Consider the following 55,117-nt stretch of genomic DNA (forward strand, 5'->3'; position numbering starts at 1 on the left):
TCAATCCGCCGCGGCGGGTGGACCCCGTGCGGGGCTGGTTCGCGGCACCGAAGGTCGGGCGGAGACCAGGCTCCGCCCGTTGCTGTCAGCTCGCTGGAGCAGAAGCAGTCGCGGTCGATGGCTTCAGTACCGCATCGAGAAGCGGCTCCAGCACCGGCACGACGAGCGGCAATAGCGGCAGCGCCTGATTGAGCGTCTGGACGACTGAGGTACTGCCTTCGCTCCGTGCGATGGCAATGGCTCCGCCGATGGCTGCGCTGGTGAGGGCTGCGTAACGGGCCGTGCCGTTCTGGCCGAGCGCGCCGGCGACGGCGAGCGAGACTGCCGAGAGGCCGGCATAGGTGGATGGCTCGGCAAAACGTGCGATCAGGTTGGACAGGAACGATTTCATCGTTCGAAACTCCTAAACAGCAGGGAATGAATGACGTCGCGATGACGTCGGTCACACGGACGGCTCGTCGGTCGGGACGAGCGTCGGCGGGAACAGGGAGAACCTGGCCGCAAGGCCGGTTCATGGAATTTGATAATCGTGCCGTCGCGGCAGCCCCGGTCGCAAATCATACGGACTGCGTTATCGGGAGGGCGCTCGGCTGAGCCACGCTAGATCGGATGGCGCAGCATATGGAGTATAGAACGATACTATACCGAAACGGGTCCAGACGTCAAGAATTCAGCTTCGACGATTAGAACGGCATCAGGCCCAGGTCGAACGCACGGTCGGTGAACCAGGCCATAGCGACCAGCGCGACGGCACCAGATAAGCCCGGCATGATCCGGCGCGGGTAGATCATGGTGTTGCGCAATGCAAAGCCGATCGGCAGCACGACCGCGGCAATGGTGACCTGCGCTGCCTCGAGACCAAGGTTGAACGAGACAAGCGCAAAGCCAAGTGCCACCGGCGGCAACGCAAGCGGACCCAGAGCCGTCGCGAATCCAAGGCCATGCACCAAGCCGAACAGAAAGGCCAATGGCCAGCGGCGACCGGGAATGACGTGGAAGATGTTGTCGGACGCGGTGATCAGGATCGTGAGCGCGATGCCGGCCTCACTGAAGCGCTCCGGAACGCTGACGATGTGAAGCACCGACAAGGTAAGTGTGGTGCCGTGCGCCAGCGTGAAGGCACTCAGTACCTTGACGGATTCCAGGAACATCCCGCGAAAGCTCGATACCGGAAGAAGACTGGCTTGTATTCCGTGACTATTCTCGCGACGACGGAACATCGCCGGCACCAGCAACATGGTCACGAAGAGCATGTGATCTATGCCGGTCAGGAGATGATGGATACCCATCACAAAGAACGTCCGCACCGTCTGTCCGTAGCCTGGCAGAATGTCGAAACGTGCTTCCGGATGATCCGGGGACAGCGCCGCCGCGTGCGGGATGCCAGAGACGACCACGTTCAGCAGCCCGCGATGCATCGGATCGAGATCGAACATCAGCCCGTATCGAACCTCGACACTGCTCGGCCGGTGACGGCAGTCAGCCACGAAGCGCAGCACCGCGTAGCCGCCCCCGCCCAGCTGGTCCGCGAGCAGGGTGATCGGGCCCGTGGTGCACGTTGTCCGGTCGGCGGTGAGTGTCAGGCGTGGCATGGAATAAGCGATGACAGCGTCACGTTTCTGACGAAGCTCGCCCCAGGTGATCGCCCCGTTGCCGTTCGCATCGAGGCCGATCGCGTAATCGAGGTCGCGCAGGGCAATCGACCACTGAACATCCATTGCCTGATCGTGGACGTTGATCCTTAGATAGGAACTGCTGGCACTATGCGCACCAGCCTGCGCGATTGATCCGACGATGGCGACCAGCGCCAGAAGAATGCGACGCATCATGCTTTGCCCCTCCTGGCTTTGCTGGCTGCCTGCGCCGCCAGCGTGTTCAGCCTGATATCCTCGACGCCGTTGTCACGCAGCCATGCTTGCACCGGGCCGGCGGCCTCGGGCCGATGAGCTGCAATGGCCGTTTCCAGCAAGATCCGCGCGTCGGCAGGCTCGCGCTGTACGGTCCAGTTCGCCTTCGCGAGCTCGAGCGCCGCCGGGGCCTGATGCTGGAGGACCAGCATGAAACGTGCCTCCTCCCGGCGATGCACTGTATCCCCACGCAGCCGGCTTGCCTCGAAGCGTGTGGCCAATTCCGCCACCGAGCCTGCAAGGCGAGCGTCGCCGGCGGCCTGTTCCGCGATCGCCAGCCGCAACAGCAATGGATCGATCCGTGTGTAATCAGCCAGCAGGTGGATGACGTCTTGTGGTCGGCCATGATCGAGCAACCAGTCGCTCCAAGCGCCGAGCACGTACGGATCACTGTTGTCGACAGCCAGCGCCTGTTCGAAGTACCGCTCGGCCGAGGGGTCGCCGATACGATCTGCTGTTTCCGCCTGCATCGAGAGTGCCCACACCGCCACGGCGGGCTGCCGACGCGCTTCCAACGCGTTCTGTGCCAGCGAAATACCGACAGCATGCAACGCGAGAGGCGCACGTCCCACGAGCGACATCACCGACGCGGTGCAGACGTCCGGCACCAGGCCCAGCATACCGATCGCGACCTGGCCGCAATCATGCAGGGCGGCCGGATAGTTGGCCTGGGCGTGATGCACGGCTGCAAGCGTCAGCCACCCCTGCGCCATACCGGGCCTAGCGGCAACGACACGCTCGAGTGCTTCGATGCTGCCGGCAAAATCATGGTTACTCTGCATGATGACGGCATGCAGCAGCCGTGCTTCAGGCGGTGTGCGGTCCGCCTCTTCCGGCCATGGGGCGAGAGCGGCCTCGGCACGGCCGAGAAAGCGCGGATCGCCAAGCCTGCGCGACTGGTCGATATCGAGACGGGCAACTTTCAGGGCCAGCTCGAGATCGTGCCGATCGAGAGCGAGCGTACTGTTCAGCTTCCGCAGCGCAAGACTCGATTTGTCGTGAATACCCGGAACTTGTTCAAGGACTACACTGTCACCCGAGGGAATTCGGGGTTCTGCGTATGCCGGAGCCATGCCCGGAATGGCGAACGCGAAGAGAAGTGATCGCACATACCGACGCACGCAGCGTCGTCGACGATACGCAATCGCTTGCGTATCGTCGGACAGCCGTTGTTCGCACTGCGAGGTCAGGCTGGCACCCATCATGCGAGCATCTCCACCTGGTCTTCGGGCGCTATAGGCGTTCGGTCGGGTTACTCATGGATCGGCTGGTGCGAATCCGACAGCGGCGGCTTCACGTAGGGGAACACGTTCAGATAGTGCGTATCATCGGTGTAGGCGCCGTCGGTAAGGTCGAGAAGTCCAGCCGGCGCGTCGCTCGGCTTGCCATAGAGGCCGAGAGCATAAAGCCTGCCTTCCGCAACCCGAAGCGTGATATCCACCACGTCGTCACCAGGGCGGCGCCCGTTCGGATAGCCTGCCTTGTCGCCGCCTATGACGCCGAGCCGGTTCTGCGAACCATAGGGGGTTACGGGAATGCTGGTGTTCAGGCGCATTTCTTCCGATGGCGTCGTCAGATGAGCCGGTGCATTGATGCCGGATATGCCGGTGAGGAACACCGCGACGAGATCGGTCCGCGGGATTTTCGTCGGTGCCTTTACGTCCGGAAACAATGCCTGGATCAGGGCCGGTACAGTCGGATTGGTGACATAGGTCGCAAACTGCGCATCGTTCTTCGGCACGGACATGTTGAACGTGTCCTTGTCCTTGAGGCCGATCACCAGTTCGTTGACCAACGGGTTCGCCAGGCGGGATACCTGCTTGTAGTGAATATCATTATTGTTCCCGGAGCCGAGATAGGAGGTCGTCCAGGCGCCGATAACCGGGTCGTTCCCATTTGTCAGGCAAGCGCTCCTGATCTCCCAGACGATCGAGGTGACGTTCTTGCCGGCCAGATCATCCTGTGCCGAGGCGGCATACTGTTCGCCCACCGGATGTTTGTAGTTGGCCAGATCGAAGGTCTCGCCCAGATTGACAACGAACGGGTCCTTGCGCTGGCCCACGAATACCCGGCCGGTCCCGCAACCTGGAACAATGACATCGTGGGTAAAGGCGGCGGCGTAGGCAGGATAGTCAGGGATCGACTTGTCGCCGATGCGGTCGACCGGCTTCTGGAAATTCGACTGGCCCGATTTGTCCTTCAGCAGCGTTTCCGAAGGTCCGTTGGCGCCATAGGTGACTAGGGTCAGGACTCATTGTGGGAGCCAGAACGTAATGGTTGCTGCGATGCAGATTGCCGAGAAGAAGGTGTGGGCGCATCGGTCGTAGCGGGTGGCAATCCGTCGCCAGTCCTTGAGGCGACCGAAGGTATTTTCGATGCGATGGCGCTGACGATACAGGATCTTGTCGTAGGCGGGAGGGGCCTTCCGGTTCCTTGTTGGCGGAATACAGGGCTCAATACCGCGCTCTCGCAGACCATTCCGGAACTTGTCGCTGTCATACCCACGATCGCCAAGCAGTTCACGCGCGGCGGGGAGCGCTGGAAGCAGGAGAGCGGCACCCTTGTGATCGTTCATCTGGCCCTCCGTCAGCATCATGATGACCGGGCGGCCCTCGCCGTCGCAGACGGCGTGCAGCTTGGAGTTCAAGCCGCCTTTTGTGCGTCCGATGCAGCGCGGAGCAGCCCCTTTTTAAGCAGGCTCGCGGCCGTTCGGTGTGCCTTGAGATGCGTGCTGTCGATCATCAGGCGCTCAGGCACGCCTGCCTTGGCGGCCAGGGCTGCGAAGATCCGGTCGAATACGCCGAGGCGGCTCCACCGGATGAACCGGTTGTAGAGGGTCTTGTGCGGCCCGTATCCCGCTGGGGCGTCCTTCCACTGAAGCCCGTTGCGGATCACGTAGACGATCCCGCTGACGACGCGACGGTCGTCCACGCGCGCAAGCCCCCGGGGGCGCGGGAAATGTGGCGAGAGCCGGTTCATCTGAGCGATGGAAAGCAGGATCAAACGGGACATCGGACACCTCCAATCCCCTATGAATCACACTGCATCGAGCCGCGTAAAGGGTCCTGAACCTAGTGAGATCGTGTAGATCTCGCCGACATTCTGCGCGCTGTCATCGCTTGCTGTAATCTGGCCTGCGTTGATCAACGCAATTGCCACGTTCTTGCCGCCGACCGGAACGGTGATGTTGCGCACGACCGGGTAGAACCTGAACCGGAACGCATAGGCAGGTGTGCCCGTACCAGTCTGGTCAAGGTTGATGTCGTAGTATCCATTATGTTCCATATCGTAGAAGTTCGGGCCGCCGCCCGGATCCTGCAGGGGAACATAGTCCGCGATCATAGTTACATAGTCGGCCCGGCCTTTTTCATAACTCCGGAACAGATAGAAGTCGGATGCGTCGAGACGCGGCATGCCGGCAATCATCGGCGCTTCCCGATGGCTCGATGCTTCGGCCGGCATTCGGATCATGGTCGCCATGGACAGGGCAGTGGCTGCAAGGAGGATGTATCTCATCAAGACGCTCCGCACACGGGTTTGTCCGGCATTTGCCGTGCGGCGCAACTTCGTGCGACGCGTCCCCTATTCGCGGCAGCCGATGGTCTGGATGCAGGAAATATGGAATCTTCGTAATGTGTCACGGGCTAGTGATTGTCGGGTCGTTTTTTGGAAGGAGCAGCTGCGGCTCTGCGATAGTCGGGAAGCGACGCTTCGGCGGAACTGCGAGATGAGGTTGTCGGACTCCGACGTCCTGTGGCTCTTCGACGAGGACGTGCCGACACAGGAGGAATGATCGCGCAGGAGCCGACTGCGGACCGAACAGCCCGGGCCGTGCGTGAAACCCTGCCTTTATCCGGCAGGGTTTCTTTACTCTCGCCTTTGCTGAGACGAGGCTTCTGCCTCAAAGCATCGGCGCGCCACCCGTGACCGGGATCAGGGCGCCCGTCATGTAGCTTCCCTGTGCGGAGGCGAGCAGGACGTAAGCCGGCGCCAGTTCCGCCGGCTGGCCCGGGCGGCCCAGGACGGTATCCTTGCCCAGCGCCTCGAGCGCCTCCGGATCCTTGGCGATCGGCTGGATCGGCGTCCAGACCGGGCCGGGAGCGACGCAGTTCACCCGGATGCCCTGCGGTGCCAGCAGGTTGGACAATGCGATGGTCAGGCTGGCGATCGCGCCCTTGGTCGCGGCATAGACCAGCATGGTCTTGCTCGCGGTCTTGGTCTGCACGCTGGTGGAGTTCACGATCGCCGAGCCCGGCTTCATGTGCGGAACAGCGGCCTGGCACAGATAGTACATGGCGAAGACGTTGGTGCGGAAGGATTCGTCGATCTGCGCCGAGGTGACGTCCGAGAGCTCCTTGTTGACCGTCTGGTGGGCAGCGTTGTTGACCAGGATGTCGATCGCGCCAAGCCGGGCGACGGTCTGCGCCACCAGCTCATGGCAGTGCGCCTCGTCCTGGATGTCGCCGGGCAGCAGCAGGGCACGCCGACCGGCCTTCTCGATCCAGCGCGCGGTGTCCTCCGCGTCGGACTGCTCGACCGGCAGGTAGGAGATCGCGACGTCGGCACCCTCGCGGGCATATGCGATGGCGACGGCCCGGCCGATCCCGGAGTCACCACCCGTGATAAGTGCGACGCGGCCGACGAGCAGACCCTTGCCGACATAGGTCTCCTCACCGTGGTCGGGCGGTGGATCCATCTTCGAGGTCAGGCCAGGGGCGGGCTGCTGCTGGTCGCCGGACGAGGGTGAATGCGCACCGGCAGCTCTGGGGTCGGCAATGGTATCGTCGGGGGTCATGGCGCTCCGTAGGGGCTGCGGGCGGCGAATGTCGGGCAACGCCTCCCGGTGATCCTGCGCGCTGCAACGGCTCGGTGCCGGCCGGGATGCAGCCGGGAGAAGGCTTCACCAGTTTTTGCTATAGGCGGCCGAGCCGAACTGACTCAGGGTCCATGGCTGCGCGGCGACGACCGGACACAAGGCCTGCACCCGCCGCAGCGCCGCGTATCGAGCTCCATGTCCAGGACAAGCCCTTGCCCAGCCAGCCAGACAACACCTCCGATATCCAGGCTGCCTTGTACGAGGCGCGTGACGAGGTTGGCCGCCTGCGTCAGCACGGCGCGTCGGACCTCGAGATCGCCCGGTCCGCGATTGCCGATTTCCTGCGTCACCTCCCGTCCCATGTGTTCGAGGAGGCCAACCACCACACGGGTGAACCGCTGAACCATGCGCTGGCGCACGCGGTCGAGGCTGTCGCTCTGGATGACGATCAAGGCGTGGTCGGGTAGCGACCGCACCCCTGCCGTGTGCAGCTTGGCGACGTCCTGGCTCTCCCCGGCGACCGGGATGAGCTAGGCTGCACTATGACAGTCTACAAACCGATCCTGACAGTCGGCCTTCTGCTTTGCCTCGGGGGCTGCGGCCTGTTCGCAGCTCCATGTCGCATCGCCTCGGCCGGGCTCGATATCATTCCGGTCGCCGGGCATGTCCTGGCGACGCCGACCAACGGGTGCGCGGCGGCGATCGATCCATAGGAATCGTATCGATCGGTCGCGACCTTCCTGGTCAAGCACGCGGCCGTTCCGGGCGAACATCAACGCCGGCAGTGAAGACCACGCACGCGCCGCGTCAAATGGCGGGATGCGGTGTCATTCCGGCAGGATCGGAATTATCCGGCGTCCAGGCTGCCGTCGATGACCGGAGCGCCGACGCGCCGGATCATCAATGTTCGAACTGCTTTGCCGTCACGGTTCCGGTGCGACCGGAGAAATGCTTGATGACGTAGTTCGACAAGGCCGCCAGCTCCTCGTGGGTGTAGGCGCCTGTGAAGCCGTGCATGAACATCAGACCCTGGTCGGTCTGCAGTTCCGACCCATGCTCCAGCGTCTGCACGATATTGGTGCCGGCCGGATCGCCGAGACTATGGTCACCGCTCAGCGCCGCCCACGACGATTGCCGGCCGGTGCCATCGGGCAGATGGCATCCGGCACAGGCCTGGGCGAATATATGCGCGCCCAGTGCATCGTCGGTCGATGCGTCGGCGTGCAACGAGACCGGAACGACTGCCGGTCCGTCTGCTCTCGCCGGCACGTCACGCAGATAGGTGACCATTGCGTGCAGGTCGTCGTCCGTCATGTAGCGGAGGCTGTTCTGCACCGCCTCCGCCATCGGTCCGGATGCCGGCCCATGCCCCGGTGCCTGGCCTTCGTGCAGATACTGGACCAGCTGGTCGTCGCTCCAGCTGCCGATGCCATGGGTCTTGTCGCTGGTGAGGTTGTAGGCGAGCCAACCCACCTGTTCCGCGCCGGCGAGCTGGCGGCTGCTCAATCCCTGCATGAAATTGCGTAGCGTGTGGCACTGCGCGCAGTGGCCAAGCGCCTCGACCAGGTAAGCGCCCCGGTTCCAGGCATCGGACTTGCCGTCGACCGGCTGGAAACGGTGGTTCGGGTTGTTCAGCATGTTCCAGCCGATCATCAGCCAGCGCTGGTTGAACGGGAAGTTCATCCGGTTGGCCGGCATGGCCGCGTCGATCGGCGGCAGCGAGAACAGATAGGCCTTGATCGCCAACGCGTCGGCGCGGGTCATCAGGGTGTACGAGTTGTACGGCATGGCCGGATACAAATGCCTGCCGCCGCGGCCGATGCCATGATGCAGCATCTCCACCCACTCGTCGTCGGTATAGCGCCCGATCCCGACATCGCGGTCGGGCGTGATGTTGGCCGAAAACAGGACGCCGAACGGCAGGTCGAACTCACGGCCGCCGGTCCAGGCCTGCCGTCCCGGCGCCGAATGGCAGGCCGCACAATCGGCGGCCCGGGTCAGGTATTCGCCACGCTGGAGCAGGGTCTGCTCGGCCGCATGAGCGACGGGAACGCCGCCGGCCAGCAGGGCCAGCAGCGGAAGAAGTACGCGACGCATCACTCTCTAAGCCTCGTTCAGCTGGCCGGTCGCGAACGGGATGCGCCTGAGCCGCCGTCCGGTGGCGGCGAAGATCGCATTGGCCAGGGCAGGTGCCGCGGCGACCGTGCCGGTCTCGCCGATGCCGCCGATCGAGCCGGTCGGGTTGTGCACGATGTGCACGTCGATCGCCGGTGCCTCGTTGATCCGCATCATCCGGTAGTCATGGAAGTTCGATTGCTGGACACGACCTTTTTCGATGGTGATCTCGTTGTAGAGTGCCGCGGTCAGGCCGAATATGATCCCGCCCTGCACCTGCGCCTTGACCGTGTCGGGATTGACCACCGGGCCGCAATCGAGCGCCACGGTGACGCGCTTGACCTGCACCTCGCCCTTCGCGGTGACGACAACCTCAGCGACGGTGGCCATGATGGTGCCGAACGCGACCTGCAGCGCGACCCCGCGTCCGCTGCCGGTGGGGAGTGCAGAACCCCAGCCGGATTTCTCGACCGCAAGATCGAGCACTGCGCGCGTCCGATGATCGTCCGCCGGCAACAGGGCGCGGCGGAACTCTACCGGATCCTTCGAGGCCAGGGCGGCAAGTTCGTCGATCACGCTCTCGACCACGAACACGTTGTGCGTCGGGCCGACGCCCCGCCACCACAGCGTGGTCACCTCGTTCGGCTCGTGCCGCACGTATTCGGTTTTCTGTGCCGGAAACCGGTAGGGCGTCTCGGTCGCACCCTCGACCGCGTCCGGATCGAGCTTGCCGTCCATCTTCATGCCCGGCGGTGCCCAGCGCGCCATCACCGACGAGCCGGTCACACGATGCGACCATCCGGTCACCTTGCCATCCGCATCCAGCCCGGCCGAGATCCGGTCGTAATAGTAGGGCCGATACAGATCGTGCTGGATGTCCTCCTCGCGGGTCCAGATCAGCTTGACCGGATAGCTCACATGCCGGGCGATCCGCGCCGCCTGCGTGATGCTGTCCACGTCCAGCCGGCGCCCGAACGCACCGCCGATGATCTGGCTGTGCACCTTCACGGTCCCGATCGGCAGGCCGGTCTCCTTGGCCACGGTCGCCTGGGCGCGCACCGGAACCTGCGTGCCGACCCAGACGTCGGCGCCGTCCGGCCGCACATGCAGCGTGGTGTTGATCGGCTCCATCGGCGCATGCGCCAGGAACGGCAGCTGATAGACTACGTCCAGCTTCTTGACGGACGCGCCGATGACCGACGCTACATCGCCCTCGTCCTTGGCAACCACGCCCTCGGTCTTGGAGGCCGTGTCGAGCCGCTCGATCACCAGCTTCATGCCGGTCGCGGCGTTCGGCCCCTCGTCCCATTGCGCGGCGGCAGCCTGCAGTCCCTGCTTGGCCGCCCACATGTGGTCGCCGATCACCGCGATCACGTCGTCGAGCGCCACTACGTCGCGCACGCCCTTGACCGCACGCGCCGCTGCCTCGTTGAACGATTTAAGCTTGCCGCCCTTCACCGGGCAGGCGCTCACCGTGCCGATGCCCATGCCGGGGATCTTGACGTCGATGCCGTAAATGGCGGTGCCGTCCACCTTGGGCGGCGTGTCGAGCCGGCGCGGCGCGGTGCCGATCAGCTTGAACGCAGACTGTTCCTTAATCGGCACGTCCGTCGGCACCGGTAGCAGTGCGGCCGCATCGACCAGCGCGCCGTAACCCAGCGTCCGGCCGGACGCCGCATGCGTCACCACCGCCCGCGATGCCGAGCATGATCCAGGATCGACGCTCCACTGCTGTGCCGCCGCCTGGATCAGCAAGGTGCGGCCGACCGCGCCCGCTTCACGCAGGCGCTTCCAGTCGCCACGGATCGACGCGGAGCCGCCGGTCGCCTGCTCGCCCAGCAACGGGTCGGTGTAGGCGCTGGCATCGGGTGGGGCTGCCATCGGCGTGACCTGATCGAGCCCGACCTCGAGTTCCTCGGCGATCAGCATGCAGGCGGAGGTCCATATCCCCTGTCCGAATTCCGCATTTGGCATGATCAGCGTGACCAGGCCCTGGCGATCGATGCGGATGAAGGCGTTCGGCGCGAAACCCTCCGCGACTGTCGCCGGCACGGTCGTGGCCGCCCCGGCAACGCCGGGGGAGAAACCGGGCAGGCGCAGGCCGAGCATCAGGCCGCCCGCGGCGAGCCCGGTCTGGATGACGACCCGGCGCGACAGCATGGCGTTCATCCGGGCTGACCCACGGCAGCACCGGCCTCGGCCGCCTGATGGATCGCCTCCCGGATGCGGACGTAGGTGCCGCAGCGACAGATATTGCCGGACATCGCCTGGTCGATCTCGGCATCCGTCGGGCTGGGCGTCACATCCAGCAGCGCAGTCGCCGACATGATCTGTCCGGACTGGCAGTAGCCGCACTGCACCACTTCGGACGCCAGCCACGCCTGCTGCACCTTGGCACCGGTCGGCGTCTGGCCGATTGCCTCGATGGTCGTCACCGGCTGCGCGCCGACCTGTCCGATTGGATAGAGGCAGGAACGAACCGGTTTGCCTGAGACGTGAACCGTACAAGCGCCGCACTGGGCAATGCCGCAGCCGAACTTGGTGCCGGACAACCCGATCACGTCCCGGATGACCCACAACAACGGCATGTCTTCCGTGACGTCGACCTGATGGGAAGCGCCATTGACCGTTACAGTAATCATTTCAGAGTGGTTCCCGTATCGGAATGGCATCGAGACGATAGAGCGAATTATAACAGAGATCAAACCTGAGAGATCGTTATATCCGGACGAAGCTTACGGTCTGGCGGAGCTGGTAGATTTGATGGTGATCGAGACGACACGCCGGAACTAAATTGTTCCGATGGTGACATTGAACTGCAGGAAAATAAAATATCTAAAAAAGTATGCACGCGAAAAATCCGATGTGAACCAGGAGAAAACCACAAAATCGATAAAGCTGTTCGGGCAGAGCAGGATCGACTCGAAGAAGCGAGCGGGAGCGATCAGGTAGGTTTCATCACGGTTGAGGCTCGATCAGGCTTGATCGCAGTCAAAGCCATGAGTTTCGTTCGTCAGCCGCTTCACCGAAGCCATCATGTCAAGATACCCGAGCCGCCGTCGGTGCGATCGAATACTCGTGCGATGCAGGTTTTGCTGGAAGACGATCGGTTGAGCGTTCCTGGCTCCAAAACTCTTGTAGAATGAGTCGCCACTATCCTGAGACGTAGCAAACGGCATGATGATTTTCATGAAGGGCCGTGGCGGGTGGAGGCGCGATCCTGCGCGCCTCCCGAGGCGTCTATCGGGCAAGCGCCCGCAGCAGCGTTTTCGCCGCGGGTCCTGACGAAGCAGGGTTCTGACCAGTGATCAGAAGGCCATCGATAACAACATAGGAGCCCCAGTCCACACCTTTGGAGTAGAGGCCGCCTTTGGCCTTGAGTTCGTCCTCGACCAGGAAGGGTACCACCTTGGTCAGGCCGACGCCCTCTTCCTCGGTATTCGTGAACCCGGTGACCTTCCTGCCCTCGACCAGGGGCTTGCCGTCCGGGGTCCTTGCATGACGGAGGACGCCGGGTGCGTGGCAGACCAGCGCAACAGGCTTGCCGGCGCCAAGGAACGATTCGATCAGCGCGATCGAGTTCCGGTCCTCTGCAAGATCCCACATCGGACCGTGCCCGCCCGGATAGAACACCGTGTCGAAGTCCGCCTGGGACACGCTATCGAGGCGCACCGTCGCCGCAAGTTGGACATTGGCTGCCGCGTCGGCTTCGAAGCGCCGGGTCAGGTCGGTCTGGAACGATGGTTCGGCGCTTTTGGGATCGAGCGGCGGCTGGCCGCCCTTCGGCGAGGCCATTACGATCTCCACGCCGGCATCCTTGAACACGTAGTAGGGTGCCGCGAGTTCCTCGAGCCAGAACCCGGTCTTGCGCCCGGTGTCGCCGAGCTGATCGTGGGACGTCAGGACCATCAGGATCTTCATGTTATGGTTCCTATAGCAGCGAGTTATTGACAGAGTAGACCGGTCGGCTAACGGCAGGGGACACGTCGCTCAATTCGCCGAGCAATGCAGCTTCCTGATTACAGAGGAAGATGGAGGATCTGGCGGGTCGTTGTCAGCGCCGTCGCAAACGGTTGGCGATCGCGACCGATCTTGACCATGACGCTGGCTCCCAGCCAGAGCTGATAGAGGCTTTGGGCGACGCCATCGGGATCCCCCTGGATCGATAGCGATCCCTCCGCGACACCGGTAGCGATCGCCGCACTCAGGCGACCGATGATCCCGGAGGTGCCCCGCTTCATCGTCAGGCGCATGGCTTCGGACAGGTCTGCGACTTCGGCCCCCAGCTTTACGGCAAGACACCGGCCCTGGCAGTCGAGGAAGGATTGCGCGTCCTGCCATTGCTGCCAGTAGTTCATCAGGCGTTGCGCCATGGTCAGTCCAGGCTGGCCGAGCGTCTCGTCGATCTCGGACAGGTAGTTCTCGAAATAGCTGGCGAGCACGGCTTCGCCGAACGCGTCTTTCGAGCCGAAATAGTGGTAGAACGAGCCCTTCGGCACTCCGGCCGCCACCAGGATCTCGGTGAGGCCGACAGCGGAAAAGCCCTTGGCGGCCATCAGTCGCTGACCGGTTGCCAGGATGCCCTGCCGAACGTCGACGGTGTTCTGCTGAAGGAGGGGTGGTGGGCTCATGACCGCTGTAGAGCACGGAATAGACCGGTCGTCTAGGATAGGACGGAGGACTAGTGCGTGTAGATAGCCCGACGGCTTGAGCCGTGTCGGGATGCTCCTTCGAGGCCCCGATCCCGTCAAGACGATCGACGAGACTGGAAACGCCCGGTAGTTCATTGTTTTGATTGGTGCCGACACTCGGAATTGAACCGAGGACCTACTGATTACGAATCAGTTGCTCTACCCCTGAGCTATGTCGGCAGCTTGGCGCCGTATACAAAACCCTGGGCTCCACTGCAACATGCCGCCTCACCGCTCCGTCCTGCGTTGTCAGTCTGCTTTTCGGTTGGCCTCCATCCTGGCGGCCGACCTTTGTCCTGTTCGAGGCGATACGACCGCATGACGACCGACACCTCTCCGCCCGCTCACGGCGCGCCAACCAACCCGGCTCCGGGTGCGCCAAAACGACGCGGACTGGGGCGACGCCTGCCGAAAGGGTTCAAGTTCGGCGTCGCCAAGACGAAGCGGCCCTCACTGCGGCTGCACGTGCTGGACGGCCTGTCGGAGTGCCCGAGCTGCGGCTTCTTCCAGCAGGTTCCGCGTCTTCAGCCGGGCCAAGTGGCCGACTGCAAGCGATGCCACGGGCAGATCGGCCGACGCCGGACCAATCCACCCGTCTCTACGCCGCTTGCCTTCTGCTTGGCTTCGGCGGTCCTCTATTTCGTCGCCATCACCCACTCCCTGCTCACCTTCGACCTCTACGGCCGCACCCGGACGGTCTCGCTGCTGACCGGGCCGGGCGAGCTATGGCGCGAGGGCTGGGGACCGGTAGGCGTCCTGGTGCTTCTGGCGACCGTCGTCATACCGCCGATCGTGATCGGGCTGATGCTCGCGATTCTGACCGCCGCATCGCGTCCGAAGCTGCCGCGCTGGGCGCCCGGACTGATGCGGCGCTACGAGCGGCTGCGTCCCTGGTCGATGATCGAGGTCTATATGCTCGGGGTGTTCGTCGCCTACACCAAGCTGATCGACCTCGCCCATATCGAGGTCGGCGTTGCCGTCTATGCGCTGGCGGGCCTGATGCTGACGATGGCGGCGACGGACTCGACGCTGGATGTCGAGCGGGTGTGGCACAAGCGGCCGGTCGCCCGCTTTGCCCGTCGCGCGGATGGTACCCGGGTGATCATTTCGACCGTGGATGCTTCCGAAATGGTATTGCCGCCGGCGCGACGGATCGTCAGCTGCACATCGTGCGGCCTGGTCTGCGCCGCCGATTACGACATCCCGCAGGAGCGCGTGCTCGGAAACTGCCCGCGGTGCCAGGCGAAGGTACGGCGTCGCAAGCCGCAGGGCGTGCTCCGCTGCATGCTGTTGACCGGCTCTGCGGTGATCCTCTACATCCCGGCGAATCTGTACCCTGTGATGACCATCATCCAGGTTGGCCGTGGCGGCGGCCACACCATTCTCGCCGGCGTGCGCGAGCTGTATGAAGCCCACATGCTGCCACTGGCACTTCTAGTGTTCTTTGCCAGCATCACCGTGCCGGTCCTGAAGATCGTCGGTCTCACGATGATGGCCTGGTGCACCTGGCGTGGGTCCGCCACCCGCCTGATCGATCGGGGTCGGCTGTTCCGGATCATCGACGCGATCGGCCGCTGGTCGATGATCGACGTGTTCATGATATCGATCCTGGTGGCGATCGTGCATCTCGGCCGGCTTGCCAACATCAGCGCCGAGCCCGGTGTCTTCGCGTTTGCCTCCGTGGTCGTGCTGACCATATTCGCCGCCGACTGCTTCGACCCGCGCCTGATGTGGGATGCAGCCGGCATGAACGGTGTCCTGCTGGCAAAGAATGCCACGGGACCGAAGACAACGCAGGGCGGCGGACGACAGTCCGTCCTCCCCTCCGCAACGGAGTCTGTCGGCGCGTGAGTGGACAACATGAACAGCCGGACCGGCCGAGCCCTTCGTCAGGAACGCACGACGACCAGGTCTCCGAAGCGACCGTTCGGCCGGCGCGATTCTCCCTGATCTGGCTCATCCCGATCGTGGTACTGGCGATCGCCGCCTATCTCGGCTGGCAGACGCTGTCTCGGCGTGGCCCGGAAATCACGCTGGAGTTCCAGACCGCGGACGGGCTGACCGCCGGCCAGACGCAGGTCAAGGAAAAGGCGGTGGCCCTTGGGACCGTAGAGAGCATTCGGCTCTCGAACGACCTCAAGCGTGTCGAGATCGGGGTGCGCATGAACGCACAGGCGGCACCGTTCCTGACCAGCAACGCACAGTTCTGGGTGGTTCGGCCACGTCTGAGCGGTGCCAGCGTCTCGGGTCTCGATACACTGGTCTCGGGTGCCTACATCGCGGTCGATCCCGGGATGCCCGGCGGCAAACCGCAGGACCATTTCAAGGGTCTCGAATCACCGCCGGGCGTTCGCTCGGACGAGCCGGGCCGGACCTATACCCTCACCACCGGAAGCATCGGCTCGATCAGCCAGGGTGCGCCGGTCTTCTTCCGCGATGTCGTGGTCGGGGAGGTGCTCGGGTACACCATGCCGCCGGGCGGACGCGGGCTGATCCCGGTCCAGGTGTTCGTGCGCGAGCCGTTCGACCATTATCTTCGCAACGATACCCGGTTCTGGAACGTCTCCGGCATCCGGGCGGACTTCTCCGGTGGCGGACTGCACATCCAGTTCGAGTCGTTGCAGGCGGTGCTGTCCGGCGGTGTCGCCTTCGGACTGCCGGAGCAACGGCGGGACAAGGAAGTGGCCGAGGCGCCCGACAAGGCGGTGTTCAAGCTTTATGACAGCCAGGAAGATGCCGATACCGCCGGCTACCGCGAAAGGCTGACCATGGTCAGCTACTTCAAGAGCTCGGTGAAAGGCCTGACACCCGGAAGCCCGGTCAACATGTTCGGCCTTCAGGTCGGCAACGTGACCCATGTGAAGCTGCAGCTCGATCCTCAGACCGGCAACGCGCAGGTGCGGGTGGAAATGGAGATCCAGCCGGAGCGCGTGTTCACCGACGACGAGATCAGTCACGGCTCGATGGTGGACGTGACCCAGGCCCTGGTGAACCGTGGGCTACGTGCGGAAACCGATAGCGGCAATCTTCTGACCGGATCGACCGTGATCTCGTTCGGTTTCGTGCCGAATGCCAAGCCCGAGAAGATCATGATGGAGGGCCGCGCGATCATCCTCCCGAGCAAATCCGGCGGCTTCAACGGGATCGTGGACTCGCTCTCGACGGTCGCCAGCAAGATCGCCGCGATGCCGCTCGAGCAGATCGGCGACAACCTGAACAACCTGCTGGCTCACACCGACAGCACGGTTAACGGGCCGGAACTGAAGCAGGCCCTGCAGCAGCTGACCGGAACGTTGAAGCACGTTCAGGATCTGGCGCAGCACGCGGACCAGGGGCTGACGCCGCTGATGCAGAAGCTGCCAGGCATTTCGAACGACCTGCAGCAGGCAGTCAGCCATGCCAACTCCGTGCTGGCTTCCTATGGCGGCAATTCCGATTTCCACCGGAGCCTGCAGCAGACGCTCGACCAGCTGAACGAGACCGCGCGGTCGATCCGCCTGCTGGTCGATTACCTCAGTCGCCACCCCTCCTCGCTGCTGCTTGGCCGAGGCAAACCATGAGGCAGTCATCAATGACCGACACCGGCTATCGGGCAGGCAGGAGCGGGACGCGGCTGGTCGCGGTGATCGGAACCCTGGGAGCGCTGTTGCTGGCCGGATGCGGCTCGTCCGAGCCGAGCTACTACACGCTCAGCCCATGGCCCGGCGTGGCTCAGCCGGGTGGGCCGCTGACGGTCAAGGTGCGCTCGCCGACCATCGCGGCGTATCTCGACCGTGACTACATCGTGCGCAACGATCGCGGGTACAAGCTGAAGCTTGCCGACGATGCCGCCTGGGGCGAGCCGCTCGCGGACATGATTGGGCGGACGCTGGCGCTCGATCTGCAGCAGCGTCTGCCGGGCAGCAACGTCTTCACCCAGACCGGCGCGATCTCGACCGAGGCGCAGGCCACGGTCGAGCTCGATATCTCGCAGTTCGCGGAAGACCATGATGGTCGCGCCGAAGTCACCGCGACCCTGTCGGTCCAGCGATCGGATAGCGGGCCATCGTCCGCACGGGTGATCCACGTCGTCGCGACGCCGGATGGGCCTGCCATAGCGCAGCTTGCGGCTTCGTTGAGCCAGTTGCTGGGTCAGGTGGCGGATGAGGCTGCACGGGAAGCACGGGCGATCGGTCCGGTGCCGGTCGCGCCGCAATCGTCGGGGCAGACGCCGCTGGCGCCCCCGGGCAGCTAGATCAGCGACCCGGCCGGGTCGCTGTCAGCGGTGTCCTAGACCTTTTCGACCTGGCTGTATTCGAGGTCGACCGGGGTGGATCGTCCGAAGATCGAGACACTGACCTTCAGGCGGCCCTTCTCCTCGTCGACGTCCTCGACGGTGCCGTTGAAACTGGTGAACGGGCCATCGGCCACCCGGACCTGCTCGCCGATTTCGAACAGGATGGACGGGCGCGGGCGCTCCACACCTTCCTGGGTCTGTTTCATGATCCGGTCCGCCTCGGAATCCGAGATCGGGGTCGGACGGGTCTTGCTGCCGAGGAAGCCGGTCACCTTGGGGGTGTCCTTGACCAGATGCCAGGCATCGTCGGTCAGTTCCATCTTCACCAGTACATAGCCGGGGAAGAACTTTCGCTCGGAGTTGACCTTCTGGCCGCGCCTGACTTCGACGACGTCCTCAGACGGGACGAGCACCTCGTCAATGTGATCGGCCAAGCCCTTCTGCAGGGCCTGCTCCTTGATCTGCTGGGCGATCTTCTTCTCGAAGCCCGAATAGACGTGGACGACGTACCAGCGCTTCGTCATGACCGCTTCCTAGAACTCCAATTTCCGGCCGACCGGGTCAGCTGCCGAGGCCGAACAATGACCTGACGCCCAACCCGATGACCTGGTCGACGACAAAGAAGAAAATCGCCGTCAACGCTGCCATCGCTACCACGAGGCCGGTGGTGATCAACGTGGTGCGTCGCGTCGGCCAGGTGACCTTGGTCACCTCGGAGCGTACCTCGCGCACGAACTTTGCAGGACTGACAGCCACGCCGCACCTTTTTGAAACCGACTGGCCGAGCCGAAAGCGGCACCGACTTCGTCTTAACCGACCCCGCTTACACCAAGCTGGCAGGCGGCTGGCAGGGGCGGAGGGTCTCGAACCCGCAACCTCCGGTTTTGGAGACCGGCGCTCTAGCCAATTGAGCTACACCCCTGCAGCGCCGCCGCCATCACGTCCGACCAGAGACATTTCGGCCCCTGATCTTCCGCACGGTGAACCCGGCGCAGTGGGCGTAAAGAAGGCGTGGCGACCGAGAAGTCAAGAGCCGGCGATCGAACCATGGTCGCGCGCTCTCGAGCGCGCCGGGACTTGCCGACCCCGGTCCGAAGGCGCTAACAGATCGCAGCACGCGAGCGCCAGGCGGGCGTAGCATAGTGGTAATGCAGTAGCCTTCCAAGCTACCGAGGAGGGTTCGATTCCCTCCGCCCGCTCCATCGCCGGCTTCCATCAGATCATGAATCGAATGTGGCTGGGCTTTGCCATGCTGGTCAGCGGCAGATTGCGGCGATCCGGGATGGTGGAAGGGGTTTCACCTGCAACCATACTCGCCACAGTTCGCACCCATCCGTCAAATCTGGTAAAACAGAGCGATTGCAACGGGGTTACGGTCGCCTCCGTTCGCACCAATCCGGAAGCGTCCGGACCCTCGGTGTGGGCTGGCGTGCGGGCCGGATCCGTTCGAAGGACGGAAGGGCGGTCGTTGCCAAAGCTGAACAACTTTTCGATGAAAAAGCTGACCCTGCCGGGGCGCTATGGAGACGGTAACGGCTTGTGGTTGCAGGTCCGGGACGCTCACCACCGGTCCTGGTTGCTCCGCTACAAGTTCGAAGGACGAGCCCGCCAAATGGGGCTCGGACCGGTTGAGCTTGTCACGCTCGCCGAGGCCCGTGAGGCGGGGCTAGAAGCGCGCAAGCTGGTCTTCAAGGGAATAGACCCTATCGACCATCGGAAGGCTGCCAAGGTCGCTAAGCTGGAGGTGCAGGCGGTCTTCACGTTCCAGCAGGTGGCCGAGCGCTATATCGCTGCGCACGAGGCCGGCTGGCGGAACGAGAAGCATCGCTACCAATGGGGCGCGACGCTCAAGAACCTCTGCTACCCGGTCCTCGGCGACAAGCCGGTCGACCAGATCGACACCGGCCTCGTGATGCGCATCCTGGATGGGCTTTGGCAGGAGAAGCCTGAGACCGCTACCCGGGTCCGCGGTCGGATCGAGAGCATCCTCGACTATGCCAAGGCACGGGGATGGCGGGCAGGGGAAAACCCTGCACGATGGAAAGGCCACCTTGAGAACCTGCTCCCGAAACGGAGCAAGGTGGCCAAGGTGAAGCACCACGCGGCCCTGCCTTGGCTAGAGATGGGTTCGTTCATGGAGAAGGTACGCTCTGCCGAGGCCGTCTCTGCCTGGGCTCTCGAGTTCACCATCCTGACCGCTGCGAGAACAGGCGAGACGATTGGAGCCCGATGGTCGGAGATCGACGTCAACGCCGGAAGCTGGACGATCCCGGCCGAGCGGATGAAGGCAGGGCAGGAGCATCGCGTTCCCCTGTCCGGCCGGGCGATCGAGCTGCTGGAACAGGTCACGCCGTTCCGGACGTCCGACGCATCGTTCGTCTTTCCAGGGGCCCGAGTCGCGACCGGGTTGTCTCAGATGGCGTTGATCATGACCCTGCGCCGGCTTGGCCACGGTCACATCACCGTGCACGGCTTCCGATCGACGTTCCGCGACTGGGCGGCCGAGTCGACCAACTACCCACGAGAGGTCGCCGAGGCCGCGCTGGCCCATACCCTCCGCGACAGGGTCGAGGCGGCGTATCGGCGCAGCGACCTGTTCGATAAGCGCAGGCAGCTGCTGAGCGAGTGGGAGGCGTTCTGCGCACGGCCGGCGCGGATGACCGGCGATGTTGTGCCGATGAGGGCGGCGTCATGAGCGACCAACCAGCGGTTTACGTACCGCAAGGACATATCGCCCTCCGGGAAGCGCTCGCCCGAGCTGCCGAAATCATTCGCCCGGCGATCGATATCCGCGCCGTCCTATCTGGCTCTGGTGAATGGTGGAGAGAGGGGTTCGACCAGCTAAGAGACTTCGCGACGCTTGATCTCGAAGATGATGCCGCAAGGACATCCAATGAAGATGAAGCAGCTGCAAGTTGGGTAATCGGAGTTGTTCGAGACCAGCTTCGCTTTTGCTTAGCTGAAGGACATATCACGTCTGTTGGGCAACGAGCTGATGGACGGCTGGATCCGGTTCCGCAGGAGTTTTGGCGAACAGACGCTGGCGGCCGGGCAATTTTGTCTCCGATGCCGTTTGACGGCTTCACTCGGGTCTTCCTGACCGACAAGGTGTTTGCAAAATGGGTGGGAGACGTGCCGCATTGGTTTGAACAACAGAAAATAGTCGAGAAAGTCGATCAATCGGGCGACGTATCTCCCGAAACCTATTCTTTACCGTCAATGGCGCTGCCGCGAAAGCGAGCTCAATGCAAAGCTTTGCTGGCTAGGAATATGACCGCAAAGAACGCTGTCGTCGAAGCTGGGAAAGAGTTCGCCCGCCCGCATGTGGAAGCAAAGCTTGGCTTTGCTGTGTCCAACCCGGTTTACGACGAGGCATGGGGCGAGGCTGCTGAAGAGACAGGCCGCGAAACGCTCAAATCTGGAGGCCGAAAATCGAATTCGACGATGGCTGCGGCTAAATCGGCCACCCTAATCGATTAGCTTTTCTGAACAAAGAAATCGCCCAGGGATTTTTTCCCCGCAGAGCTCGCGCCATCCTCCACCTCAGTTCTTAACGAACGAGGACAAACAAATGCAGACCAACACACCTGACCCGAAGCCGCTGCTCGTCAACTGCCAGACCGCTCAGCACTTGCTCGGCGTTCGGAACACTAAGTTCTGGGCATTGGTGAAGGCCGGCGCGGTCGAGACCGTAAAGCTCGGAGATCGCACCATGGTTCGCTACGCCAGCCTCGAGAGACTCGCCGAACCGAAAGCCGCCTGAAGAAACAGCCCGCCCCGTGACCGAGGCAGGCTGCCAAACATGTCTTCCAACGCCCTCGCAAGCAGGAAGATAGTGGCGCCATCGGTCCGGAGCAACATGAAAGTTGCCCGACGTGCACACAAATACTGCTCATAGACCGCGCCAGGAGGCGTGCGTCTTCTTACTGCCTCAGATGCCCAACCTCGACGGTGAGCCACGTTGTGCGCTCGTGCTGCCGAACCGGCTGCCGACCCTGCACCGGAACCTGACTGCAGCGCTTGCGGCAATGCAGGAGGCGATACCATGAGTGCGCTTCCTCGCCCGCCGTTGCACGGGTTCCACTTATATCCGCTGCCATTGCCCAGACTGCCGTGGGTGGCGGCCGAGCTGGATCGGATCGCCAAGCAGATCGAGCGGAATGGCTTGAAGTTGACCGCTCAAAAAATGCGGGAGCGAGCCGATGCGGTAAGACGCGATTGGAGAGGCCGGGTATGAGCTGGACCTCCGACATCCAAGGCATCCAGGACGAAGCTGGCCAGCGCTGCGCGGTTGAGCCCGATGACATTCACGCCAAGGCCATGGAGGCGATGAGACGGATCTGGCCTGATGCTAGGCCGATCGTGATCAACTCGCAGCATGCAGCGGGGTATGCATGAACGCGATCGGGATACCGCTGATCACCAGTGCCCTCGAACTCGGGCTGGCCGTGTTTCCGTGCGGCGCGAATAAGAAACCGGCGATCGGCAAGAAGGAAGGTGGTCGGGGCTTCCATGACGCGTCGCGTGACCACGCAGAGATTGAGCGGATGTTCGGACGCCACAACGCCAGACTGATCGGCGTTCCGACAGGCGAGGTGTCTGGCTGGGACGTGCTTGACCTGGACTACCGACACGGTGCCAAGGCGTTTGAGGATGCTAACGCGCATCGTATGCCAGAAACCAGAGTCCACGAGACGCAGAGCGGCGGCCGGCATCTCGTGTTTCTCCATGCGCCGGGTGTACGAAACTCGGCAAGCGAGATCGCACCCGGTGTCGACGTCCGCGGATCCGGCGGATACATCATCATGCCGCCGTCGCCAGGCTACCGGATCGTCAGCGACGCAGACCCGGTGCACTGGCCGACGTGGTTGCTTGAGTTGGTGCTGCCGGCGCCGGTCGTCGAGCGGCCCCGGGCAATATCGGCGCAGATTGCGCCGATATTCGTGTCATCGAAGCGGATCGAGAAGCTGATCGGCATCGCGCTCGGCAAGGTGCGGCAGGCTCCCGACGGCGCGAAGCACTACACGCTGCGCAACCAAGCAATCTGCCTTGGCGGCTTGCAGCACCTCGGCGATTTCAGCGACAGCGATGCGCTCACGTGGCTGATGGATGCGTTGCCCGACAGTGCCAAGGATCGGCGCGCGGCCGAGCAAACGGCGAAATGGGGCTTGGAGACGGGCAAGGCACGGCCATTCGAGCTCGAGGACCGGCCGTTGCCAGGACGCCCAACAGCAGTCAGCTCATCCGACGGCAACGCGGGTGAGGAACCGCCTCCGTTTGGAGAGGCCGAGCACGACCAAGAAGATGTTGAGCCACCCGAGCCAACGCCGCACCAGGGTATGGATAGTCAAGCCGGCTCCGACGCGATCGAAGCAGCTGTCGACGAGATGAACGCGCGCTACATGGTCGTCAATGAAGCCGGCAAGGCGGTGATCTACCAGCCCGACTTCGATCCGGTCCTGCACCGCCGTTACTTCAACCGCTTGGCTTTTGAGGATCTGAACCGGCTCTATCTCAACCGGCAGGTGCAGGTCGGTGTCGACGAAAAAGGTCGGCCGCTCTTCAAGACAGCCTCTCACATCTGGCAACGCCATCATCGCCGCCGCCAGTATATCGACGGGATCCGCTTCGATCCATCGGGCCGGGATCTCCCAGCCGGCGTGCTGAACCTCTGGGAAGGCTTTGCGGTCACCCCGGCAACCGGCGACTGGTCGCTACTGCGCAAGCACATGCTGACGATCATCTGCGACGGTGACCGGGTGCGCTTCAACTACCTGCTGGGCTGGATGGCGCGCATGGTGCAGCGCCCGGCAGAGCAGGGCGAGGTCGCTATCGTCATGCGCGGCGGCGAAGGGACCGGAAAAGGCACGCTCGCCAAGGCATTGCTCAAGATCATGGGGCAGCACGGCCTGGCTGTCAGCAACTTCGAAGCACCTGGTCGGCAATTTTAACGCCCACCTGCGCGACGCCATCCTGCTGTTCGTCGACGAGGCGTTCTTCGCCGGTGATCGGGCGCATGTCGGTGTGCTCAAGTCGCTCATCACCGAACCCTATCTGACCGTCGAGGCCAAGTTCCAGAACGCGATCCAGAGCCCGAACTACTTGCACGTCATGATGGCGAGCAACGAGGAATGGGTGGTGCCAGCCTCGCAGGACGCGCGCCGCTTCTTCGTGCTGGAGGTGTCCGAGAAGATGAAGAACGACCACGCCTACTTCGGCGCCATCGCCGCACAGATGGAAGCCGGCGGATATGAAGCCATGTTGCACGACTTGCTGGCGCTCGACCTGACCGGGTTCAACGTGCGCGCCGTGCCCGTCACTGAGGGCTTGCAGCGGCAGCGGAAGCTGAGCCTGCCGACGACCGAAGCATGGTGGCAGGACTGCCTCGACCGGGGATACGTCTTCCGCTCCAAGCTTGGCCTCGAGGCGGTCTTCGGCACATGGCACGAAGAGGTCAGTACTGAGATCCTGTTCGCCAGTTACCTCGACTTTGCGGAGCATCGGCGAGAGCGGCAGATCCTGAGCCGGGAGATGCTGGGACGCTTCATGAAGAAGATGGGCGGCAAGGCGAAACGGCTTAGCTATGCGCCGGTCGGGGAACACCTGACCGATGAAACGAGCGCTTATGGCAGCACGACCCGGAAGGCCAAGCCTGTCGAGCATCCCCGACCGCCGGGGTATTCGCTTGGCGGGATCAGCCTATCACGAGCCGATTTCGCCAAGAAAACAGGCCTGAATATTGAATGGAGCGACCCGGATGGGGCTTAATCGCGTCAGGGTTAAAGACCTGACCAGGGTGCTTCGATCTTCTCTGACGCGGAAAGATGTAGTTCCAGTCTACGTCCGTCAGGGTTTCCAGGGTTTCCAGGGTTGAAAAACGCAAGTCGCCAGAACTTTTCCCCCAGGCCGATTTTCGGCCGAGCGTAGTGGCTCCCCAGGGATTATTCTTCTACCTTTTCAAATAACCCTGACAACCCTGCCTACCCTGGCAGCATATTGAAATTGCAGTGGAATATCGCGGCAGGGTTCCAACCCCTGACCGAACGTAACCCTGACACCCTGACATATCGGGGCGTTATACCGTTATTTGGAAAGACGTAGGCCAAATAACCAGCGCCAGAAGAAAATCCGGCCACGCTGCGAATACTTCCAACAAAACCTGAACCGACGATCGCAGAGCCGTGCGTCCGATAATGTGGGCTGACGCGTGTGCTATCCGGTGCATGCTCCCCGCAGCCAGACGCAGCCTACACTTTCGGCGGACGCGTGCTCCGTCGAACAAACTTTTTTCTGTGTCATGACCGCCCGACAGTGTCCGCTGTTATTCTCTGTAGTTCGCAGTCATACGCTACTGTCCGAGTAAAACATCGGACTATATTATTGAAGTCCAGATACACACGAATTATAGTCCGTATATGCGTAGGATCGGACCGCATTCTTCTGCCGTTGCACTGGCGAAACTCGATGGCCGCACGCGCCAGGGGCGACTGCTCCGCGACATACGCGCGGATCTCGTAAAGCACGTCGGCGGAAGCCCGAGCGCGACCGAACGCATTCTGATTGACCAGGCGGCGCAGCTGCGCCTGCGCCTCGCACTAATGGACGCTGAAGATGCTGGTGTTTTGAGTGAGCGCAACGCACGCGAGTATCTGAGCTGGTCGAGCGCGTTGGGCAGGATGCTGCGTCAGTTAGGGCTAAAGGCCGCAGCCAAGCCGGCCCCGAGCCTCGATGACCTCATGACCCGGCTCACCCCTTCCCGCGGCATCGCCGCATGACCGAAAGCTATCGGATCGTCGTGCTCGATGAAGCAATGGGTCGGCGCTGCAGAGCGCAAGCCAAGCTTGGACTCGCGTTCGATGCCGCCTGGTTCCGTGTCGAACCCATCACCAAAGATTCCACCCCAAAACCGAAGGTAACCACAATGGACCAGGACCTTTTCGTGCAGCTGCTTGCATTCCTGACTGACAACTTCAAACCGACCCCCGACCAGCTTCGGGAGTTCGTCGAGATGTGCGGCATGCAGATGCCGGCCGAGCAAGCCGCCGCGCCTGCCCTCGCTGCTGACGGAAGCCTGCGTCGCCTCCCGCGCGCATCCACCAGTGCACAGATCGCCACTCGCGCCACGCGCTTCCCGAATGCAGGCCGGTTGGGCTGAGCCATGGCACTGCTTGCACGAAAGCCCACCCCCCTTTCGCCGGAGCGGGCTGCGCTGGCCGAGGCAATCGCCAATCACCGGGCGCACGCCGCGACACGCGAGGCTGTTGCGAACATGGCGTCCTCGGCGACAAGCGGCATTGCTCTCGCCCGTCGCGCGGTCTCGCTGGCTGAGGATGGTGTTCTGGAAGCACAAGCCGCTGCAGGCCGCTTCTTGATCGCGACCGCCAAGGGCGAGGCATCTGAAGCGCCTCGCACGGTCCGACAGGCCCGTGATGACTTGACCGACGCACTCGACAACCTGGCAGCAGCCGAGGTGGCGCAGGCAGCGGCGCAAACAGAGCTCGAAGGCCTGTCCGACTACATGTCGACGACCAACCTCAAGCGCGCTGCCGTCGCGGTGCTGCAGGCAGACGGGGCCTCCGCAGCGCTAGCGGTTGCTGCTGAGGTCGGTCGGCTGCAGCAAGAGCTCTCGCGGCACGGGCAGTTGCTGAACTTCCTCGTCGCGACGGGCGCCTTCGCCGTGTCGGACCGCGTCGGCATGTATCACGGCCAGCCGGCCGACGAAGCGGTCCGCATCGCCCATGAGCGGCTCAATTCGCCTCCCTCGAGCTGGCGTGCCCTCACCGATCGCACCGACGCGGCAGCCCCGTGGCGTGCCGCTCTTGAGGCTCTTGAAGGCGATGCGACGGCACCGCTGCCGAGCGTCACCGCGATCGGAGCACCCTGATGTCGGGCTCTTCCGACACCTCGCAGCCGTCTGACCGGTCCGCATTCTGCGCTGCCATCCTGGGCGGCGGTCCCGGTGGTGGTCTCCCTGCCCGAGCTCAGGCGGTAGCGAATTGCCAGCTCCGTCTGCCCGTCGACTGCGCGTTCATGCTGGGCATGGCAGACACCGCCACCTACGCGCAGGCGGCGGCACTTTTGCAGATGCGCTGGTCGTCCGGTCAGGCAGGCTATTGAGCCATTTCTCCATCCTCGATGTGATGCGGCACCCGGACGGGCTCGGCCCGTTCTTCAAGGGTGGCACATGGGCGGCATGGGAATCGTTCCTGGCTGCCCTCTTTGCGCTGCCAATGGATGACGACGCCCTCGCGCTTTACCAGCACCACACCGGCCGCGTGACAGCGCCCATCGTGCCATTCGAGGAAGCGGCGACCATCGTCGGAAGGCGTGGGGGCAAGAGTCGGATACTCGCTCTGATCGCGGTGTATCTCGCTTGCTTCCGTAACTACGCGCCCCATCTGGCTCCGGGCGAGGCCGCGACGATTGCTGTCATTGCCGCTGACCGGAAACAGAGTCGCTCGATTTTCCGATACGCGCTTGGGATGATTGAGGCGATCCCCTCAATGAAGGCGCTGATCAAAGACCAGACCGCGGACAGCATCGTCCTGCACAATCAGGTTGTGCTCGAAATCACGACCGCCTCGCTCCGCGCCACACGTGGATATAGCTTCGCAGCTGTTCTGGTCGACGAAATCGCGTTCCTCCGCACAGATGAGACGAGCGCAAATCCGGATGTCGAGATCCTCCAGGCCATCCGCCCCGGCTTGGCGAGCATCCCTGGCTCGATGCTGTTGCTGGCGTCTAGCCCGTACGCCAAAGCCGGCGTCCTCTGGGAAACCTTCCGGGATTACTACGGCCGCGACGATGGCGATGTGCTCGTGTTCCGCGGAACAACGCGCGAGCTCAACTCGACTATTGCGCAGCGGGTGATCGACAAGGCCTATGAGCGGGATCCGGCTTCGGCTGCTGCAGAACATGGGGCGGAATTCCGATCGGACCTCGAATCCTACGTCAGCCGGGAGGCGGCAGAGGCGTGCGTCGAGGTTGGCCGGCATGAGCTGCCACGGCTGCCCGGCGTGCGATACACTGGGTTTGTCGACGCATCCTCGGGCTCCGGCTCTGACCAGTTCACGTGCGCCATAGGCCATCGAGAGCAGGACGTCGCGGTCCTCGACCTGGTGCGGGCTCGCAAGCCGCCATTCAGTCCGCAAGCCGTCGTCGCCGAGTACTGCGACACCTTAAAGCAATACGGGATCACGAGCGTCTGCGGCGATCGATATGCAGGCGGCATTACTGCGGAAATGTTCGAGAAGCAGGGCATAAAGTACATCCCATCCGAGAGGAGCCGCTCGGAAATCTACATCGATTTTCTGCCGATGCTGAATTCCGGAAAAACCCGGCTTCTTGACCACCCGAAGATGATTTCCGAGCTTTGTGCTTTGGAGCGTCGGTCATCGCGTGGCGGTGGTCGTGATGTGGTGGACCATCCAGCGCGCATTGGATCGGACGATATCATCAATTCCGCTGCTGGTGCCCTGGTGCTAACGCTCAGTGAGCGCGGCCCGATGATTATCTCTGACGATATGCTGGCGCGTGCCCGCTCTCGCCAGGGCAGCCGACCGACGCCGACCCGAGCCGGCAGGCGGTTCGCATGAATATTCCCGGCAGTCATATGCGGTCGGGCACGAGCTTCAGTGCCGTAGGGCTGGAGGAAGGTAACTCGACCAGAGCCTTCACAAATTATCGGTCGAGAGCCCGCGGGTGCGCTCCTGGCGCCGCGGCGGGCAACCAACGGAGCGTGTGCACATGACCATCGCCCATTATCTGTCGCTGCCATACCCGAGCAGCGGAACCTACGAAAGGATCAGCAAGACCCTGATCCCGTTCGGTTCTAATGATGGCGCTCTACAGAACCTTGATGCCAGGATATATTTCTCCGCATCGACCTATATCCCGGCGTCCGTGGGCGAGACAGCCATTATACCGGCTCTGGCACAGTCATTGTTTCAGACTGAAGACTGGTTCATCGGGATTGACCCAGAGGGCCGAGCGACGTTCGGCGTGAAGAACTTCTACGCTTTGACAAAGGAGCAGTGGCTCCAAGACTGCTGGCCAAACCCGACGGTGTGGAACCCTTGGGCTATGTCCGTTACCTCTACAGTCCAAATCCCGACCTTCAACTCTAGTCCCGATGGACTTTTTCTCCGGGTCTACGTGAACGCTTACGGTGGATCAGGTAACTATCCAGGCGCAAGCACTTCCCCATGCGTCGTGTTCTTCACCTCGCCAGACGCGGGCGCAACCTTCGTTCAAATTGGAGTTCCGGTTCCGCTACCTCCAAGAACGACGCCCTATGACTCCGGAACCTTTGAACAAAACAATATGCTTGGTGCCGGGCCTTACGTTGAATTGCAAGGAGGCTATCCATCAAGCGCCAACAACCTTTACCTTGCTGGCCCTCTCAATGGCGCCCTCGGCTCGACGGGTATATCACTCAATACGCTACCCGATATGCGGGTCTATAAGTACAGCCTGCAGAATTCCTACGCACAAAGTCTCTGCAATTACGACTTCACGAGCGGTTCTAGTCTTGCAGTTGTGGCTCCTAGCCTAGTCGCATTCGGCGGCGCGGTTCTCGTCTAATGATCGCGCTCGGCCGCCGCATCCTGACGCACAAGCCGCATATCGACGAGCTGGTGCAGGCTGCGATCGCTACCGCGGCTCCATCGCTGCCAGCGCTCTATGCCGCCACTGCTGGCAAAGTCGATCTGACCTACCTGCACCGACCTGATACAAAACTGCCCAGGCACATCCTGAAGCGGCATCGCAAGTGCTTGGCGATCCTAAGCGATGTGGCACTGCCTGATGCTGAAGGATCACCTGGCCCGGCAGCATGGCCGATCGCGAACAGCCTGCACACGTACGAGCCAGTTGCGTGCTTGATCCACAGCGATACTGCCGATGCTGAACAATACCTCGCTGCCGTCACGCTGGCGATAGAAGCGGGACCGGTCCTACTGATCGAGTGCGGTCCGGAACGGGTCTCGGACTGGGAATGGTTAGTGACGCCGTGGTGCCCGACGGTTGCTGTCTTGCAGAGGAAAGCCTGAGTCATGGATCAGACCCTAGAATCATATCTCGTCCGACTTGGCTTCGCGGTCGACGGCGCCAGTGAGCGCGAGTTCACGGAAACGCTGGCTCGAGGGAAGGTCGCGGCACTTGCAGCAGGTGCAGCACTAACCGGCCTAGTCGCCACCATTACCAAGGTGGCAAGCGCATATGAGGCGCTCTACTACCAATCCGGCCGGGTTCAAGCCTCCGTCGGCAATATCCAAGCCTTCGCTTATGGCTTGTCCCAGGTCGGCGGATCCGCCACGAGCGCGAAGGCTGCGCTCGAAAGCATGGGCAACTTCCTACGCAGTAGCCCGGGCAGCGAAGGCTTTTTCGCTCGGCTTGGTGTTCAAACCCGTGACGCGCGCGGCGGGCTTCGAGACACCACGCAAATCCTGCGGGACTTCGCCGGGGCATTGAAAACAATGCCGACGTATCGATCGCAGGCTTATGCGTCAGTCCTGGGGATTGATCCCGTCACGCTTCAAGCGCTGATGAGAGATACAGGCGTGTTCTCTGCGCAGCTGAAGCAGATGTACGCAGCAGCCGGCGTGAACTCGGAACAGGCCGCCCGCGGTGGCGCACTCTTCATGCAGCAGCTGCGGAGCCTTGGTGCCGCTCTGCAGGTGCTACGCGACAAGGTTGCAATCTCGCTCTTCCGAGGTGTCGGCGGCGATATCGAACGCCTGCGCAAGTTGCTGGTCGACAATTTCGGGAGGATCTCCGCTGCGATCGTCGCTGCAAGCAAGTTTGTCACGGCGATGGGCTGGGCTCTGATGCAGCTGGTGGCCCGATCAGCAGAACTGATCGACCGGCTCGTAGATTGGTTCAGCCATCTCGACCGTGGCACTCGTCAGTGGACCGAAGCCATCATCCTGCTGTTAGGTGCCTGGCGGCTTCTCAACAAAGGCTTCCTGGCGTCCCCGCTCGGTCGCATCGTGGCCCTCGGCGTCGCACTTGTTGCACTGTACGACGACTACAAGACATTCAAGGCAGGCGGCAAAAGCTTAATTGATTGGGCCGTATGGGAGCCTGGGATCAACTCGCTGCTCGACAGCATCGGGAAGATCGAGGGCGCCTTCAAGGACATGTGGCCAAACATCCGAGGGTATCTCGCGCCCCTGATGAGCTTCCTCGGCCATGAATTCGCCAAGACGCTGACAAACAGCATGGCGGATGTGGCCGACCTGATGCAGGCCGCCACTGACAGTCTCCACGGCCGCTGGGCCTCTGCTCGAGCTCATCTTGCCGCCATCGGCGCCCGCGAGACCGCTTCGACACAGGACGACATGTCAGCCCTCGGCACGCTCGGGAACGCCGAAAGCCGCGCATCAGGCGGCGCGTTCGTCAGCGGCCAGACAGCCCGGAACGAGGCATCCGGCTTCAGCCTGCTCACCAGCCTCGGCCTAGACCGCAACCACGCGCTGGCCATGCTGGGCAACTTCGAGCAGGAAAGCAGCCTCAACCCCGGCGCGCGCAATGGCCACCACTACGGCATCGAGCAATGGGACGACAGCCGCGCCGACGCGATCAAGGCGCAGACCGGGATCGACGTACGAACCGCAGGCTATGCCGACCAGATCAAGGCGGCGGCGTGGGAAGTCATGTACGGTAACGAGCGGAACCACGCCAAGGGCTTCTTCGGCGCGGGCGATCTCAAGTCGGCGACGGGGCGCTTTGCCTCGGATATTGAGCGGTCCGGTGAGCATCCCGGCATGGTCGGCTTCGATAACCGGATCGCGAACTCACTGAATGCGGATAACCGGCTGCGTGCCGGCGCCGGCATCAGCAGCACCAACGTCGGTGGTTCGCCCCGCGTCAATCAGACCAACACGTTCCACATCAGCGGCGCCCAAAGCCCCGACGCGGTGGGTAAGAGCGTGTTGCGGCATCAGGATGTGGCGATGGAATCCATCGTCCGGAACATGGGGCCGCTGTCGCGATGACGCTCGAGATCGGCAAGTCGGGCAGCAAGGCGTTGCTGGCGGCCGTCCGGCAGCTGGCGACAACGGAGGTGCTGGTCGGCTTCCCGGCAGGCGAGGCGCCCCGCGAAGACGGCTCCAAGCTGACGAACGCGGCGATCGCCTATATCCAGGACAACGGCGCGCCCGAGGCCAACATTCCAGCTCGGCCGTTCATGCGACCAGGCATCGAGGCGGTAAAAGATCAAATCGCGGTCGCCCTGGGCAAGGCCGGCCGGGCGGCGATCAATGGCGACAGTGCCGGCGTCCAGGCGGGGCTCACGGCGGCCGGCTTCGCCGCCGAGGGCTCCATCAAGGAGCGGATTACCGACGGGATCGATCCGCCCCTAGCTGCGGCCACGCTGGCTGCACGGAAGCGCAAAGGCTTCCAGGGTGAGACGCCGCTGCTCCGGTCGGGTGAGCTCCGGAACGCGGTGCGGCATGTCCTCCGGGACCGGGGCGGGTGGGTGATTTATGTTCGGAAGCGGTGACCCAGCTTAACGCGAGCCACCACGCGGGGTGCCATCGACGGGCTTGATCGCAGCGAATATAGGACTACTTTCCTAATAACTGTCGAGGAGCAAGCCCAAAAATGGGCACACGGTCTCATTAACTTCAAATCGCGGTTTAGGCGTTGACTGCTCTTTAGTGGCTACAGAAAGTCTCGTCTGGGGGCTAGTTTTGATGACAAAATTTACCATCCGAGCGCACTGGGACACTGATGCACGCGTTTGGTGGGCCGAGAGTGAGGACGTCCCCGGCCTGGTCGCCGAGGCCGAGACCCACGAGGCTCTCATTGCTGACTTGCGCATGATCGTCCCGGAACTCCTGATGTTGAACACGCCGGAAGTTCATCATGACAGGATGATCATGAGCATCATTTCAGATCAGGCTGAGGAAGTAAGTTACGCCTGATGCCTGCGACATTCGATCGTGCGCTACATTCGTTACTACGTGACGCTGGGTGTTGCTGGGTTCGAGATGGACGCCATCCAGTGTATTACAGCCCGATTTCAGGATTAAATTTTCCCGTTCCGGTGGGGATCAAAAGCGCACACACCGCTAACAATGTTCTAAAGCAAGCTGGACTTCCAAAGCATTTCTAGCTTTCAACTACCGAAGCGGTCGTAACCGGTCTTAATCTTGTCGCTCTCAAAATTGCAACGGCGTGATCAATAACAATCTTATTCAGAACTATCGAATCTATATTTTCTACTTCTAGTAATCCCTGGGTATCTGCTGCGGAGTCGACATGTATTTTTAAGTCACAAGGATCAAACTTAAATACCAGGAACTTTCCTGACGTCCCATAATAGGAGTAGACTTTATTGAATTGATGCGCGACGGTCACGGACGCTGTAGACGTTTTCAAGTCTCTTGCTGCGGTAACGTCCGTCAGTCTGAGCCCGTATTGCGATACCGGAAACCGTTGTAATTCTACGCAGGTTGAGATCGCTTGTTGCCATTGATTTTCGACGATCGCTGAAAGGGCTGATGCCTTCGCAAAATGCTCACCATTAGACCTTAACTCATCACCGAACTTCTCTAGCTCATTATCAACGTAGCTTCCCGGCATCGACGTTATCCTCGGATAATTGACTTAGTGTTTGCTTCTCGTCGATAGCTCTATCAGGCGAGCCCCGGCGCGAAAATATGCCCAGGGGCTCCATTGGCGAGCAGGACCGTCATCTTGTGAAAGTCCGGCATCGGGCACGGCGCCGCTCGATACCGCGAAAGGACAGGGGCGCAGATTGTTGCCATTAGAGGCGAGAACACCAAGAACCGGTTTACCCCCAGATTATGATCACTCCGACTGACCAGCAGGCAAGCTTCTTTTGGCGAGAGCGCCCCCACCCATGGGCGCTGACAAGCATCCATTATGCGAGCCTCTTCTCCGCCCAATGACATGCTGAGCGTGATCTCGATCGTCACCCAGGACATAACCTAGACCTCTGTTTCTGCACGCAGTCCGGCTTCGATCAGGCGGCGGATGGCCGTGCCTCGCACTCAATCTTGCGACGGATACGGGCCTGTATCGTCAATTTCGAAATGCCCGCCGTAGGAAGCCGCCTCTCTCCATCGCCTCAACGCTGCACCAGGGCTGCGGTCGCTCGTTGTGATCGAGCGGCCATACCGGTCTCCCGTAGCAGTCCATTTTGACCGAGATCGTGGATCTTGGTTGACAGTTACCTCGCAAGAGGTGCCCTGGACGATGACCGTGTGCTTCACTTCCCGTTCCCGCCTTTCAAGCTTACCCCAGGCGCGACTCCGTTCGTAAACTCGACGCCGGCAGCCTCAAGGGCGGCGCGGATGGCGGTAATCGTCCTCTGCTGAGGTGAGCCTTCTCCACGCTCAAATCTGACCACGGTCCTTTTGGGCACTCCGCTCGCTGAAGCGAGCTGATCTTGCGACCAGTCTACAAATGCTCGAGCCGCGCGCAACTGAGAAGGAGTGATGGCAATTTCAGTGCCGTTTACGCTTGCATCCACAGGATCATTATGGCACTAGGGTAGCCGTTCCGCAAGGAACAACGGCCGAGCGAAGGGTGGCAGCCCTCACGCCCGGCCTAACCGCAACCCTGCACGCTGGAGCGACAGGATCATGGCTTCGCACACCATACCACCACCCGGCACAGTCCGGGGAGTGACCGCAGGTGGCTATCCGCCCTGCAATCCGCCGACCGTTACTCTTCCGCTGGGCAATCGGCATCAAATTGAGCTCGCCATCGGGGCCCTAATCGACGTCCTCGACCGTCACGACGGGGATCCGGACCTCGAGCCCGACGCCGACCGTGAGCCGGACACCGCTGCAAGTTTCAGCGTCACGCCGGCCGGGCACCTGGCGCTCGCGGGGGTGCGGTCATGAGCCGCACCACACGCCGAGAGGTGCTGGGCGCTGGCGCCTTCACCGCGATGTTCGGCATCGCGGCGGCCGCGATCGCCAAGCCCGACGTGCAGGTATCCGCCGCGGTGCCGCTGCAGCCAGACGGCGAGCTCATTGCTCTTTGCTCCCGGTTTGACGACCTGGAGCGGAAGATGGAGGCCACCTACTATTTAGGTCCCTACTCCGAAGCGAAAGAACTGGCTGCTGAGGCGCAACAGGCGTCGTTGCATGCGGAACAGGACGAGTTGCTCGAGCAGATCACGCCGATCCGCGCCACCACGCTCGCCGGCTTCCAAGCTCGCGCTCGAACGCTTGTGTTCTGGAATAAGGAGATCGAACGGAAGGGCGAAAACGGCGATTGGTCCAATCGGATGGTCTGGGCCCTGGTACGCGACCTGAACGGAGGGCAGGCTTAATGGCCGTTCTCTCACGCCGCAGTCTCATTGGCGCCGGCACCGCGACCGCGATGGTCGGCATCACCACTGCGGCAATCGCCGCCCTTCCGCACGCCGTTCCATCGTCCGACGACGCCGAGCTCATGGCCATCGGTCGCGAGGCCGCCTCCCTGATCGAGAAGCGCAGGCCGTTGGAAGCGCGGTGGTGGTCGCTTCCAGCAGGAACTCGTCAGTACGACAATGCTCAGAGGGAAGAGCTCACCGAAGTCAGTGAAGCAATGCAGCCCATCGACGATCGGCTGTCCGATCTGTCGGATCGGTCACTCGTTCTGCGAGCATCTAGCCGCGAGGCCATGATCGCCAAGGCGCATCTCATTCGGCACGAGATGGAAGTCGTACACGTGACGGCCGGTGTCCTGGATCCTGAGATGTTCGATCCGCACGAGGCCATCGTGTGGTCGCTGCTCGAGGATCTTCTCGGACCGGACGTTGCCCATGGCTGATCACCAGACCCGACCGTTCGTGTTCCCGCCGCGTGAGGATCCGCCGCTGCCCAGGTCGGTTCCCTCTTGGTTGCCAGCGCCGTGGCGCGGGAGGTCGTTATGACCGGGCCCGTCCTCGTGCCGCTGCTGCCGGTCGAGATCCGCGCGCTCGTGCTGTGGCACCGGCTCGAGGCGCGCGGCCGGGGTGAGCTTGGCACCGGCGTGCACATGCGCCGGGTCGATGAGCTGCAGGCGCTGCTGGATGGGAGGCCGGGATGACCGTCCGATCCCAGTCTACTGAAAAGAGGTGGTGGCCCCGTTTGCACACGTTGGGGCGGGGCCACCAGGGCGCACACTACAGCAACATATTCTCAGTGTGCGCCGCGCGACCAAACCAAGAAAAAGACAGTGAGCCTGTCCGTAATAACAATTCTCAGAGGCCGCAACGCCTGACGCTCGGTCTCACCCTAATGATCCTGTTGCCGCTATCGAACGGGATGGTCCGGCTGACCGGAGCATTGTGCCGATTCACGCTGCGTTTGGCCGCGAGGAGCCAGGCATGACGAAGCGCAATCGAACCGCGGATCAGGCGCTACGCCTGTCCGCAACAGTTCAAGAAATAGTGTGGGCTGGCGTGCGGGCCCGGCAGGCTGTCACCGGAAACGCAAGTGAGAACAACGCCTTAACTACGAAATTGGTGGAAGGGGTTGGATTCGAACCAACGTAGGCGTACGCCAGCGGATTTACAGTCCGCCCCCTTTAGCCACTCGGGCACCCTTCCGGCCGGGGAGGCACCTACGGCCGAACGGTGCATCTGTCAACGGCCACCGGGGGCCTCGACGTGAGCGACGGACGCTCGGTGACGCGGACGCGCGCACGTCGTAGCATACGCCATGCGCTCCAAATCCCCAGATCGTCCCGGCCAGCCTTCCCGTTCCGGACCCCCATCGCGACCCGCTCCTCCGTCGAGGTCCGGCTCCCGGTCCGACGCGCCACGCTCCGATCGCCCGCAGGTGGCACGGCCAGCACCTGAGCGGCCGCAATCCGACCGTGTCCAGCCTGATCGGGCCCAGCATGATCGTACCCAGCCTGATCGTACCCAGCCGGATCGGGTCCGGTCCGACCGGCCCACGCTGGGACTGCCTCGCCAGGAGGGTGCTCCGGATCAGCCCAAGGCCGGGCAGCGGCGCAACCAGCATCGTAACCTGCGCAACGAGCCGGCCGGCGCCGCGAACTGGCTGTACGGCACGCATCCGGTGATTGCCGCCCTCGGCAACCCTCAGCGCCGCCTACGCCGGCTGTTGCTGACCGACGAGGCCGAAGCCGGATTGACCGCACGGTTCGGCGGCCCGTTGCCGCTGCAGGCGGAGCGGACCGACCGTGCCAAGCTCGACACGCTGCTCGGCCGCGACGCGGTGCATCAGGGCATGGCGCTGCTGGCCGATCCGTTGGCCACGCCAACGCTCGAACAGGTGCTGCAGCGGCCGGGCCCGATCCTGGTGCTTGACCAGATCACCGACCCACGCAACGTCGGCGCGATCCTGCGATCCGCTGCGGCGTTCGGGGTGGCCGCCGTGATTTTGCAGGACCGCAACGCCCCGGAGGAGACCGGCACGCTCGCCAAGGCTGCGTCCGGCGCTCTGGAGGTGGTTCCGGTGCTTCGTGCGGTGAATTTGTCGCGCACCCTGGTGGCGCTCAAGGCCGCCGGGCTGTGGACGGTCGGGCTCGATGCGGGCGGCAGCCGGCTCGACGGTGCGGCGTTCCGTGACCGGCGCGTGGCGCTGGTGCTCGGCGCCGAGGGCGAGGGCCTGCGCCGGCTCACCCGCGAGACCTGCGACGAGATCGCAGGCCTGGTCATGCCGGGAACGATGGAGAGCCTGAACGTCTCCAACGCTGCCGCGGTCGCGCTCTACGAGCTGGTGCGGAGCTAGACGCTCCCGCCGACCGGCTACCCGGCAGGCCTGAAAGAGACAGGCGGGATCGTTCTCCAACCACGATCTCGCCAGCCTCAGGCGCTGTTATTGGACAGCCGAACCGCGAAACCCGATCAGCCGAGGCGGCTGCGGCCGTTGATGGCGGCCGCCTCTCTCGCGGATTTCAGCTGCACCTCGGTATAGGCCTTTGCGTGCGCCGCAAGGTCGCGGCTGTCTTCCCAGAGATTGCGCCAGATCCCCAGGATGCCTTCGAGCGGCTGACCGACGACTTTCGACGAGAACGATTCGAACGTAATCGGACCCTGGTAATCGATCGCCACGAGTGCCCGGAATATCTTGCCGAACTCGATGGACCCCGAGCCCAGGTAGCCGCGATGGGAATCGCCGGTGTGGAAATAGCCGAGATGCTCGCCGGTCTCGCGTATCGCCGCCGCCACGTCGGCTTCCTCGATGTTCATGTGATAGCAGTCGAGATGCACCTTGACGTTCGGCAGCGAGACCCGCTTGACGAACGCGACTGCCTGAGCCGCGGTGTTGAGCACGTTCGTCTCGTAGCGGTTGACCACTTCCATGCCCAGCGTGATGCCGCTCAGCGCGGCCTGTTCGCCGACCCGGCGCACCACGTCCACGGCACCGGCAATCCCGTCCGCCGTCGGAGGAAGGGCGTATTTCTGGAATGCCGAATAAAGGATTCCGCACACGTGCGTGGCCCCGACATCGCGTGCCAGCGCCACGCCGTCCAGCAGGCGCTGCTCACCGGCCTTCATACGAACGGGATCTCCTGAGGAGACATCCTGTGCGGCATCGAGCCCGAACGAGAACGTCACCCCGAGACCGCTTCGCTCCAGTGCCTTGCGGGTGAAATCGACATCGATGGCGGTGAAGTCCATCGTCGACATCTCGATGAGGTCGTAGCCGGTCTCCGCGGTCAGGCCGATCGCCTTCGCGGCATCCTCGTTGGTCCAGTTCGCGGTCCAGACGAAGGCGTGTACGCCGAGTTTGTTCATCTTTTTTCCCCTAGCTGTTGTTGACCGTGATCGGCCTGTGCGACTTGCCCACCCGGGCGGTCGAACCTCTTACCTGCAGGGTGCAGTGCAGACGCAGGGTTCTTAGCTCGGTCCGGCCATCCTCGATGCGCTCGCGCAGGCATGCCCACGCCTGTGCACCGAGTTGCTCGACCGGTTGCCGTATGGCGGTGATCGTCGGCGTCGCCGCCTGCATCCAGACGTAATCGTCGAACCCGACCAGCGACACGTCGTCGGGTATCCGGAGCCCGAGCTGATTCAGCGATGCGATGACACCGATCGTCGTGAAGTTGGTCAGCGCGATGATGCCGGTCGGGCGCTCGTTGGTGGCCAACCAGCCTGCAAGCTGGCTGGAAGCCGTTTCAAGCGACAGCCCCGCTTCCACGATCTTCGGCTCCGGCAGGTTGGCCTGCCGGAAGGCCCGCCGAATGCCCGAGATGCGTGCTCTGATGTTGGCGAGCTTGAGGGTGGAGGCGACGACGAGCACATCGCGGTGTCCGAGCGCCACGAGGTGATTGCAGGCGAGGATTGCCGCGTGCTGGTTGTCCACGGCGACGGTATCGGCGCGGAGCCGGAGCGGTAACCGGTCCACCACCACGAACGGAGACTCACTGGCTTCCAGCATCTCCAGGGCCGCGAACCGGTCATCGACCGGCAGGATCATCACGCCGGCCGGCCGCCAGGACAACAGCGCGGACAGGCGCTTGCGCTCCGTCTCGCCATCGTTGTTCGAGCTGGCAACGATGATGTCGTAGCCTTCCGATTGAACGGCCTGTTCGATCCCGGCAATGATGGACGTGAAGAACGGGTTGTCGAGCGACGGCACCAGGACGGCGATCACCCGGGCCCGGCCGCTGCGAAGCTGCGAGGCTGCACGATCCGCCTGGTAGCCAAGCGCCTTCACCGCCTCGTTCACCCGGGCGGCAAGCGTCGGCGTGACCATCTTGCGGCCCCCCAGCACGTTCGACACCGTCGCCACCGAGACGTCGGCCATCAGCGCGACTTCGCGGATCGACGGACGTTTCCTTTCTGCCACCTGGCTCGGCCTCTCGGTATCTGTCAGCTATCAGTGAAACGTTTAACCGGTTCTGATAAGCTCGGGCAAGAGCCGATGTTTTTGTCGACCGAAACCGTTGATCGGAGTGTTGACAAACCAAATGACTGACGCTTCACTCGTATCGTAAAACGTTTTACGAACAGGCACGCGACGTTGCCTGTCGAAACAACCACTGGGGGATGCGATGATCACGAGACGGAACAGCCTGGCTCTTCTCGCCGCCAGTGGCCTGCTCTCGATGCCGGGGCTGGCACGCGCCCAGGCCCCCGCCAAGAAGATCGCGGTTGTCGCGAAGATCGGGGGAATCCCCTGGTTCAACGCGATGGAGGTCGGCATCAAGCGCGCTGGCGCCGAGACCGGCACGGAGGCCTGGATGATCGGCCCGACCCAGGCAGACGCCGCACAGCAGGTCGCGGCAATCGAGGATCTGATCGCACGCAAGGTCGACGTCATCGCGGTCGTGCCGAACGACGCGGATGCGCTCGTGCCGGTGTTCCAGCGGGCGCATGCGGCGGGCATCAGGATCCTCACGCACGAAAGCCCGCTCCAGCAGGGAAACGACTGGGATCTGGAGTTCACGTCGGCCCAGGCCGATGGCGAACGGCATCTCGAGGCCCTGGCCCAGGCCATGGGAGGCGTCGGCCAGTACATCATCATCGTGGGTTCGCTCACGGTTCCGCAGCATCGCATGCGCGCGGATGCCGCGGTCGTCCTGCAGAAGGCCAAGTATCCGAAGATGGAACTGGTCGGCGACCGGTTCGGCGTGGGCGAGAGCCTGGATGACAGCTACCGGACCGTGCTCGACCAGATCCGGGCGCATCCGCAACTCCGGGGGGTCGTGGCGTTCGGCTCGCAGGGTCCGATCGGTGCCGCGCGCGCCGTCGACGAACGCGGCAAGATCGGCAAGATCAGTGTCATCGGCCCGTTCTCGCCGGGGCAGGGAGCGAAATACGTACGCTCCGGCGCCATCACCATGGGCTATATCTGGAACCCACTCCTGGCCGGCGAAACGATCGTCAGGATCGGCGCGCTGATGGCGAACGGGAAGCCGGTTACCAACGGCCTGGTACTGCCGGAAGTGGGCGCGATCACCATCGATCCAACCACCCGGGTGATCATGGCCAACAAGATGCAGGCCATCAACAAGGAGACGATCGCGTCGCTGGTGGCGCTCGGACTGTGACCATCCCGCCCTTCCTGCGGCTGACCGGGATTACCAAAACGTTCGGTACTTTTCGGGCGCTGGACGGGATCGACTGGGAGATCGCACCGGGCGAGGTGCACTGCCTGGTCGGCGAGAATGGCTGCGGCAAATCCACCATGATCAAGGCGATCGCGGGCGTGCATGCGCCCGATCCGGGCGGTTCGATCCAGGTCGAGGGGCGCGAGGTATTGCCGCTCGATCCCAATGCTGCGCGGGCGCTCGGTATACAGGTTATTTTCCAGGATCTCTCGCTGTTTCCCAACCTGACGGTCGCCGAGAACATCGCGATGCAGGAGAATCTGGGAAGCCTGGCAAGGCCGGTCCATCGACGACGCATGCGCGAGATTGCCGGCGCGACCTTGAAGCGCCTGCATTTCAGCCTTCCGCTCGATGCGCTGGTGTCGTCGCTTCCGATCGCCGAGCGACAGATCGTGGCGATCTGCCGTGGCCTGGCCGCAGATGCACGGCTCCTGTTCATGGACGAGCCGACTGCTTCGCTGACACGGACCGAGGTCGAACGCCTGCTCGAGATCGTCCGCCGGCTGAGTGCGGAGAGCATCGCCGTTGTCTTCGTCTCGCATCGCCTTGAGGAAGTCGTGGAGATCGCCCAGCGGGTGACGGTGATGCGCGACGGGCGACTGGTCGGGACTTTTCCGGCCGGCACCCTGGACCAGAGGGCTATCGCCAAGCTGATGACCGGCATCGATCTGGAACGGCGCATGGCAGCGCGGGACATGTCCGCCGCCGCACCGCTTCTCGAGGTGTCCGGCCTGTCACGCGCCGGTGAATACGAACAGGTTTCGCTGACCTTGCACCATGGCGAGGTGCTCGGCATCACCGGCCTGCTGGGAGCCGGGCGTACCGAACTGGCCCTGTCGTTGTTCGGCATGACCCGTCCGGATCGGGGAACGGTCAGTATCGATGGCGTGGTGCAGCGCCTGCGTTCCAACCTGGATGCGACCAGGGCGGGTATTGCCTATGTCTCCGAGGACCGGCTCAACCTGGGCATCAATGCGCGACAGTCGATCGAGAACAACATCAATCTGGCGATCCTTCCACGACTGGCCGATCGCTTCGGGTTGATCTCTCCACGCCTCCGGCGCACGGCGGCGCAGCACTGGGTCGATGAACTGTCGATCAAGGTCGGGAACCTTGCCAACCCGATCTCGACCTTGTCCGGCGGCAACCAGCAGCGCGTCGTCCTGGCGCGGTGGCTCGCCACGTCTCCCAAGGTGCTGATCCTAGACAGCCCGACCGTCGGCGTCGACATCAAGAACAAGATCGGCATCTACGACGTCATCCGCGCACTGTCCGAGCGCGGCGTCGGGATTATCGTCATCTCCGACGAGGTCATGGAGATTTTCGCGACCTGCGATCGCGTCCTGCACATGCGCGGCGGCCGGATCGTAAACTCGTTCGTCCCGGGAGAAATCAGCGAACACGCGCTGGAGGAGAGAATCTATGCGTGAGTCTCTTCCGGCCCGGCTGTTCCATGGCTTCCGGGCGCGTCCGGAGAACTGGCTGGTCGTCGTCCTGCTCGCGGTGTGCATCGGCCTTTCCATTGCATCTCCGGCCTTCCTGACGGTTTCGAACCTGATCGATCTGGTTGAGAGTTATTCCGTCAGGGCGATCCTCGCGATGGGCCTGTTCGTCGTGCTGATCGCCGGCGGCATCGACATCTCGTTCGCAGCGGTCGCGTCGGTTGCGCAATATGTGGCGGCTGCGCTGGCGGCAAAGCTCGGGCTGGCGCCGATCGTGGTGCTTCCGGCCGGCCTGGCGGTCGGCGTGCTGCTGGGATGCCTGAATGCCACCCTGATCCATTATGCCCGGGTGACATCGATCATCATCACCATTGCGACGATGAACACCTATTTCGCCTTCCTGATGTTCTTTACCGGCGGGCACTCGATCTACGACCTGCCGGACTGGTGGTCGAACAGGATCGTGCTGTTCCAGACCGAGGCGCCCAACGGCGACCTGATTCGCATCACCTTGCCGATCCTGGTGATGGTCCTGGCGATCGCGCTGACATGGTTCCTGTTGAACCGCACGCGCGCAGGGCGGCAGCTTTATGCGATGGGCGGAAATATCGAGTCGGCACGACGGATCGGCATCAGTATCGCCAAGATGCATTACCTCGCATACGGGTTCCTCGGGTTCATGGCGGCACTTGCAGGATTGCTGCAGGCGCATCGGGTCGGCGAGAGCGTACCGAACGCACTGTACGGAAGCGAACTCGACGTGCTTTCGGCGGCGGTCCTGGGTGGCGCCAGCCTCGCCGGCGGTGTCGGTACGGTCGGGGGCGTCGTGCTCGGCATCCTGCTGCTCGCCGTTATCCAGAACGGACTCAACCTGCTCGGCATTTCCCCATACTGCTTCAGCATCATAACGGGCGCGGTCATCGTGATCTCGACCAGCGTCACCGTCATGTCGGCCCGTGGCCGGCGCCGCAGCCGGGTGATCGGCCTCGAGGTCCCGCAGCATGGGTGACGTTCCCGCATCCGTCCCTGCACGGCGAGGCCTGGACGGTTTCATGCTGCAGTTGCGCAGGGACATTCCCGGCAAGCTCCCCGGCCTGTCGATCGTGCTGGTCGTGCTGCTGGCCGGTTTCTCGATCGTGGTTCCCGGCTTCCTGTCGGTCGGCACGTTCCAGTCGATGATGTTCCAGTTGCCGCAGCTGGGATTGCTGGCGATGGCCATGGCGCTGCCGATGATTTCCGGCGGACTGAACCTCGCCATCATCGCGACGGCCAACGCGTGCGGCCTGATCATGGTCGTTGTCATGCGAGCCTTGATCCCGGCGGCGGCATCGGGCTCGACCGTGGCGTTCGGGCTCGTCGCCGCACTGGCTGCCGGCCTGGCCGCCGGCATCGCGATCGGCGGTGCGACCGGATTGCTGATCGCGCGCACCGGCGTGCATCCGATCCTGATCACACTCGGCGTCCAGTCCATCGTCGAGGGAGTCAGTGTCCTGCTGACGCATGGCAAAGTCGTATCTGGCCTGCCTTCGATCTACGGCAAAATCGGCAACAGCGTCGTGATGGGAGTCCCGGTGACCTTCCTGGCGTTGGCGGTGGTGGCGATCGTGGTCGGCATCGTCCTCAAGCGGACATCGTTCGGCATTGCGCTGGCGATGACCGGCTCCAACCCGGAGGCGACGCAATACTCGTCGGTCGACGTCAAGCGGGTCCTGGTGAAAGTCTATGCGCTCTCAGGCATACTCTGTTTCCTGGCTGCCTGCCTGATGCTTGCCCGCTTCAACTCGGCGAGCTCCGCCTATGCGAAATCGTATCTGCTGGTCACGGTCCTGGCAGCCGTTCTCGGCGGCGTCGATCCGTTCGGCGGCTTCGGGAAAATCAGCGGGATCATGCTGGCGCTCGGCGTGCTGCAGGTCATTTCGTCCGGCTGCAACCTGCTGGGCTTCAGCGACTACCTCACTCTTGGTATCTGGGGCCTCACCCTGATCGCAGTCATGAGCGTGCAAGGCGTTTCCAGGCGGTAGGCCCGGGCGGACCCGCGATCATCGCGCACCGCCCTCGGGTGACTGCTTGTCGGACTGACGCGCCGCGCGGCAGGCATCCGAGCAGTATTTTACCTGGTCCCAGTCGCGTGCCCATTTCTTGCGCCAGGTGAACGGACGGCCGCAGCGTGCGCATGGCTTGCTCGGGAGGTCGGACTTGGCGATCCCGCGCGGCATCAGGTCGGCTCCGCCATGTTCGTCGGGCGTCCGGCACCGTCCAGGATTGCGGCAGCCAGGCGCGTGCCGGACAGCCAGGCGCATTCGACCCGTGCACCGAGCAGCCAGTCGCCACAGACGCCGAGGCGCAACGCATCGTTCCACAGCATCGCCACGCCCGCGCTGCCCGACCGCGCGTAACGCCAGCGATGCGCCCGGGCGACGAGCGGTGGCGGCAGTCGAATGCCGGCGACGGTCGAGAAGGCGGCGAGCAGGTCCGCCAGGATGGTCTCCGGTGCTTCCTCGAGATGCGCGTCCGACCAGTCCGGATCGGCCTGGATGACCCAGCTCTCCGGCGGTGACCGTCCAGGCTTGGCGGAGTTGCGCGCCGCCCACTGGATGGGTCTCAAGTGCTGCAGCAGGTCGGTAGCGACCGGCAGGCGCTCGGCGAATGCGGCCACGACCGTCCAGCAGGGACGTGATGGCGTGGCCCGGGCAAGTGCGGCGAAGTCGTCGTCCCATGCAGCGAGCAGAGTCGCGGCCTGCTCGGATGGAATGGCCACCACGACGGCATCGAACGGCCCCTGTGCAGATTGCTGCTCGACCTGAAGATGCCACGCCGCCGCACCACCACGCTCCTGGCGGCGCCGGCTCATCGTCTCGATCCTGGCCCCAAGACGCACGTCGAGGCTGGCCGCGAGGTGGCGGGCGGGCGCGTTCATCGACGGCGCGCCGGTCCAGGCATCGGGACCGGCGGCCGGCCAGCTTGCGACCAGTCCCAGCGTTTCCCATTGCTCCACCTGCGCCAGGAAGGCCGGATCGCGGGCCGTGAAATACTGCGCGCCGTGATCGAAGCCTGCCTGGCCGGAAGGGGTGTCCAGCCGCCTCGTCGACATCCGGCCGCCGGGTCCGCGCCCCTTGTCGAACACCGTCACCGGATGGTCGTGTCGCCGCAATTCATCGGCACAAGCCAGCCCGGCAATCCCGGCACCGATGACCGCAATCCGCATGATGTTTCCCCTGCCACCTGTCCCGAACGCCGACGACGCCCATATGATACGGATGGCCAAGCTCTTGATTTGGTACGATGGTGGTTGCCCGCTCTGCCGGCGCGAGATCGCCCTGATGCGTCGACTCGAATGACGGCAGGCGATCGAGTTCGTCGACGTGTCGCGCGAGGAGTCGGTCTGCCCGCGTGACCGGCGCGAGCTGCTGGCGCGGTTCCACGCCTTGGAGAACGGTCAGATTCTCTCCGGCGCGGCGGCCTTTGCGGCAATGTGGCGTGCGATCCCGTCGCTCAGGCCGATCGGTCTGGCGGCCCGGAACCCCACGATCCTGCAGATGCTCGAGCGGCTCTATGTCCGCTTTCTCCGTCTTCGCCCGAGGCTGCAGGCGCTCGCACGCTGGTCCGAGCGCCGGTCGGCCTGACGCGGTCTAGATGATGTAGTCGACCGGCGGCAGCGACTGGTCCATCGTGAAGGCCGGCATGCTCGAATGGCGTGTGCCGACCAGCCGGGCCGGATTGCCGACCACGGTGGTGTAGGGACGCACCGACTCCAGCACGATGCTGCCGGCGCCGATCTTGGCGCCCTCTCCGATCTCGATGTTGCCGAGGATCTTGGCGCCGGCGCCAATCAGCACGCCGCGCCGGATCTTCGGGTGCCGATCGCCGATGCTCTTGCCGGTGCCGCCGAGGGTCACGCCCTGCAGCATCGAGACGTCGTCCTCGAGCACCGCCGTCTCGCCGATCACGATGCCGGTGCCGTGGTCGATCAGCACGCGCCGCCCGATCTGGGCCGCCGGATGGATGTCGAGCCCGAACAGTTCCGAGGCCCGGCTCTGCAGGTGCTGCGCCAGGTGCCGGCGGCCGTCCTGCCAGAGCCAGTGCGCCACGCGATACATCTGCAGGGACTGGAATCCCTTGAAGTAGAGGAACGGGGTGACGAGGTCGGGAGAGGCCGGGTCGCGCTCCTTGATCGCCACCAGGTCGGATGCCGCCGCCGCGACGATCTCCGGGTCGGCCGTATGAGATTCCACCACCAGATCGGCGAGGGCTTCCGCCGGCACGGTCGCGTCGGCGAGCTTGCGCGCAATCAGCCAGGCCAGGGCGGTCCGGAAATCCCCATGCCGACGGATGCTGGTCTGCAGCAGCCGGCTCATGATCGGATCACCGCAGCAGCCGGCTTCCGCCATCAACTGCCGCCACAGCGCACCGACGTCTATCGGGCTCAGCGTGGTGCTGACCGATACGGGAGCCTGCCGGATGATGACTGGATCGAGGGTGGTGCTGTCCATCGTGATCGGTCCGAATTCAAGTCGTGTGATGGCAGATAGGGATCACTTCGTCGTTCTGCGAGTCTCGGATCGTTCTGCAAGACCGGCCCGGACCCTGGCTCATGAACGGCCACCGCCCATTGCCGCCGTCATGAAGGCGCGCCGGAGACGGGGCATCCGATGCACGCCGGCGATGCCGAGGTCGCGGACCAGTCGCAATGCCGGGTTGTCGTTGCTGAACAGCCGGTCGAGCAGGTCGGTCGCGGCCAGCATGGCGAGGTTGGCCGGGCGCCTGGCTGCCTGATAGCGACGTAGCAATTCCGGGTCGCCCAGGTCGGTGCCGCCCGCGTGCGCCTCGGTCAGCAGCCCGGCCAGCGCCTCGACGTCGCGGAAGCCCAGATTGAGCCCCTGGCCGGCGATCGGATGGATGCCGTGTGCCGCATCGCCGATCAGCGCCAGCCGGGTCGCGACATAGCTGTGCGCGTGCAGGGCGCTCAGCGGGTAGAGCCAGCGGCGCCCGACCAGCCGGATGTCGCCCAGGTGTGAGCCGAGCCGCCGCTGGATCTCGTTGGCATAGTGGGTGTCGTCGAGCGCCATCAGCTTGCGGGCGACGGCGTCGCGTTCGCTCCAGACGATCGCCGACAGATGCGGGGCGCCCTCGGTCGGAGCCATCGGCAGTTGCGCGAACGGGCCACCGGGCAGGAAATGCTCGAGCGCGTGATTATGGTGCGGCTTCGTGTGGGCGATTGCGCAGACCAGGCCGGCCTGGCGATAGCCGAATCGGGTGACGGCGATCCCGGCCTGCCGCCGCAGCGGGCTCTCGCGTCCCTCCGCCGCCACCACCAGCTGGGCGCGTATCGTGCGACCATCGGTCGTGCGCACGATGGCGGCCTGATCGGTCCGGGTGACCGAGGCCTCGGTGGGAGCGGCGACGACGATCGCGGGCATCGCGTGCAGCGTCGCGTTCAGCGCCACCCGCAAGCTGCGCGCCTCGGTCATCCAGCCGAACGGCTCGCCGACCTCGTGATGGTCGAAATGCAGGAACAGCGGCGAAGCCGGCTGCCCCGGCTTGCCGTCGGATACCCGGATGCCCTCGATCGGGCAGGACGGCAGCGGCAGGTGGCTCCACACGCCGGCGGCCTCGAGCAGGCGCCGCGAACTCGCGGCGATCGCATAGGCGCGGCCATCGAAATCCGGATGTTCCATCGGCGGAAGTGCCGCCCGGTCGACGATCGCCACCGGTAAGCCGGCGGCGCCAAGACGGCAGGCGAGGGTGGCGCCGACCGGTCCGGCACCGACGACGCAGACGGCGACGTCCAGATTGGTGTTACTCATCTGCAAGGCTCCAGAAACTATTCATCGGTCCGCCACACGGTGGTGCGCGTAATATGGGCGTCGCGCCGCCGATCACTGCACCAATTTCGTGCACGACCGCGACTTTCTAGGTTCGTGCCGGCTCATCGTCGCTCGTGGCGAATCTGTGGCATGGATTTTGGAACGATTGCGTGCCAAATCGAGAGATGCTCCGGCGCGGCGTTGGAGAAGGTTCGTCCGGCCCGGCATGTGCCGATCAGCCGTCGTGACCAGGCAGAACAAGAAGAGAGAGGTGCGATGAAGCTCGTCACAGCAGTCATCAAGCCCTTCAAGCTCGATGACGTAAGAGAAGCGCTGACACCGCTTGGTGTTCAGGGACTCACGGTCTCCGAGGTGAAGGGATTTGGTCGCCAGAAAGGCCAGACCGAAATCTACCGCGGCGCGGAGTACCACGTCAGCTTCCTGCCGAAGGTCAAGATCGAGGTCGCCGTGTCCGACGACATGGTGGACCAGGTGGTCGAGGCCATCCTGCAGTCGGCGCACACCGGCAAGATCGGCGACGGCAAGATCTTCGTGAGCGAGATCCTCAGAGCCATCCGGATCCGTACCCGTGAGACCGGCGAGGATGCGCTGTGAGGGACACCACTCCGATGCACGTTGCCCCCGCGGCTCGATCGCCGCTGTCCTCCAACATCCGCACCGGTATCGCAACAGGCTCGGCGCTTGCGGCCATCATGCTGCTGGCCTTCGCTCATCCGGCGCTGGCCGCCGATGCCGCGCCCGCTGCACCCGTGGCGCCTCCGAAGATCGATTCCGGCGATACCGCCTGGATGCTCACCAGCACCGCCCTGGTGCTGATGATGACGGTGCCCGGCCTCGCGCTCTATTACGCCGGCATGGTGCGCAAGAAAAACGTCCTCGCCACCTTGATGCAGGCTTTCGCGATCTGCTGCCTGGTCACCATTACCTGGGTCGTGGTCGGCTACAGCCTGACCTTCACCACCGGCTCGGCCTACATCGGCGATTTCTCGCGCTTCATGCTGCATGGCATGGCCACGAACATCACCAAGGGCTCCGACATCGGCTTCACTCTCGGCGCGGGATCGTCCAATCCGACGGTCACGACGATCCCCGAGAGCGTCTACATGATGTTCCAGATGACGTTCGCGATCATCACCCCGGCGCTGATCGCCGGCGCGTTCGCGGATCGCATGAAATTCTCCGCCATGTGCGTCTTCATGGTGCTGTGGTCGATCGTCGTCTACGCGCCGATCGCGCACTGGGTCTGGAGCCCGATCGGCTGGGTCGCCGCGTTTGGCGCGATCGACTTCGCCGGCGGCACCGTCGTTCACATCAATGCCGGTATCGCCGGCCTGATGTGCGCGCTCGTGCTCGGCAAGCGCACCGGCTACGGCCATGACGACATGTCGCCGCACAACCTCACCTACGCGGTCATCGGCGCATCGCTCCTGTGGGTTGGCTGGTTCGGCTTCAACGCCGGCTCCGCGGTCGGCGCGAACGGACGCGCCGGCATGGCGATGGCCGCAACGCAGATCGCGACCGCGGCAGCAGCACTCGGCTGGATGTTCGCCGAGTGGATCATCAAGGGCAAGCCGACCGTTCTCGGCATCATTTCCGGCGCGGTTGCCGGACTGGTCGCGATCACCCCGGCTTCGGGCTTCGTGCTGCCGGGTGCTTCGATCATCATCGGCCTCGTCGCCGGTGTCGGCTGCTACTTCGCGGCAACCAGCCTCAAGCATCTGCTCGGTTATGACGACAGTCTCGATGCGTTCGGCGTGCACGGTATCGGCGGCATCATCGGTGCGTTGCTGACCGGCGTGTTCGCCTATGGCCCTCTTTCGGCAACCGATGCGTCGCCGGCCGGCGTCGTCGGGTCGTTCGCCCAGTTCATCATCCAGGGCAAGGCCGTCCTGGTGACCGTGATCTGGAGCGGCCTGCTTTCATTCGTCCTGCTGAAAGTCATCGACTGGACCATCGGTCTTCGCGTCAGCCATGACGACGAGGTCGAAGGTCTCGACATGACGCTGCACGGCGAGCGTCTCGGCTGATCGTTCGGCCAACCTACCTCGTGTGACGAAGGGCGGCCCGAGGGTCGCCCTTTTTCATTTCGGAGCTGTTATCCTGCGCACGAACATCTGGTTGGTCGCGTAGCTGATCCAGACATCACGTTCAGCGAACCAGTCCGCGCCCAATAGCAGATCCAACTGCTCGTCGAGCGGAGCCACGGTGAGAACCGGTCGCTTCTGCGTTTCGCCTCCGATCGTCAACGTGTCGAAGCGGTGCCAGTGATAGCTGGTCTCGTGCAGATCCACGCCGGCGGTTATGCCGCCGGGATCGGCATCGAGCCGGTCTGCATCGACACCGAGCTTGGCTGCGGCCCGGCGCGACAAGATACGCGATCGCGCTCCGCTATCGACCAGCGCGGTGATCGCGACGCCGTCCAGCTTGGCTGTGAGGGTCAGCCGGTTCCCGTGCCGCTCAAGCGGGATGGTGTCGAATGCTCCGTCCCAGCTCGGTGGTGGCGAGCAGGCGAGCGAGCCGGATCGGATCTGCCACAAGACGATACGATGTTGTTCGAGATCGAGTTCGACATCGAACTGCGATAGCACGTCCGCTCCGATCAAACCGGCCACCGGCGGTGTCACGACCGGCATTCCCGGCAGACCGCCTGCCGGCATGCTGCCGCCGGGCAGGCGGAGCGTGCCGATCACGAGGTCGGGATACGATACGTTCTGCACGGTCCGGCCAGTACCGCCGGTGCCTTGCAACAGGGTGCGACGGGTCGGATCGCGGCTGAGCTGCAGACGGTCCGCACCAAGTTCGGTGAACAGGCCGGTATCCGACCCGGTATCGACCAGCATGCTTGCCGGACGGCCGCCGATACTGATTGGCATGGTGATGAAGCCGTCATCGTTCCGGAGCAGCGTCGTTGCCACGGCGCGCCGTTCGCATGACCGGGCAGACGCCGGCGGCGCGACACCGAGTGCCGACGCGGTCGTCGCGGCCAACCCGACAAGGAGGCGCCAAGTGAGTCCAGGTGATCGACGATGCGACATGCCAACTGACCAATCGATGAGCCGGCGACCTGCATCATACGTCCACATGGCTTGGGCGCAACGATAAGTCCTAAGATCACGAAGATCTACCGCGCTGCCTTAAGGACCGGTTTGCCGTCGAAGGAACATTTCAAAGCGTTGCTAGACTCGAAACGGGTTGATGAACTCGTCGATACGATCGGTTCCGATGCATTAACGAGACGAAAGGCCTGGATCGATCGATGCGAGCCCGGGACAATGTTGTTAATACGCCTGCTACTCATCGGGAATAGACCAGTCTGGATGGCTTACGATTCAAATGCCGGGCCAGACGCTTCATCACGTTCTGGTGTCCCAGACCGTCTGCGAGGAGAACATGGGCGCGCTTGTTTGTGGCGAGCATGTAACAGTTCAAATGTGTCTCACTGTGCAACGATTACAGAGCAGTTTCAGACTTGTTGCATTTGGATACGCGTCATAGCGTCCGAGCGCACACGAATTTGCGCCGTAGACCCCTGACGCGACCGGAGCTGCCGACCTTGAAAACGCTATTACGATACCGCAACCTACTTTTAGTATCTTCGGCTGCAGCCGGTTGCCTGGCTCTGGAAATGGCATCGCCGGCCTTCGCTCAAACTGCAGCGACGCCAACGGCAGCCGCTGGTAAGCATCCTGTAGCCGCAACGACCACGCCTGCCTCAGCCGGATCTGCCGCCGCGCCGTCTGCCGCGACCGGCACGGCCGCTCCGGTCTTTGCTGCGGCCAAGGCGCCTGACAAGGTCGAAAGCGTTGTCGTTACTGGCTCCATCCTTCGTAATCCGAACCTTTCCGGCGCCAACCCGGTCACGCGCCTGACCGCAACCGACCTGCAACGTCGCGGCATAACGACCGTCGCTTCCGCGCTGCAGCAGCTCTCGGCCAACGGATCGGGCAACCTGCCAACCAACTTTACCGGCAACGGCGCCTTTGCCTCCGGCGCCTCCGGCGTATCGCTGCGCGGGTTGACCACCGATTCAACCCTGGTGCTGATCGACGGTCAGCGCGCGGCTTATTATCCGCTCTCCGACGATGGCGAGCGCAACTTCGTCGACACAAACAGCATCCCGAACTCGATCGTCCAGACGATCGACGTGCAGCAGGATGGTGGATCAGCGACCTACGGCGCCGACGCGGTCGCCGGCGTGGTGAACATCATCACCCGCAAGCAGATCGTTGGCTTCGAGGGTGGCGCCGAGGGCGGCTTGTCGCAGCGTACAGATGCCGGACACCAGCGGCTATATGCGACCTATGGTTACGGCGACCTGAAACACGACAACTACAACGTCTGGATCAACGGCGAGTATCAGCAGGACGACCTGCTGATGAACCGCGATCGCGGCTTTCCCTACAACACCGGCAACCTGATTGGCCTGCAGGGCACTAACGGCAATCCGAACGGACTGACCGACGGCGCTATCTCCGGCATCGGCGCCACCCGTGTCGGCCTTGTGCGTCCGGCGACGGCAGACGGCACGTACGTTCCCGGTACGCAGTTCCAGCCGATCAACTCGGCACTCGGGTGCAGCGGGCTTACGACCCATGTCGTGTCGCAGGGTACGGTGTGCGAACAGAATACCGTCGGCGATTACAAGGTCATTAGCCCGAGCGACCGGCGCATCAGTTCAACCGCCAAGGCAACGGTGAACCTGAGCCCGAGCGCTCAGGCCTATGCGATGTTCACCTACTCGCAGAACCAGGTGTACTTCCCGATGACACCGAGTTCGATCCGGCAGACCAGCGCGTCCGGCGATGCAGGCCTGACCAGCATCGTTCTGCCCGCCGTGCTCAGCAACGGCACGCTCAACCCGAACAACCCGTTTGCGGCGCAGGGACAGGACGCCCGCCTCTATTACCGCTTCGCCGACTTGAAACCGACTGAAACAGACTTCAATCAGACCTTTCGCGGGTCAGGTGGCGTCAATGGTTCGGTGTCGTCTCACTGGGGCGGTGACTGGGATTATAACGTCAGCTTCGTCGGAATGACCGACTCCCTACGCCGCACCATTACCGGCGTCCCGACCTACCAGGGTATTCTTTCCGCGATCGCGGACGGCTCCTATAATTTCTCCGACCCGTCGCAGAACAGCGGCACTGTCCGTAATGCCATCGCGCCGAGAGCCGTCCTGAACGCGAGCTCGCAGGAATACGCGCTCGACGTGGTGCTCTCGAAGGGCTTGTTCGAGCTCCCCGGCGGCATGGTCACTCTCGGAATCGGCGGCCAGGCACGCTATGAATCACTATCCGATCCCAGCCTCAACCCCGATGATCCGCTCAATCCGAATGCACAATATCTGCCGCAGATCAACCCGTTCAGCGCCTTCGGAACCCGCAAGGTCGGCTCGACCTTCTTCGAGGTCGGCATTCCGGTCGTCAAGCAGCTGAGCTTCGATGTTTCGGGGCGCTACGACCATTATTCCGAAGGCTTCAGTAATTTCGCGCCGAAGGTGGGTGTGGTCATAAAGCCGATTCAAGAGGTGACATTGCGCGGCACCTTCTCCAAGGGTTTTCGCGTTCCAAGCTTCGCCGAAACCGGCGGGCAGAATGTCGGCTTCATCAGCTACACACCATCGACCCCGGGCTTCATCAACCAGCATCTCAACGCCGCTGGCAATGGGCCGGACCTCTATGCACAGACCTACAGTGTCGGCCTGAACACCGTTGGCAACACCAATCTGAAGCCGGAGAAGTCGACCAACTTTACCGGTGGCGTGATCCTGCAGCCAAAGCCCTGGATCAGCATGTCGGCCGACTATTACTATATCAAGAAGGACAACTACATCGTCACCGCCGACTTCAGCACGGCGCTCAACAACTACTTCAACAATCTGGCGCTTCCAGTCGGTACCACCGTGACGCCGTCGACGGCCGATCCGGATCACCCCAATGGAATGCCATCGGCGGGCTACGTTAATATCGGCTATATCAATGCAGCCAGCCTTGTCACCGACGGCTTCGACCTGTCGTTCACCACGAATGTCAGGCTGCCGGGCCGGCTGAACGACGTCAAATGGATCAGCAACGGCACCCTGACGTACGTCAACCGCTACAACATCGACTATCCCGGCCTCGGTGTAGAGCGTTATGCCGGAACGATTGGTCCGGACAACATTACCTCGGCATCCGGCACGCCGCGCTGGCGCTCGAACTGGCAGAACACATTCATCTACAAGCGGCTCGCCACCACCGTGAACGTGAACTACACCAGCGGATACAAGTTGACCGCCGAAGACGTCTCCGGTCCCGGGACGCGCAACGATTGCAGCCAGGCTCAGCAGGGTTTCGTCGGCGATCCGCAGCGCTGCCACGTCAACGGGTTCATCAACGTCGACCTGACGATCAACTACGCGCTGAACGACAAGCTCAACCTCTACACCAACATCTACAACGTTTTCGACAAAAGCCCGTCGCTCGATACCGGGACCTACGGTGGCTACCAGTACAACCCCTCGTGGGGCGCCGCAGGAATTCTCGGTCGTGCCTTCCGGTTCGGCGTCACCGGCAAGTTCTGACGACAACACGATACGTGGGCTGTTGCCCACGTATCGTCTCCCGGCAGGAACTCTACGTTATTTTACAGCCGCGTCTGCAAACCCGTCCGTCGCGTCCAGCAACGCGGTCATGATGCCGGGCTCGGTGGTCGCGTGCCCGGCATCCTCGATCAGGTGGAACTCCGCCTCCGGCCAGGCGCGGTGCAGCTCCCAGGCAGTGCGGGCCGGGGTGGCGACGTCGTAGCGACCCTGCACGATCACCCCGGGCAGGTGTGCGATGCGGTGCACATCACGCAGCAACTGGCCCTCCTCGAGCCAGGCGCCGTGTACGAAGTAATGGTTCTCGATCCGTGCGAATGCCAGTGCGAATGCGTCGCCGCCATGCTGCATGGCGAGCGACGGGTCCGGCAGAAGCGTCAGCGTCTCGCCTTCCCACAGGCTCCAGGCGCGTGCGGCTTGCAGCTGCACGGCAG

59 protein-coding genes and 4 tRNA genes (1 of these 63 running past the window's edge) are annotated in these 55,117 nt (G+C 63.3%); 36 read left to right on the forward strand and 27 right to left on the reverse strand.

What is annotated here, in order from left to right; all coding sequences use genetic code 11:
• Nucleotides 1–85: 85 nt before the first annotated feature.
• The 6 genes from HN018_RS02705 to HN018_RS02730 all read right to left on the reverse strand — a co-directional run bounded on the left by HN018_RS02705 (nucleotide 86) and on the right by HN018_RS02730 (nucleotide 5,333).
• Nucleotides 86–391, reverse strand: coding sequence for a hypothetical protein (locus HN018_RS02705; RefSeq protein ID WP_171836732.1), 306 nt, complete (start codon nucleotides 389–391; stop codon nucleotides 86–88).
• A gap of 292 nt (nucleotides 392–683) precedes the next feature.
• On the reverse strand, nucleotides 684–1,829 hold the full coding sequence (locus tag HN018_RS02710) for a HupE/UreJ family protein (RefSeq protein WP_171836832.1): 1,146 nt from the start codon (nucleotides 1,827–1,829) through the stop codon (nucleotides 684–686).
• The gene (locus HN018_RS02715; protein ID WP_171836833.1) at nucleotides 1,826–3,112 is read right to left on the reverse strand and encodes a tetratricopeptide repeat protein; all 1,287 of its coding nucleotides are present in this window, start codon (nucleotides 3,110–3,112) and stop codon (nucleotides 1,826–1,828) included. The genes HN018_RS02710 and HN018_RS02715 overlap by 4 nt, the downstream gene beginning before the upstream one ends.
• A 47-nt stretch (nucleotides 3,113–3,159) precedes the next feature.
• Nucleotides 3,160–4,155: a DUF4331 domain-containing protein gene (locus tag HN018_RS02720; RefSeq protein ID WP_171836846.1), complete on the reverse strand. Its 996-nt coding sequence runs from the start codon at nucleotides 4,153–4,155 to the stop codon at nucleotides 3,160–3,162.
• A gap of 3 nt (nucleotides 4,156–4,158) precedes the next feature.
• A protein-coding gene (locus HN018_RS02725; protein ID WP_239478966.1) for an IS5 family transposase occupies nucleotides 4,159–4,919 on the reverse strand; the annotation gives its coding sequence in 2 pieces (ribosomal slippage) (nucleotides 4,159–4,586 and nucleotides 4,586–4,919; 762 coding nt in all).
• Between the two features lie 24 nt (nucleotides 4,920–4,943).
• Nucleotides 4,944–5,333 (reverse strand): DUF4331 family protein, encoded by a 390-nt coding sequence (locus HN018_RS02730; RefSeq protein ID WP_171836490.1) that lies wholly within the window; start codon nucleotides 5,331–5,333, stop codon nucleotides 4,944–4,946.
• On the opposite strand from HN018_RS02730, the gene HN018_RS02735 reads away from it, so the two are divergent.
• Entirely contained in the window at nucleotides 5,320–5,700 is a 381-nt protein-coding gene (locus HN018_RS02735) for a hypothetical protein (RefSeq protein WP_171836489.1), read from the forward strand. The genes HN018_RS02730 and HN018_RS02735 overlap by 14 nt on opposite strands.
• Before the next feature lie 108 nt (nucleotides 5,701–5,808).
• Here HN018_RS02735 and HN018_RS02740 read toward each other — a convergent pair whose 3' ends face one another.
• A complete protein-coding gene (locus HN018_RS02740) occupies nucleotides 5,809–6,702 on the reverse strand; it encodes an SDR family oxidoreductase (protein WP_171836488.1) in 894 nt (297 codons plus the stop codon).
• A gap of 233 nt (nucleotides 6,703–6,935) precedes the next feature.
• Here HN018_RS02740 and HN018_RS02745 point away from each other — a divergent pair, with 233 nt between their 5' ends.
• Nucleotides 6,936–7,190 carry a hypothetical protein gene (locus tag HN018_RS02745; RefSeq protein WP_171836487.1) on the forward strand — a complete coding sequence of 85 codons (255 nt, stop codon included), beginning with the start codon at nucleotides 6,936–6,938 and terminating at the stop codon, nucleotides 7,188–7,190.
• Nucleotides 7,191–7,265: 75 nt separating this feature from the next.
• Nucleotides 7,266–7,436 (forward strand): DUF6726 family protein, encoded by a 171-nt coding sequence (locus tag HN018_RS02750; RefSeq protein ID WP_171836486.1) that lies wholly within the window; start codon nucleotides 7,266–7,268, stop codon nucleotides 7,434–7,436.
• Between the two features lie 187 nt (nucleotides 7,437–7,623).
• Here HN018_RS02750 and HN018_RS02755 read toward each other — a convergent pair whose 3' ends face one another.
• From HN018_RS02755 to HN018_RS02780, 6 genes are all read right to left on the reverse strand, one after another.
• Nucleotides 7,624–8,820, reverse strand: a complete 1,197-nt coding sequence (locus tag HN018_RS02755; protein ID WP_171836500.1) for a cytochrome c — start codon at nucleotides 8,818–8,820, stop codon at nucleotides 7,624–7,626.
• Nucleotides 8,821–8,826: 6 nt separating this feature from the next.
• A complete protein-coding gene (locus HN018_RS02760) occupies nucleotides 8,827–11,007 on the reverse strand; it encodes a xanthine dehydrogenase family protein molybdopterin-binding subunit (RefSeq protein ID WP_171836485.1) in 2,181 nt (726 codons plus the stop codon).
• Nucleotides 11,004–11,480: a (2Fe-2S)-binding protein gene (locus HN018_RS02765; protein ID WP_171836484.1), complete on the reverse strand. Its 477-nt coding sequence runs from the start codon at nucleotides 11,478–11,480 to the stop codon at nucleotides 11,004–11,006. The genes HN018_RS02760 and HN018_RS02765 overlap by 4 nt, the downstream gene beginning before the upstream one ends.
• Nucleotides 11,481–12,078: 598 nt before the next feature.
• A complete protein-coding gene (locus tag HN018_RS02770; protein WP_171836483.1) occupies nucleotides 12,079–12,759 on the reverse strand; it encodes a type 1 glutamine amidotransferase domain-containing protein in 681 nt (226 codons plus the stop codon).
• A 98-nt stretch (nucleotides 12,760–12,857) separates the two neighbouring features.
• The gene (locus HN018_RS02775; protein ID WP_171836482.1) at nucleotides 12,858–13,469 is read right to left on the reverse strand and encodes a TetR/AcrR family transcriptional regulator; all 612 of its coding nucleotides are present in this window, start codon (nucleotides 13,467–13,469) and stop codon (nucleotides 12,858–12,860) included.
• 165 nt (nucleotides 13,470–13,634) lie between these two features.
• Nucleotides 13,635–13,709 (reverse strand) — tRNA-Thr (locus tag HN018_RS02780).
• Nucleotides 13,710–13,847: 138 nt separating this feature from the next.
• Here HN018_RS02780 and HN018_RS02785 point away from each other — a divergent pair.
• From HN018_RS02785 to HN018_RS02795, 3 genes are read left to right on the forward strand one after another with little or no spacing between them, the layout of a single operon-like run.
• Nucleotides 13,848–15,380 carry a paraquat-inducible protein A gene (locus HN018_RS02785; RefSeq protein ID WP_171836481.1) on the forward strand — a complete coding sequence of 511 codons (1,533 nt, stop codon included), beginning with the start codon at nucleotides 13,848–13,850 and terminating at the stop codon, nucleotides 15,378–15,380.
• Nucleotides 15,377–17,089, forward strand: coding sequence for a PqiB family protein (locus HN018_RS02790; protein WP_171836480.1), 1,713 nt, complete (start codon nucleotides 15,377–15,379; stop codon nucleotides 17,087–17,089). Before HN018_RS02785 ends, HN018_RS02790 begins: the two co-directional genes overlap by 4 nt.
• Nucleotides 17,086–17,763: a PqiC family protein gene (locus HN018_RS02795; protein ID WP_171836479.1), complete on the forward strand. Its 678-nt coding sequence runs from the start codon at nucleotides 17,086–17,088 to the stop codon at nucleotides 17,761–17,763. Before HN018_RS02790 ends, HN018_RS02795 begins: the two co-directional genes overlap by 4 nt.
• A gap of 35 nt (nucleotides 17,764–17,798) precedes the next feature.
• Here HN018_RS02795 and nusG read toward each other — a convergent pair whose 3' ends face one another.
• The 3 genes from nusG to HN018_RS02810 all read right to left on the reverse strand — a co-directional run bounded on the left by nusG (nucleotide 17,799) and on the right by HN018_RS02810 (nucleotide 18,727).
• Complete coding sequence (nusG, locus tag HN018_RS02800; protein ID WP_171836478.1) at nucleotides 17,799–18,329, reverse strand: transcription termination/antitermination protein NusG; 531 nt, start codon at nucleotides 18,327–18,329, stop codon at nucleotides 17,799–17,801.
• A 37-nt stretch (nucleotides 18,330–18,366) separates the two neighbouring features.
• On the reverse strand, nucleotides 18,367–18,561 hold the full coding sequence (secE, locus tag HN018_RS02805; RefSeq protein WP_171836477.1) for a preprotein translocase subunit SecE: 195 nt from the start codon (nucleotides 18,559–18,561) through the stop codon (nucleotides 18,367–18,369).
• Nucleotides 18,562–18,650: 89 nt separating this feature from the next.
• Nucleotides 18,651–18,727, reverse strand: a tRNA-Trp gene (locus HN018_RS02810).
• A gap of 206 nt (nucleotides 18,728–18,933) precedes the next feature.
• Here HN018_RS02810 and HN018_RS02815 point away from each other — a divergent pair.
• From HN018_RS02815 to HN018_RS02895, 17 genes are all read left to right on the forward strand, one after another.
• Nucleotides 18,934–19,007, forward strand: a tRNA-Gly gene (locus tag HN018_RS02815).
• A gap of 290 nt (nucleotides 19,008–19,297) precedes the next feature.
• Complete coding sequence (locus HN018_RS02820) at nucleotides 19,298–20,500, forward strand: tyrosine-type recombinase/integrase (RefSeq protein WP_171836476.1); 1,203 nt, start codon at nucleotides 19,298–19,300, stop codon at nucleotides 20,498–20,500.
• Nucleotides 20,497–21,285 carry a hypothetical protein gene (locus HN018_RS02825; protein ID WP_171836475.1) on the forward strand — a complete coding sequence of 263 codons (789 nt, stop codon included), beginning with the start codon at nucleotides 20,497–20,499 and terminating at the stop codon, nucleotides 21,283–21,285. The genes HN018_RS02820 and HN018_RS02825 overlap by 4 nt, the downstream gene beginning before the upstream one ends.
• Before the next feature lie 91 nt (nucleotides 21,286–21,376).
• Nucleotides 21,377–21,568 (forward strand): excisionase, encoded by a 192-nt coding sequence (locus tag HN018_RS02830; RefSeq protein WP_171836474.1) that lies wholly within the window; start codon nucleotides 21,377–21,379, stop codon nucleotides 21,566–21,568.
• Between the two features lie 470 nt (nucleotides 21,569–22,038).
• Entirely contained in the window at nucleotides 22,039–22,203 is a 165-nt protein-coding gene (locus HN018_RS02835; protein ID WP_171836473.1) for a hypothetical protein, read from the forward strand.
• A complete protein-coding gene (locus HN018_RS02840) occupies nucleotides 22,200–23,756 on the forward strand; it encodes a bifunctional DNA primase/polymerase (protein ID WP_171836472.1) in 1,557 nt (518 codons plus the stop codon). The genes HN018_RS02835 and HN018_RS02840 overlap by 4 nt, the downstream gene beginning before the upstream one ends.
• 25 nt (nucleotides 23,757–23,781) lie before the next feature.
• The gene (locus HN018_RS02845; RefSeq protein WP_239479238.1) at nucleotides 23,782–24,573 is read left to right on the forward strand and encodes a primase-helicase family protein; all 792 of its coding nucleotides are present in this window, start codon (nucleotides 23,782–23,784) and stop codon (nucleotides 24,571–24,573) included.
• A gap of 647 nt (nucleotides 24,574–25,220) precedes the next feature.
• Complete coding sequence (locus HN018_RS02850) at nucleotides 25,221–25,580, forward strand: hypothetical protein (RefSeq protein ID WP_171836470.1); 360 nt, start codon at nucleotides 25,221–25,223, stop codon at nucleotides 25,578–25,580.
• Nucleotides 25,577–25,960, forward strand: a complete 384-nt coding sequence (locus tag HN018_RS02855; protein ID WP_172443423.1) for a hypothetical protein — start codon at nucleotides 25,577–25,579, stop codon at nucleotides 25,958–25,960. Before HN018_RS02850 ends, HN018_RS02855 begins: the two co-directional genes overlap by 4 nt.
• A gap of 3 nt (nucleotides 25,961–25,963) precedes the next feature.
• A complete protein-coding gene (locus HN018_RS02860; RefSeq protein ID WP_171836468.1) occupies nucleotides 25,964–26,689 on the forward strand; it encodes a hypothetical protein in 726 nt (241 codons plus the stop codon).
• Nucleotides 26,689–26,922, forward strand: coding sequence for a hypothetical protein (locus tag HN018_RS02865; protein WP_171836467.1), 234 nt, complete (start codon nucleotides 26,689–26,691; stop codon nucleotides 26,920–26,922). The genes HN018_RS02860 and HN018_RS02865 overlap by 1 nt, the downstream gene beginning before the upstream one ends.
• Nucleotides 26,919–28,400 carry a hypothetical protein gene (locus HN018_RS02870; RefSeq protein ID WP_204259643.1) on the forward strand — a complete coding sequence of 494 codons (1,482 nt, stop codon included), beginning with the start codon at nucleotides 26,919–26,921 and terminating at the stop codon, nucleotides 28,398–28,400. Before HN018_RS02865 ends, HN018_RS02870 begins: the two co-directional genes overlap by 4 nt.
• A gap of 151 nt (nucleotides 28,401–28,551) precedes the next feature.
• Nucleotides 28,552–29,388: a hypothetical protein gene (locus tag HN018_RS02875; RefSeq protein WP_171836466.1), complete on the forward strand. Its 837-nt coding sequence runs from the start codon at nucleotides 28,552–28,554 to the stop codon at nucleotides 29,386–29,388.
• Nucleotides 29,388–29,855: a hypothetical protein gene (locus tag HN018_RS02880; protein WP_171836465.1), complete on the forward strand. Its 468-nt coding sequence runs from the start codon at nucleotides 29,388–29,390 to the stop codon at nucleotides 29,853–29,855. Before HN018_RS02875 ends, HN018_RS02880 begins: the two co-directional genes overlap by 1 nt.
• A 3-nt stretch (nucleotides 29,856–29,858) precedes the next feature.
• The gene (locus HN018_RS02885) at nucleotides 29,859–31,802 is read left to right on the forward strand and encodes a phage tail tip lysozyme (protein WP_171836464.1); all 1,944 of its coding nucleotides are present in this window, start codon (nucleotides 29,859–29,861) and stop codon (nucleotides 31,800–31,802) included.
• A complete protein-coding gene (locus tag HN018_RS02890) occupies nucleotides 31,799–32,308 on the forward strand; it encodes a hypothetical protein (protein WP_171836463.1) in 510 nt (169 codons plus the stop codon). Before HN018_RS02885 ends, HN018_RS02890 begins: the two co-directional genes overlap by 4 nt.
• A 193-nt stretch (nucleotides 32,309–32,501) precedes the next feature.
• Nucleotides 32,502–32,732 carry a DUF1902 domain-containing protein gene (locus tag HN018_RS02895; RefSeq protein ID WP_171836462.1) on the forward strand — a complete coding sequence of 77 codons (231 nt, stop codon included), beginning with the start codon at nucleotides 32,502–32,504 and terminating at the stop codon, nucleotides 32,730–32,732.
• A gap of 187 nt (nucleotides 32,733–32,919) precedes the next feature.
• Here HN018_RS02895 and HN018_RS02900 read toward each other — a convergent pair whose 3' ends face one another.
• Entirely contained in the window at nucleotides 32,920–33,393 is a 474-nt protein-coding gene (locus tag HN018_RS02900; protein ID WP_171836461.1) for a hypothetical protein, read from the reverse strand.
• Nucleotides 33,394–34,042: 649 nt separating this feature from the next.
• Entirely contained in the window at nucleotides 34,043–34,306 is a 264-nt protein-coding gene (locus HN018_RS02905) for a helix-turn-helix domain-containing protein (RefSeq protein ID WP_204259644.1), read from the reverse strand.
• A 112-nt stretch (nucleotides 34,307–34,418) separates the two neighbouring features.
• Here HN018_RS02905 and HN018_RS02910 point away from each other — a divergent pair, with 112 nt between their 5' ends.
• The 4 genes from HN018_RS02910 to HN018_RS02925 all read left to right on the forward strand — a co-directional run bounded on the left by HN018_RS02910 (nucleotide 34,419) and on the right by HN018_RS02925 (nucleotide 35,856).
• A complete protein-coding gene (locus HN018_RS02910; protein WP_171836460.1) occupies nucleotides 34,419–34,682 on the forward strand; it encodes a hypothetical protein in 264 nt (87 codons plus the stop codon).
• Entirely contained in the window at nucleotides 34,679–35,116 is a 438-nt protein-coding gene (locus tag HN018_RS02915; RefSeq protein WP_171836459.1) for a hypothetical protein, read from the forward strand. Before HN018_RS02910 ends, HN018_RS02915 begins: the two co-directional genes overlap by 4 nt.
• A gap of 50 nt (nucleotides 35,117–35,166) precedes the next feature.
• Nucleotides 35,167–35,598, forward strand: coding sequence for a hypothetical protein (locus HN018_RS02920; protein ID WP_171836458.1), 432 nt, complete (start codon nucleotides 35,167–35,169; stop codon nucleotides 35,596–35,598).
• 99 nt (nucleotides 35,599–35,697) lie between these two features.
• The gene (locus HN018_RS02925) at nucleotides 35,698–35,856 is read left to right on the forward strand and encodes a hypothetical protein (RefSeq protein ID WP_171836457.1); all 159 of its coding nucleotides are present in this window, start codon (nucleotides 35,698–35,700) and stop codon (nucleotides 35,854–35,856) included.
• Between the two features lie 416 nt (nucleotides 35,857–36,272).
• Here HN018_RS02925 and HN018_RS02930 read toward each other — a convergent pair.
• Nucleotides 36,273–36,358 (reverse strand) — tRNA-Tyr (locus HN018_RS02930).
• Nucleotides 36,359–36,710: 352 nt separating this feature from the next.
• On the opposite strand from HN018_RS02930, the gene rlmB reads away from it, so the two are divergent.
• Entirely contained in the window at nucleotides 36,711–37,508 is a 798-nt protein-coding gene (gene rlmB, locus HN018_RS02935) for a 23S rRNA (guanosine(2251)-2'-O)-methyltransferase RlmB (protein ID WP_408886781.1), read from the forward strand.
• 116 nt (nucleotides 37,509–37,624) lie between these two features.
• Here rlmB and HN018_RS02940 read toward each other — a convergent pair whose 3' ends face one another.
• Entirely contained in the window at nucleotides 37,625–38,518 is an 894-nt protein-coding gene (locus HN018_RS02940) for a sugar phosphate isomerase/epimerase family protein (RefSeq protein ID WP_171836455.1), read from the reverse strand.
• Nucleotides 38,519–38,528: 10 nt separating this feature from the next.
• On the reverse strand, nucleotides 38,529–39,572 hold the full coding sequence (locus HN018_RS02945) for a LacI family DNA-binding transcriptional regulator (RefSeq protein ID WP_171836454.1): 1,044 nt from the start codon (nucleotides 39,570–39,572) through the stop codon (nucleotides 38,529–38,531).
• 205 nt (nucleotides 39,573–39,777) lie between these two features.
• Here HN018_RS02945 and HN018_RS02950 point away from each other — a divergent pair, with 205 nt between their 5' ends.
• The 4 genes from HN018_RS02950 to HN018_RS02965 are packed head-to-tail and all read left to right on the forward strand — an operon-like array spanning nucleotide 39,778 to nucleotide 44,299.
• Complete coding sequence (locus tag HN018_RS02950) at nucleotides 39,778–40,776, forward strand: substrate-binding domain-containing protein (protein WP_171836453.1); 999 nt, start codon at nucleotides 39,778–39,780, stop codon at nucleotides 40,774–40,776.
• Complete coding sequence (locus HN018_RS02955; protein WP_204259645.1) at nucleotides 40,773–42,266, forward strand: sugar ABC transporter ATP-binding protein; 1,494 nt, start codon at nucleotides 40,773–40,775, stop codon at nucleotides 42,264–42,266. Before HN018_RS02950 ends, HN018_RS02955 begins: the two co-directional genes overlap by 4 nt.
• A complete protein-coding gene (locus HN018_RS02960; protein ID WP_171836452.1) occupies nucleotides 42,259–43,287 on the forward strand; it encodes an ABC transporter permease in 1,029 nt (342 codons plus the stop codon). Before HN018_RS02955 ends, HN018_RS02960 begins: the two co-directional genes overlap by 8 nt.
• Nucleotides 43,280–44,299: an ABC transporter permease gene (locus tag HN018_RS02965; protein ID WP_171836451.1), complete on the forward strand. Its 1,020-nt coding sequence runs from the start codon at nucleotides 43,280–43,282 to the stop codon at nucleotides 44,297–44,299. Before HN018_RS02960 ends, HN018_RS02965 begins: the two co-directional genes overlap by 8 nt.
• 18 nt (nucleotides 44,300–44,317) lie before the next feature.
• On the opposite strand, the gene HN018_RS02970 is transcribed toward HN018_RS02965, so the two are convergent.
• Nucleotides 44,318–44,494 carry a DUF2256 domain-containing protein gene (locus HN018_RS02970; protein ID WP_171836450.1) on the reverse strand — a complete coding sequence of 59 codons (177 nt, stop codon included), beginning with the start codon at nucleotides 44,492–44,494 and terminating at the stop codon, nucleotides 44,318–44,320.
• Nucleotides 44,494–45,483: an NAD(P)/FAD-dependent oxidoreductase gene (locus tag HN018_RS02975; RefSeq protein ID WP_171836449.1), complete on the reverse strand. Its 990-nt coding sequence runs from the start codon at nucleotides 45,481–45,483 to the stop codon at nucleotides 44,494–44,496. Before HN018_RS02975 ends, HN018_RS02970 begins: the two co-directional genes overlap by 1 nt.
• Nucleotides 45,484–45,625: 142 nt before the next feature.
• Between HN018_RS02975 and HN018_RS02980 the strand changes: the two genes are divergently transcribed.
• Nucleotides 45,626–45,901 carry a DCC1-like thiol-disulfide oxidoreductase family protein gene (locus HN018_RS02980; protein WP_275434324.1) on the forward strand — a complete coding sequence of 92 codons (276 nt, stop codon included), beginning with the start codon at nucleotides 45,626–45,628 and terminating at the stop codon, nucleotides 45,899–45,901.
• 6 nt (nucleotides 45,902–45,907) lie between these two features.
• On the opposite strand, the gene cysE is transcribed toward HN018_RS02980, so the two are convergent.
• Both cysE and HN018_RS02990 read right to left on the reverse strand, forming a co-directional pair.
• A complete protein-coding gene (cysE, locus tag HN018_RS02985) occupies nucleotides 45,908–46,768 on the reverse strand; it encodes a serine O-acetyltransferase (RefSeq protein ID WP_171836448.1) in 861 nt (286 codons plus the stop codon).
• 99 nt (nucleotides 46,769–46,867) lie between these two features.
• Nucleotides 46,868–48,082, reverse strand: a complete 1,215-nt coding sequence (locus HN018_RS02990) for a UbiH/UbiF/VisC/COQ6 family ubiquinone biosynthesis hydroxylase (protein WP_171836447.1) — start codon at nucleotides 48,080–48,082, stop codon at nucleotides 46,868–46,870.
• A 276-nt stretch (nucleotides 48,083–48,358) separates the two neighbouring features.
• Between HN018_RS02990 and glnK the strand changes: the two genes are divergently transcribed.
• A complete protein-coding gene (gene glnK, locus HN018_RS02995; protein ID WP_171836497.1) occupies nucleotides 48,359–48,697 on the forward strand; it encodes a P-II family nitrogen regulator in 339 nt (112 codons plus the stop codon).
• A 14-nt stretch (nucleotides 48,698–48,711) separates the two neighbouring features.
• A complete protein-coding gene (locus HN018_RS03000; RefSeq protein WP_171836446.1) occupies nucleotides 48,712–50,130 on the forward strand; it encodes an ammonium transporter in 1,419 nt (472 codons plus the stop codon).
• Between the two features lie 54 nt (nucleotides 50,131–50,184).
• On the opposite strand, the gene HN018_RS03005 is transcribed toward HN018_RS03000, so the two are convergent.
• Nucleotides 50,185–51,090, reverse strand: coding sequence for a retroviral-like aspartic protease family protein (locus HN018_RS03005; protein ID WP_171836445.1), 906 nt, complete (start codon nucleotides 51,088–51,090; stop codon nucleotides 50,185–50,187).
• A gap of 638 nt (nucleotides 51,091–51,728) precedes the next feature.
• Between HN018_RS03005 and HN018_RS03010 the strand changes: the two genes are divergently transcribed.
• Nucleotides 51,729–54,665, forward strand: a complete 2,937-nt coding sequence (locus HN018_RS03010; protein ID WP_171836444.1) for a TonB-dependent receptor domain-containing protein — start codon at nucleotides 51,729–51,731, stop codon at nucleotides 54,663–54,665.
• A gap of 57 nt (nucleotides 54,666–54,722) precedes the next feature.
• Here the strand turns inward: HN018_RS03010 and pip are convergent, their stop codons facing one another.
• Nucleotides 54,723–55,117, reverse strand: partial view of a prolyl aminopeptidase gene (gene pip / locus HN018_RS03015; protein ID WP_171836443.1) — the end only. 580 nt of this gene lie beyond the right edge of the window; 395 of the gene's 975 nt are visible here — the last part of the coding sequence; its start codon lies off the right edge, out of view — the gene reads right to left on this strand; the stop codon is at nucleotides 54,723–54,725.

It is taken from the genome of Lichenicola cladoniae, assembly GCF_013201075.1.
Classification (GTDB): Bacteria; Pseudomonadota; Alphaproteobacteria; order Acetobacterales; family Acetobacteraceae; genus Lichenicola; species Lichenicola cladoniae.

Excerpts from the sequence above, each read along its gene's own strand:
- HN018_RS02875 (WP_171836466.1), top strand. The coding sequence starts at position 28,552 with ATGACCATCGCCCATTATCTGTCGCTGCCATACCCGAGCAGCGGAACC.
- HN018_RS02975 (WP_171836449.1), bottom strand. The coding sequence starts at position 45,483 with ATGCGGATTGCGGTCATCGGTGCCGGGATTGCCGGGCTGGCTTGTGCC.
- HN018_RS02885 (WP_171836464.1), top strand. The coding sequence starts at position 29,859 with ATGGATCAGACCCTAGAATCATATCTCGTCCGACTTGGCTTCGCGGTC.
- HN018_RS02840 (WP_171836472.1), top strand. The coding sequence starts at position 22,200 with ATGAACGCGATCGGGATACCGCTGATCACCAGTGCCCTCGAACTCGGG.
- HN018_RS02990 (WP_171836447.1), bottom strand. The coding sequence starts at position 48,082 with ATGAGTAACACCAATCTGGACGTCGCCGTCTGCGTCGTCGGTGCCGGA.
- cysE (WP_171836448.1), bottom strand. The coding sequence starts at position 46,768 with ATGGACAGCACCACCCTCGATCCAGTCATCATCCGGCAGGCTCCCGTA.
- HN018_RS02770 (WP_171836483.1), bottom strand. The coding sequence starts at position 12,759 with ATGAAGATCCTGATGGTCCTGACGTCCCACGATCAGCTCGGCGACACC.
- HN018_RS02740 (WP_171836488.1), bottom strand. The coding sequence starts at position 6,702 with ATGACCCCCGACGATACCATTGCCGACCCCAGAGCTGCCGGTGCGCAT.
- HN018_RS02755 (WP_171836500.1), bottom strand. The coding sequence starts at position 8,820 with ATGCGTCGCGTACTTCTTCCGCTGCTGGCCCTGCTGGCCGGCGGCGTT.
- HN018_RS02865 (WP_171836467.1), top strand. The coding sequence starts at position 26,689 with ATGTCGGGCTCTTCCGACACCTCGCAGCCGTCTGACCGGTCCGCATTC.
- HN018_RS02925 (WP_171836457.1), top strand. The coding sequence starts at position 35,698 with ATGACCGGGCCCGTCCTCGTGCCGCTGCTGCCGGTCGAGATCCGCGCG.
- HN018_RS02890 (WP_171836463.1), top strand. The coding sequence starts at position 31,799 with ATGACGCTCGAGATCGGCAAGTCGGGCAGCAAGGCGTTGCTGGCGGCC.
- HN018_RS02915 (WP_171836459.1), top strand. The coding sequence starts at position 34,679 with ATGAGCCGCACCACACGCCGAGAGGTGCTGGGCGCTGGCGCCTTCACC.
- HN018_RS02820 (WP_171836476.1), top strand. The coding sequence starts at position 19,298 with ATGAAAAAGCTGACCCTGCCGGGGCGCTATGGAGACGGTAACGGCTTG.
- HN018_RS02785 (WP_171836481.1), top strand. The coding sequence starts at position 13,848 with ATGACGACCGACACCTCTCCGCCCGCTCACGGCGCGCCAACCAACCCG.
- HN018_RS02735 (WP_171836489.1), top strand. The coding sequence starts at position 5,320 with ATGCCGGCAATCATCGGCGCTTCCCGATGGCTCGATGCTTCGGCCGGC.
- HN018_RS02970 (WP_171836450.1), bottom strand. The coding sequence starts at position 44,494 with ATGCCGCGCGGGATCGCCAAGTCCGACCTCCCGAGCAAGCCATGCGCA.
- nusG (WP_171836478.1), bottom strand. The coding sequence starts at position 18,329 with ATGACGAAGCGCTGGTACGTCGTCCACGTCTATTCGGGCTTCGAGAAG.
- HN018_RS02895 (WP_171836462.1), top strand. The coding sequence starts at position 32,502 with ATGACAAAATTTACCATCCGAGCGCACTGGGACACTGATGCACGCGTT.
- HN018_RS02795 (WP_171836479.1), top strand. The coding sequence starts at position 17,086 with ATGAGGCAGTCATCAATGACCGACACCGGCTATCGGGCAGGCAGGAGC.
- HN018_RS02715 (WP_171836833.1), bottom strand. The coding sequence starts at position 3,112 with ATGATGGGTGCCAGCCTGACCTCGCAGTGCGAACAACGGCTGTCCGAC.
- HN018_RS03000 (WP_171836446.1), top strand. The coding sequence starts at position 48,712 with ATGCACGTTGCCCCCGCGGCTCGATCGCCGCTGTCCTCCAACATCCGC.
- HN018_RS02940 (WP_171836455.1), bottom strand. The coding sequence starts at position 38,518 with ATGAACAAACTCGGCGTACACGCCTTCGTCTGGACCGCGAACTGGACC.
- HN018_RS02760 (WP_171836485.1), bottom strand. The coding sequence starts at position 11,007 with ATGAACGCCATGCTGTCGCGCCGGGTCGTCATCCAGACCGGGCTCGCC.
- HN018_RS02920 (WP_171836458.1), top strand. The coding sequence starts at position 35,167 with ATGGTCGGCATCACCACTGCGGCAATCGCCGCCCTTCCGCACGCCGTT.
- HN018_RS02950 (WP_171836453.1), top strand. The coding sequence starts at position 39,778 with ATGATCACGAGACGGAACAGCCTGGCTCTTCTCGCCGCCAGTGGCCTG.
- HN018_RS02880 (WP_171836465.1), top strand. The coding sequence starts at position 29,388 with ATGATCGCGCTCGGCCGCCGCATCCTGACGCACAAGCCGCATATCGAC.
- HN018_RS02730 (WP_171836490.1), bottom strand. The coding sequence starts at position 5,333 with ATGATTGCCGGCATGCCGCGTCTCGACGCATCCGACTTCTATCTGTTC.
- HN018_RS02775 (WP_171836482.1), bottom strand. The coding sequence starts at position 13,469 with ATGAGCCCACCACCCCTCCTTCAGCAGAACACCGTCGACGTTCGGCAG.
- HN018_RS02705 (WP_171836732.1), bottom strand. The coding sequence starts at position 391 with ATGAAATCGTTCCTGTCCAACCTGATCGCACGTTTTGCCGAGCCATCC.
- HN018_RS03010 (WP_171836444.1), top strand. The coding sequence starts at position 51,729 with ATGGCATCGCCGGCCTTCGCTCAAACTGCAGCGACGCCAACGGCAGCC.
- HN018_RS02830 (WP_171836474.1), top strand. The coding sequence starts at position 21,377 with ATGCAGACCAACACACCTGACCCGAAGCCGCTGCTCGTCAACTGCCAG.
- HN018_RS02860 (WP_171836468.1), top strand. The coding sequence starts at position 25,964 with ATGGCACTGCTTGCACGAAAGCCCACCCCCCTTTCGCCGGAGCGGGCT.
- HN018_RS02825 (WP_171836475.1), top strand. The coding sequence starts at position 20,497 with ATGAGCGACCAACCAGCGGTTTACGTACCGCAAGGACATATCGCCCTC.
- HN018_RS02900 (WP_171836461.1), bottom strand. The coding sequence starts at position 33,393 with ATGCCGGGAAGCTACGTTGATAATGAGCTAGAGAAGTTCGGTGATGAG.
- HN018_RS02965 (WP_171836451.1), top strand. The coding sequence starts at position 43,280 with ATGGGTGACGTTCCCGCATCCGTCCCTGCACGGCGAGGCCTGGACGGT.
- HN018_RS02765 (WP_171836484.1), bottom strand. The coding sequence starts at position 11,480 with ATGATTACTGTAACGGTCAATGGCGCTTCCCATCAGGTCGACGTCACG.
- HN018_RS02855 (WP_172443423.1), top strand. The coding sequence starts at position 25,577 with ATGACCGAAAGCTATCGGATCGTCGTGCTCGATGAAGCAATGGGTCGG.
- HN018_RS02960 (WP_171836452.1), top strand. The coding sequence starts at position 42,259 with ATGCGTGAGTCTCTTCCGGCCCGGCTGTTCCATGGCTTCCGGGCGCGT.
- HN018_RS02910 (WP_171836460.1), top strand. The coding sequence starts at position 34,419 with ATGGCTTCGCACACCATACCACCACCCGGCACAGTCCGGGGAGTGACC.
- HN018_RS02850 (WP_171836470.1), top strand. The coding sequence starts at position 25,221 with ATGCGTAGGATCGGACCGCATTCTTCTGCCGTTGCACTGGCGAAACTC.
- HN018_RS02750 (WP_171836486.1), top strand. The coding sequence starts at position 7,266 with ATGACAGTCTACAAACCGATCCTGACAGTCGGCCTTCTGCTTTGCCTC.
- glnK (WP_171836497.1), top strand. The coding sequence starts at position 48,359 with ATGAAGCTCGTCACAGCAGTCATCAAGCCCTTCAAGCTCGATGACGTA.
- HN018_RS02835 (WP_171836473.1), top strand. The coding sequence starts at position 22,039 with ATGAGCTGGACCTCCGACATCCAAGGCATCCAGGACGAAGCTGGCCAG.
- HN018_RS02710 (WP_171836832.1), bottom strand. The coding sequence starts at position 1,829 with ATGATGCGTCGCATTCTTCTGGCGCTGGTCGCCATCGTCGGATCAATC.